Annotated in this window: 51 protein-coding genes and 5 pseudogenes (1 of these 56 cut by a window edge); 28 read left to right on the plus strand and 28 right to left on the minus strand. The window is 71.7% G+C overall.

Translation table 11 applies throughout. The features are described from left to right. Positions 1-838: 838 nt before the first annotated feature. A complete protein-coding gene (locus tag ACZ52J_RS34385; RefSeq protein ID WP_465624382.1) occupies positions 839-1,663 on the minus strand; it encodes an SDR family NAD(P)-dependent oxidoreductase in 825 nt (274 codons plus the stop codon). A gap of 168 nt (positions 1,664-1,831) precedes the next feature. Here ACZ52J_RS34385 and ACZ52J_RS34390 point away from each other — a divergent pair, with 168 nt between their 5' ends. Continuing rightward, the gene (locus tag ACZ52J_RS34390; protein WP_465624384.1) at positions 1,832-2,209 is read left to right on the plus strand and encodes a molybdopterin cofactor-binding domain-containing protein; all 378 of its coding nucleotides are present in this window, start codon (positions 1,832-1,834) and stop codon (positions 2,207-2,209) included. Positions 2,210-2,250: 41 nt separating this feature from the next. Here the strand turns inward: ACZ52J_RS34390 and ACZ52J_RS34395 are convergent, their stop codons facing one another. From ACZ52J_RS34395 to ACZ52J_RS34405, 3 genes are all read right to left on the minus strand, one after another. Next, positions 2,251-2,472 carry a hypothetical protein gene (locus tag ACZ52J_RS34395; protein ID WP_465624386.1) on the minus strand — a complete coding sequence of 74 codons (222 nt, stop codon included), beginning with the start codon at positions 2,470-2,472 and terminating at the stop codon, positions 2,251-2,253. Further along, positions 2,469-4,214, minus strand: a complete 1,746-nt coding sequence (locus ACZ52J_RS34400) for a DUF6895 family protein (protein ID WP_465624512.1) — start codon at positions 4,212-4,214, stop codon at positions 2,469-2,471. Before ACZ52J_RS34400 ends, ACZ52J_RS34395 begins: the two co-directional genes overlap by 4 nt. Positions 4,215-4,298: 84 nt before the next feature. Continuing rightward, positions 4,299-4,496 carry a hypothetical protein gene (locus ACZ52J_RS34405; protein ID WP_465624388.1) on the minus strand — a complete coding sequence of 66 codons (198 nt, stop codon included), beginning with the start codon at positions 4,494-4,496 and terminating at the stop codon, positions 4,299-4,301. A 345-nt stretch (positions 4,497-4,841) separates the two neighbouring features. On the opposite strand from ACZ52J_RS34405, the gene ACZ52J_RS34410 reads away from it, so the two are divergent. Both ACZ52J_RS34410 and ACZ52J_RS34415 read left to right on the plus strand, forming a co-directional pair. After that, on the plus strand, positions 4,842-5,726 hold the full coding sequence (locus tag ACZ52J_RS34410; protein ID WP_465624390.1) for an FG-GAP repeat domain-containing protein: 885 nt from the start codon (positions 4,842-4,844) through the stop codon (positions 5,724-5,726). Further along, positions 5,723-5,857, plus strand: a complete 135-nt coding sequence (locus ACZ52J_RS34415; RefSeq protein ID WP_465624392.1) for a hypothetical protein — start codon at positions 5,723-5,725, stop codon at positions 5,855-5,857. Before ACZ52J_RS34410 ends, ACZ52J_RS34415 begins: the two co-directional genes overlap by 4 nt. Before the next feature lie 359 nt (positions 5,858-6,216). Here the strand turns inward: ACZ52J_RS34415 and ACZ52J_RS34420 are convergent, their stop codons facing one another. Together ACZ52J_RS34420 and ACZ52J_RS34425 are read right to left on the minus strand one after the other, a co-directional pair. After that, a complete protein-coding gene (locus ACZ52J_RS34420) occupies positions 6,217-6,486 on the minus strand; it encodes an RICIN domain-containing protein (protein ID WP_465624394.1) in 270 nt (89 codons plus the stop codon). A gap of 170 nt (positions 6,487-6,656) precedes the next feature. Further along, a complete protein-coding gene (locus ACZ52J_RS34425) occupies positions 6,657-7,298 on the minus strand; it encodes a hypothetical protein (RefSeq protein ID WP_465624396.1) in 642 nt (213 codons plus the stop codon). Between ACZ52J_RS34425 and ACZ52J_RS34430 the strand changes: the two genes are divergently transcribed. After that, positions 7,285-7,647 (plus strand): CAP domain-containing protein, encoded by a 363-nt coding sequence (locus ACZ52J_RS34430; RefSeq protein WP_465624397.1) that lies wholly within the window; start codon positions 7,285-7,287, stop codon positions 7,645-7,647. The genes ACZ52J_RS34425 and ACZ52J_RS34430 overlap by 14 nt on opposite strands. Before the next feature lie 292 nt (positions 7,648-7,939). After that, positions 7,940-8,293, plus strand: coding sequence for a HEAT repeat domain-containing protein (locus tag ACZ52J_RS34435; RefSeq protein ID WP_465624399.1), 354 nt, complete (start codon positions 7,940-7,942; stop codon positions 8,291-8,293). Between the two features lie 18 nt (positions 8,294-8,311). Here ACZ52J_RS34435 and ACZ52J_RS34440 read toward each other — a convergent pair whose 3' ends face one another. Both ACZ52J_RS34440 and ACZ52J_RS34445 read right to left on the minus strand, forming a co-directional pair. Next, the gene (locus ACZ52J_RS34440) at positions 8,312-9,202 is read right to left on the minus strand and encodes an IS5 family transposase (protein ID WP_465624401.1); all 891 of its coding nucleotides are present in this window, start codon (positions 9,200-9,202) and stop codon (positions 8,312-8,314) included. A gap of 112 nt (positions 9,203-9,314) precedes the next feature. Continuing rightward, on the minus strand, positions 9,315-10,220 hold the full coding sequence (locus tag ACZ52J_RS34445; RefSeq protein ID WP_465624403.1) for an alpha/beta fold hydrolase: 906 nt from the start codon (positions 10,218-10,220) through the stop codon (positions 9,315-9,317). Between the two features lie 73 nt (positions 10,221-10,293). On the opposite strand from ACZ52J_RS34445, the gene ACZ52J_RS34450 reads away from it, so the two are divergent. The 3 genes and pseudogenes from ACZ52J_RS34450 (at position 10,294) to ACZ52J_RS34460 (ending at position 12,478) form a co-directional block, all read left to right on the plus strand. Continuing rightward, positions 10,294-10,899 carry a TetR/AcrR family transcriptional regulator gene (locus ACZ52J_RS34450; protein WP_465624405.1) on the plus strand — a complete coding sequence of 202 codons (606 nt, stop codon included), beginning with the start codon at positions 10,294-10,296 and terminating at the stop codon, positions 10,897-10,899. A 145-nt stretch (positions 10,900-11,044) separates the two neighbouring features. Further along, a pseudogene (locus ACZ52J_RS34455) lies at positions 11,045-11,200 on the plus strand (IS701 family transposase); the annotation flags it as partial. A gap of 117 nt (positions 11,201-11,317) precedes the next feature. Beyond that, a complete protein-coding gene (locus ACZ52J_RS34460) occupies positions 11,318-12,478 on the plus strand; it encodes an FHA domain-containing protein (RefSeq protein ID WP_465624407.1) in 1,161 nt (386 codons plus the stop codon). A gap of 13 nt (positions 12,479-12,491) precedes the next feature. Here the strand turns inward: ACZ52J_RS34460 and ACZ52J_RS34465 are convergent, their stop codons facing one another. From ACZ52J_RS34465 to ACZ52J_RS34475, 3 genes and pseudogenes are all read right to left on the minus strand, one after another. Then, entirely contained in the window at positions 12,492-14,744 is a 2,253-nt protein-coding gene (locus ACZ52J_RS34465; protein WP_465624409.1) for a protein kinase domain-containing protein, read from the minus strand. Positions 14,745-14,799: 55 nt separating this feature from the next. Further along, a complete protein-coding gene (locus ACZ52J_RS34470; protein WP_465624411.1) occupies positions 14,800-17,124 on the minus strand; it encodes a protein kinase domain-containing protein in 2,325 nt (774 codons plus the stop codon). Positions 17,125-17,395: 271 nt separating this feature from the next. Beyond that, positions 17,396-17,748, minus strand: a pseudogene (locus tag ACZ52J_RS34475) (hypothetical protein); the annotation flags it as partial. Positions 17,749-18,388: 640 nt separating this feature from the next. On the opposite strand from ACZ52J_RS34475, the gene ACZ52J_RS34480 reads away from it, so the two are divergent. Further along, positions 18,389-19,699, plus strand: a complete 1,311-nt coding sequence (locus tag ACZ52J_RS34480; protein WP_465624412.1) for a hypothetical protein — start codon at positions 18,389-18,391, stop codon at positions 19,697-19,699. Between the two features lie 83 nt (positions 19,700-19,782). On the opposite strand, the gene ACZ52J_RS34485 is transcribed toward ACZ52J_RS34480, so the two are convergent. Beyond that, a complete protein-coding gene (locus tag ACZ52J_RS34485; protein ID WP_465624414.1) occupies positions 19,783-20,322 on the minus strand; it encodes a hypothetical protein in 540 nt (179 codons plus the stop codon). 266 nt (positions 20,323-20,588) lie between these two features. On the opposite strand from ACZ52J_RS34485, the gene ACZ52J_RS34490 reads away from it, so the two are divergent. Continuing rightward, entirely contained in the window at positions 20,589-20,897 is a 309-nt protein-coding gene (locus tag ACZ52J_RS34490) for a transposase (RefSeq protein WP_465624415.1), read from the plus strand. 41 nt (positions 20,898-20,938) lie between these two features. Next, positions 20,939-21,370, plus strand: a complete 432-nt coding sequence (locus tag ACZ52J_RS34495) for a transposase (RefSeq protein ID WP_465624514.1) — start codon at positions 20,939-20,941, stop codon at positions 21,368-21,370. A gap of 62 nt (positions 21,371-21,432) precedes the next feature. Here the strand turns inward: ACZ52J_RS34495 and ACZ52J_RS34500 are convergent, their stop codons facing one another. The 3 genes and pseudogenes from ACZ52J_RS34500 to ACZ52J_RS34510 form a co-directional block, all read right to left on the minus strand. Next, a complete protein-coding gene (locus tag ACZ52J_RS34500; RefSeq protein WP_465624417.1) occupies positions 21,433-22,086 on the minus strand; it encodes a DEAD/DEAH box helicase family protein in 654 nt (217 codons plus the stop codon). A gap of 167 nt (positions 22,087-22,253) precedes the next feature. Then, positions 22,254-22,370: a hypothetical protein gene (locus tag ACZ52J_RS34505; protein ID WP_465624419.1), complete on the minus strand. Its 117-nt coding sequence runs from the start codon at positions 22,368-22,370 to the stop codon at positions 22,254-22,256. A 49-nt stretch (positions 22,371-22,419) separates the two neighbouring features. After that, positions 22,420-22,826 (minus strand): annotated as a pseudogene (locus tag ACZ52J_RS34510) (helix-turn-helix transcriptional regulator); the annotation flags it as partial. Between the two features lie 93 nt (positions 22,827-22,919). Here ACZ52J_RS34510 and ACZ52J_RS34515 point away from each other — a divergent pair. Further along, positions 22,920-23,315 carry a VOC family protein gene (locus tag ACZ52J_RS34515; protein WP_465624421.1) on the plus strand — a complete coding sequence of 132 codons (396 nt, stop codon included), beginning with the start codon at positions 22,920-22,922 and terminating at the stop codon, positions 23,313-23,315. 385 nt (positions 23,316-23,700) lie between these two features. Here the strand turns inward: ACZ52J_RS34515 and ACZ52J_RS34520 are convergent, their stop codons facing one another. Further along, positions 23,701-24,090, minus strand: coding sequence for an aggregation-promoting factor C-terminal-like domain-containing protein (locus ACZ52J_RS34520; protein ID WP_465624423.1), 390 nt, complete (start codon positions 24,088-24,090; stop codon positions 23,701-23,703). Between the two features lie 804 nt (positions 24,091-24,894). Here ACZ52J_RS34520 and ACZ52J_RS34525 point away from each other — a divergent pair. From ACZ52J_RS34525 to ACZ52J_RS34570, 10 genes are all read left to right on the plus strand, one after another. Next, on the plus strand, positions 24,895-25,419 hold the full coding sequence (locus ACZ52J_RS34525) for a hypothetical protein (RefSeq protein WP_465624424.1): 525 nt from the start codon (positions 24,895-24,897) through the stop codon (positions 25,417-25,419). 325 nt (positions 25,420-25,744) lie between these two features. After that, entirely contained in the window at positions 25,745-26,716 is a 972-nt protein-coding gene (locus tag ACZ52J_RS34530; RefSeq protein WP_465624426.1) for a phosphotransferase family protein, read from the plus strand. 137 nt (positions 26,717-26,853) lie between these two features. Beyond that, positions 26,854-27,450, plus strand: a complete 597-nt coding sequence (locus tag ACZ52J_RS34535; RefSeq protein WP_465624428.1) for a hypothetical protein — start codon at positions 26,854-26,856, stop codon at positions 27,448-27,450. An 863-nt stretch (positions 27,451-28,313) separates the two neighbouring features. Next, positions 28,314-29,780 carry an aminotransferase-like domain-containing protein gene (locus ACZ52J_RS34540; protein ID WP_465624430.1) on the plus strand — a complete coding sequence of 489 codons (1,467 nt, stop codon included), beginning with the start codon at positions 28,314-28,316 and terminating at the stop codon, positions 29,778-29,780. Continuing rightward, positions 29,777-30,898 (plus strand): 3,5-dihydroxyphenylacetyl-CoA synthase DpgA, encoded by a 1,122-nt coding sequence (gene dpgA, locus ACZ52J_RS34545; protein WP_465624432.1) that lies wholly within the window; start codon positions 29,777-29,779, stop codon positions 30,896-30,898. Before ACZ52J_RS34540 ends, dpgA begins: the two co-directional genes overlap by 4 nt. 21 nt (positions 30,899-30,919) lie before the next feature. After that, the gene (gene dpgB / locus ACZ52J_RS34550; RefSeq protein WP_465624434.1) at positions 30,920-31,603 is read left to right on the plus strand and encodes an enoyl-CoA-hydratase DpgB; all 684 of its coding nucleotides are present in this window, start codon (positions 30,920-30,922) and stop codon (positions 31,601-31,603) included. Beyond that, the gene (gene dpgC / locus ACZ52J_RS34555) at positions 31,600-32,901 is read left to right on the plus strand and encodes a (3,5-dihydroxyphenyl)acetyl-CoA 1,2-dioxygenase DpgC (RefSeq protein WP_465624436.1); all 1,302 of its coding nucleotides are present in this window, start codon (positions 31,600-31,602) and stop codon (positions 32,899-32,901) included. The genes dpgB and dpgC overlap by 4 nt, the downstream gene beginning before the upstream one ends. Positions 32,902-33,314: 413 nt before the next feature. After that, positions 33,315-33,542 (plus strand): MbtH family protein, encoded by a 228-nt coding sequence (locus ACZ52J_RS34560; RefSeq protein ID WP_360509477.1) that lies wholly within the window; start codon positions 33,315-33,317, stop codon positions 33,540-33,542. Beyond that, positions 33,539-35,569 (plus strand): ABC transporter ATP-binding protein, encoded by a 2,031-nt coding sequence (locus tag ACZ52J_RS34565; protein WP_465624438.1) that lies wholly within the window; start codon positions 33,539-33,541, stop codon positions 35,567-35,569. The genes ACZ52J_RS34560 and ACZ52J_RS34565 overlap by 4 nt, the downstream gene beginning before the upstream one ends. A gap of 335 nt (positions 35,570-35,904) precedes the next feature. Next, the gene (locus tag ACZ52J_RS34570) at positions 35,905-40,854 is read left to right on the plus strand and encodes an amino acid adenylation domain-containing protein (RefSeq protein WP_465624440.1); all 4,950 of its coding nucleotides are present in this window, start codon (positions 35,905-35,907) and stop codon (positions 40,852-40,854) included. Positions 40,855-40,967: 113 nt separating this feature from the next. On the opposite strand, the gene dpgD is transcribed toward ACZ52J_RS34570, so the two are convergent. Next, positions 40,968-41,789 (minus strand): enoyl-CoA-hydratase DpgD, encoded by an 822-nt coding sequence (gene dpgD, locus ACZ52J_RS34575; protein ID WP_465624442.1) that lies wholly within the window; start codon positions 41,787-41,789, stop codon positions 40,968-40,970. Between the two features lie 79 nt (positions 41,790-41,868). Here dpgD and ACZ52J_RS34580 point away from each other — a divergent pair, with 79 nt between their 5' ends. Further along, positions 41,869-42,192 carry a transposase gene (locus ACZ52J_RS34580; protein ID WP_465624444.1) on the plus strand — a complete coding sequence of 108 codons (324 nt, stop codon included), beginning with the start codon at positions 41,869-41,871 and terminating at the stop codon, positions 42,190-42,192. A gap of 221 nt (positions 42,193-42,413) precedes the next feature. On the opposite strand, the gene ACZ52J_RS34585 is transcribed toward ACZ52J_RS34580, so the two are convergent. Beyond that, positions 42,414-43,322, minus strand: coding sequence for a Vgb family protein (locus ACZ52J_RS34585; protein WP_465624446.1), 909 nt, complete (start codon positions 43,320-43,322; stop codon positions 42,414-42,416). A 721-nt stretch (positions 43,323-44,043) separates the two neighbouring features. Here ACZ52J_RS34585 and ACZ52J_RS34590 point away from each other — a divergent pair. After that, entirely contained in the window at positions 44,044-44,496 is a 453-nt protein-coding gene (locus tag ACZ52J_RS34590) for a hypothetical protein (protein WP_465624448.1), read from the plus strand. Here the strand turns inward: ACZ52J_RS34590 and ACZ52J_RS34595 are convergent. Further along, complete coding sequence (locus tag ACZ52J_RS34595; RefSeq protein WP_465624450.1) at positions 44,450-44,719, minus strand: hypothetical protein; 270 nt, start codon at positions 44,717-44,719, stop codon at positions 44,450-44,452. The genes ACZ52J_RS34590 and ACZ52J_RS34595 overlap by 47 nt on opposite strands. 355 nt (positions 44,720-45,074) lie before the next feature. Between ACZ52J_RS34595 and ACZ52J_RS34600 the strand changes: the two genes are divergently transcribed. From ACZ52J_RS34600 to ACZ52J_RS34610, 3 genes and pseudogenes are all read left to right on the plus strand, one after another. Further along, the gene (locus ACZ52J_RS34600) at positions 45,075-45,260 is read left to right on the plus strand and encodes a hypothetical protein (protein ID WP_465624452.1); all 186 of its coding nucleotides are present in this window, start codon (positions 45,075-45,077) and stop codon (positions 45,258-45,260) included. A 79-nt stretch (positions 45,261-45,339) separates the two neighbouring features. Continuing rightward, entirely contained in the window at positions 45,340-46,293 is a 954-nt protein-coding gene (locus ACZ52J_RS34605; protein WP_465624454.1) for an ATP-dependent DNA ligase, read from the plus strand. A gap of 105 nt (positions 46,294-46,398) precedes the next feature. Then, positions 46,399-46,788, plus strand: a pseudogene (locus ACZ52J_RS34610) (ATP-binding protein); the annotation flags it as partial. Between the two features lie 22 nt (positions 46,789-46,810). Here the strand turns inward: ACZ52J_RS34610 and ACZ52J_RS34615 are convergent. The 7 genes from ACZ52J_RS34615 to ACZ52J_RS34645 form a co-directional block, all read right to left on the minus strand. Next, positions 46,811-48,292, minus strand: a complete 1,482-nt coding sequence (locus ACZ52J_RS34615; protein WP_465624456.1) for a beta strand repeat-containing protein — start codon at positions 48,290-48,292, stop codon at positions 46,811-46,813. A 158-nt stretch (positions 48,293-48,450) separates the two neighbouring features. Further along, a complete protein-coding gene (locus ACZ52J_RS34620) occupies positions 48,451-49,254 on the minus strand; it encodes an IPT/TIG domain-containing protein (RefSeq protein ID WP_465624458.1) in 804 nt (267 codons plus the stop codon). Between the two features lie 132 nt (positions 49,255-49,386). Continuing rightward, positions 49,387-50,082, minus strand: a complete 696-nt coding sequence (locus ACZ52J_RS34625) for a hypothetical protein (protein ID WP_465624460.1) — start codon at positions 50,080-50,082, stop codon at positions 49,387-49,389. Positions 50,083-50,614: 532 nt separating this feature from the next. Continuing rightward, positions 50,615-51,298, minus strand: coding sequence for a hypothetical protein (locus ACZ52J_RS34630; protein WP_465624462.1), 684 nt, complete (start codon positions 51,296-51,298; stop codon positions 50,615-50,617). Continuing rightward, positions 51,267-51,947, minus strand: a complete 681-nt coding sequence (locus ACZ52J_RS34635) for a transposase (RefSeq protein WP_465624464.1) — start codon at positions 51,945-51,947, stop codon at positions 51,267-51,269. The genes ACZ52J_RS34630 and ACZ52J_RS34635 overlap by 32 nt, the downstream gene beginning before the upstream one ends. After that, positions 51,901-52,173, minus strand: a complete 273-nt coding sequence (locus tag ACZ52J_RS34640; protein WP_465624466.1) for a transposase — start codon at positions 52,171-52,173, stop codon at positions 51,901-51,903. Before ACZ52J_RS34640 ends, ACZ52J_RS34635 begins: the two co-directional genes overlap by 47 nt. Before the next feature lie 432 nt (positions 52,174-52,605). Continuing rightward, the gene (locus tag ACZ52J_RS34645) at positions 52,606-53,406 is read right to left on the minus strand and encodes a maleylpyruvate isomerase family mycothiol-dependent enzyme (protein ID WP_465624468.1); all 801 of its coding nucleotides are present in this window, start codon (positions 53,404-53,406) and stop codon (positions 52,606-52,608) included. 408 nt (positions 53,407-53,814) lie between these two features. Here ACZ52J_RS34645 and ACZ52J_RS34650 point away from each other — a divergent pair. Continuing rightward, a pseudogene (locus tag ACZ52J_RS34650) lies at positions 53,815-53,922 on the plus strand (IS5 family transposase); the annotation flags it as partial. Between the two features lie 895 nt (positions 53,923-54,817). Here the strand turns inward: ACZ52J_RS34650 and ACZ52J_RS34655 are convergent. Continuing rightward, positions 54,818-55,945, minus strand: coding sequence for an FAD-dependent oxidoreductase (locus ACZ52J_RS34655; protein ID WP_465624470.1), 1,128 nt, complete (start codon positions 55,943-55,945; stop codon positions 54,818-54,820). A gap of 97 nt (positions 55,946-56,042) precedes the next feature. Beyond that, positions 56,043-56,173: the 3' portion of a transposase gene (locus tag ACZ52J_RS34660; protein ID WP_465624472.1), read on the minus strand. It continues 160 nt past the right edge of the window; the window shows 131 of its 291 coding nt (coding positions 161-291); its start codon lies beyond the right edge, outside the window — the gene reads right to left on this strand; the stop codon is at positions 56,043-56,045.

Genomic DNA, 56,173 nt, shown 5'->3' on the forward strand with positions numbered 1-56,173 from the left:
AGCACGTCCTACTTTCAGTAGGAAGAGTCCGTGCGACCCGGGCCTGGCGCTCCACCGTCGGGCGGGGTCCGGCACCTACATAGGTGCCGGACCCCGCCCGCGTTTACCGGCCGTTCGCGGATCAGGTCCGCGACGGCTGTCGGACGGATACCGACGATGCGGCGGGCATAGCTGCGCGGAGTGCCAGACCTTGACGGGCTCTTGTGAGCGAAGTGTCCCGCAGCGTCCCTCGCCCGGTGGCCGGGTTCCCGATCCCTACGCGTCGGACGGCCTCGATCTCCTGGGCGAACCGCTGCCGGAATCGCGCGTCCTCCGCGAGTTCCGGCCGGACCACCTTCACCGCGATGGTCAACCCGCCGGCGACCTGCCGAGGAACACCCTCCCCATCCCGCCGCCGCCCAGGCACGCCAGCAGGGGGTGCGGCCCGACCGCGCACGGATCGGCGACGGACAGCGGTTTCATCGACGGTCCCATCGGCAGGGTGCAGGTCACTGCCGGAAGTGACGTGATCCCACTAACTCACGTTCCGGGAAAGCGATCTGACGGGGAGAAGCGATCGACGACTGTGGGGCGCGCACGCGAACCCGTCCCGCCCGGAAGGGCAGGGCCGGACGGGAGCTCGCCGTCAGTTCCTGGAGGTTGACGACGTAGTGCCCCGGGGCCGCGTCCGGGGCCCGGTATCGGCTCCTGCTGTAGCCGCTCGTCTCGTACCCGCGATCAGGAGTCGACCCACCTCGCCGAGCAGGGGCTGACGCAGCCCGAGGACCGTCCACGACCACCTCTCCGATACCCTCGCCGAATTCCGGGCCACCAGCCGCGCCGAAGGCTGGGCCAGGGGTCAGCCGTCGGACTCACGCGGGTCGATGCGGTAGGCGAAGGGCAGGGTGCCCGGGTCCAGGGCGGTGGCGCCGCCGTCGACGGTGAGGGTCGCGCCGTTGACGAAGGAGGCGGCCGGGGACAGCAGCCAGGCGATGGCCTCGGCGACCTCGCGCGGGTCGGCTGGACGACCCGCCGGGAGCAGCCGGGTGGCTTCGGTGTAGGCCGCGCCCTCGCCGGCGTCGCCGTCGCCCAGCCGCGCCTCCTCGGCGAAGCGGGCCATCCGGCGGTCGGCCATCTCGGTGCGCACCCAGCTGGGGCACACCGTGTTGGCGCGCAGCCCGCTCGCGCCGTAGTCGACGGCCAGTGAGCTGCACAGCTGCAGCAGAGCCGCCTTGGAGGCGGCGTAGGCGGCGTTGCGCGTGCCGTTGCGCAGCGCCGAGACGGAGGCTACGGCGACGACGGCTCCGCGGGCCTTCAGCAGGTGCGGCAGGGCCGCGCGCATCGTCAGGAACGGGCCGGTGAGGTTGGTGCGCAGCACCAGGTCCCAGTCCTCGTCGGAGGTATCGCCGACGCCGCCGCCGCGGCCGACGCCCGCGTTGACCACCAGTCCGTCGAGGCGCCCGTAGGTGGCGACGGTGCTCTCCACGAGGTCGCGCACGGCGGCGGGGTCCGTCGTGTCGGCCGGGTGGGCCAGTGCGCCGGTCTGCCGGGCGACGCGTTCCAGCGGCTCGCTTCGCCGCCCGGAGACGACGACTTCGTGGCCGCCCTCCCGCAACAGCCTCGCGGTGGCCGCGCCGATTCCCGTGCCACCCCCGGTCACGATCACAACTCGCTGCTCCGTCACGGGCCTTCCCCTCCGATCGGCCACCAACCACCCCTGCTGTCCTAGCTGTATCACGAATCGACAATCGGCCGAGTGGTAGGGCGCGGAACAGGCCCCGACGCCGCCGAGGCCTGTCACCAGCACGCGGGCTGCCGGAGGGGCGTCGTCGACTACGACGTCATGCCGGCCGTGTTCGACCCCGAGGAGGCGATGGCCGAGGGGGTGCCGCAGCTGCACGGCACGGACGACCCCTTCGTCCGGGATCCGGTCCACATCCTGCTGGAGATCCATTCGCACATCGGTGACGTCGATGCCGGATTCGCCGACGCCGACGTGATCCACGAGGGCACGTACTCCTCCCCGCGCGTGCAGCACGCGCACCTGGAGACCCACGGCTCGATCGCCTGGATGGAGGACGGTCGCCTGAACGTGCGTACCAGTTCGCAGTCGCCTCCTCAGCAGCATCAAGTAGGTCACCCGCGACGGCGATTCCGGCAACACAACCTTCTGAACGGCCAACTCGGGCGCTCGACCGGGCACATGCGAATGCATTGCTCTCCCGCATGAGCCGGCCATCCCGGTCCCTGCTGTCGGCTGATCGGGGAGGTCTACTGGCAGCCGAGATCGGAGCCCGCGCCGCTGCCCAGGACCGACTGGAGGATCGCGTGCATGCCGATCTCTCCGGCGAGGTCGTCGGCCGAAGCCGCTTCCTGGCCTCCCAGACCGCCGACCGCCTGGAGATCCGCCGTCCCACCGACTGGCAGTACGTCCAGCGGGCGGAGCGCAGCGGAACCGCACCGGGCGGGCGTGGCGAGCGGTGGGGTGCTCACTCGTCGTACAGGTTGTACAGGTATGAAAGGGCGACGACGCAACTCCGGGTCCAGATGCGTTGCGCCGTCGCCCGCTCCTGGTGGTCGTCGCGCGCGGGGTAGCCGAAGGCGCCGGTGGGGTGCTGCTGGCAGAGCAGGAAGTCGGTTCCGTCGCGGGTGATCCGGTGATCGGCCCAGCCGAGCACCCCCAGCCCTTGAAGGAGCGCGGCGACCTCCTCGAGTCGGTAACTCCGGCAGGCGGTCGGCAGCGCGGCCGCGAACCGCTCCGCGACGGAATGCCAGGCGGAGGCGTCGTCGCCGAGGCGAAGCGGTTGGCCGTCGGCATACTGCGCCAAGGCCACGGCAGTGACCGCGGGCGCATGGTCCTCGGCCAGCAGGCTCGCGGGGTCCGTGGAGGCGAGGAGGGAGTCCGCCTGCTGCGCGGTGAGTCGGCCCAGGTCCTGAAGTCGCCGGACTCCGCCGGCGGCGGTCGTGGGAACGGCGGTGAGTCCGGTGAGCGCTCCTGCCGTGTCCGTCAGGAACCGGTCGAGGGAGTCGCAGGCCAATTCGCAGGCCGACAGGCCTCGCGCGCACTCGGCAACCGCGTCGACGCCCTGCTTCCCCCAGGCCACCGGTTGGGCGAGGGCGCTTTCGGCACATTGCACGAGATGCGTGAGAGTCCGGGCGGCGAGTTGAGGCTCCCCCACCGAGCGTGCGGCTCGCGAGGCCGCGCCCGCTGCCGGAACTGCGTCGTCGAAGGGCAACTCGAGAGCGTCGTCGGTCAGCCAGGCGATGGCACGCCGGATCGCAGCTTCAAGTCGTCCCTTGCCGGCGGACCGGGGAGGTGGGGGGCTCGGCCGCCGGATCACGGCTGCGTCGCGGGCGAGGTGGCCGGCCAGCGCTGCGACGATCGTGGTGTGGTAGCCGGTGGCCCAGCCTCGGTATTCCGCATCGCCGTTCTCGAGTTCCGGCGGGAGGACGCCCTCCGGCCCGGCGACCCGCCCGCTGGGTTCCTGTACATCGGCGAGAAACGCCCATGTCCGTTCCGTCTCGGGTGAGTCCCGGATCCCCAGGCACAGCAGGCAGCAGAGCAATTCGGCGACGAGGTCGGCGTTCTCCCTCTGGCGGCACAGAAGGCTGAGCGCCTCCAGCAGTTCCACGGCCTGCGGCAGATCGAATCCGGTGGGCCACCGGGGGACACGCCGACCGAAATCGGTGGCGTAGAACACAGTATGCGTGATCGCGTAAATATCGCCATCGCTCAGCTTCAGCACGGACGGATTCGCGCAGAGCAGGGAGAAAGACAGTACAGCGTCGGCCACCGGCATTCCGTGATCGATTCCGGCCAACTCCAGCGTGTGCAGCAGATCGAGCTGCCGGAAGGGAACTCGCTCGAAACAGGCCGCATAGCGCCCGGAGACCGCTTGGCCGATGAGGCGCTCGAATTCGCTGTCGCGCTGCCCGCACAGCCGCTGTGATGCATACGTGCCCGCATACAAGAGCAGGGCCCGCTCGTCGCGTGCGACGAGCTCACGGTACGAGGCTCGAGCCGCCACCGCGGTGACCTGGTCGAACAGCATCTGGTAGTCGGCGTCGTCGAAGGATCCGGACTCCGCCCGGGCGCGCAGTCCGACCAGCAACGCGACCTCGACGAGCGCCTTGCGGACGAACAGTACGCGCCCCTCATCGGCGGCGTCAGGGTCGAAGCGGGTGCGGTGCGCGGCCAGCCAGGAGACCGCTCCGTGTTCCACCATGCGCCACATGTCAGCCACAGCCGCCCCCTGATGAGTCGATTTCACCTGGCCTTGCTTTTCGCCTGGCGCGCCCCGGTACGGAGCGGTCCGAATCTAGGCCTGCGCAGATTCCTCGGCCACGGACGGGACGACGAGCACGTACTTGTCCCAGGCCAGTACATAGCCGGAGATTTCTCCGAGCGCGGTGGTCGCACTGACCAGCTGCTCCAGAGTGGTGTCCATGTTTATCAGCCGGCTGCTCTGGAGGAACGTGAGAGCGGCCCGGGCGTCAACAGCGGGGCAGTTGGTCATGGCGAACCTCCAGTGAGGGCGTGACTCCACGGGCTTCTATCCCGCGAAATACTTATTCTCGATAGTGTCAATGGTTTGCGGGGATGTCATCAGCGAATGCGCGGATTCACCCGAACGGGCCATCATGCATACAATATTCCAATTATCCTCGCTGGGCGGATTCACGGAGACCGCGTGCACGAAGACCGCCGGGCCTTCTTCGCCCCAGCCTGCCGCCAACTCGCGAGCTGCCGCTCGGGTGAGATGACCACCACTTCGTAGACCAACCCGGTCCAGAGCGCCCGCAAGTTCGACTACATCTTCAGCAGCAGTGCCGACTTCACCACGGCGCAGGCGGACACCGGCATGGTGACGGACGGCGGCCAGGACGTCAGCTACCAGGACCACTTGATGTACCGCGCCACGCTGAAATGGAGCCCCGACAGCCAGGCCCCGCCGGCCCCGCAGGTCTTCGACAGCCCGGCCACCGTCGGCTCCGCCAACACCTGGGCCAACGCCGTCAGCCGCACGGCCGGCGACTTCACCGGCAGCGGCGGCGCGGACATGGTGCTGCGCTACGCCAACGGCACCGTCATGCGCTACGGGCGCAAGAGCGACGGCAGCGTCGACGCCGGGCAGCAGCTGGTCTCCGGGAGCAACGGCTGGTACGACGCCGCGAGGGTGACCGCCGGCTACTTCAACGGGGACGGCCTCGCCGACCTACTGCTACGCGGCGTGGACGGCTCGGTCACCGTTTATCAGGGCACGGGCGGCGGCGGCTTCGCGGCGGGTTCGCAGATCACCGACGGCCGCGCCTGGTCCCCCTACCTGCACCAGCCGACCTTCAGTTGGAAGGCCGTCGAGGACATCACGGCGGGCGACTTCACCAAAGACGGCCAGGCCGACGTCGTCCTGCACCGGATCAACCAGTACGACTCCAAGACACCCGGTGGCGGCCAAACCGAGCTCCTCGCCTCAACCGGCAACACCCCACAGCTGTTCGGCGCGCCCAGCGTGCTCAAGTGGGCCTCGCCCGGTCGGTGGACCAACAACGCCGACACCCTGGTCGCGGATGTCGACGAGGACGGGAAGGCCGATCTGATCACCCGTCAGGACTGCGGGGCGACCCTCTACGGCGCCGTCTACGGCCGAGCCAGGGGTGGAAGACGTTCTACCGCTGGGCGGACGGCAGCCTGCTGGTCGACGGGAACGGCACGGCGAATCTGGCGAGCCCCATCGCCGCCACCGTGAGCGCCCCCACGGTCCGCCTCACTCTGCGCGCCTCGGACGACCGGGGCCGGGTCGCGTCCTTCCAGTACACACTGGACGACGGCGCAGCGGTCACCCTGGACGCCTTCCACAACACGCCGGACATCCAGTGACCGGGCTGGTCGGCGGGACGGCGCACATCCTCTCGGTGACCGCCGCGGACCCGTCCGGCAACCGCTCGGCCGCGACCACGTACAGCTTCACGGTCGCCTGACCGGGTAACCGACCCCGAGCACGCCCCGGACCAGGCAACTGGCCCGGGGCGTGCTCGCGTGCGGAGCCGATCTCGTCACGACGGACATCCAAGCTTGACTCGGCGGGCGGGATCGGCCTGGTGACTCCCTGAGCGACGGAGGTCGAGTTCGCGCTTCCGGGCGTCTGCGAACTCCGTAGGGTGCCGGCGGTGCAAGCGCAGCACCGCTCGGACAGCCCGGGCGCTCGATCATGGCGCGCCGTCGTCCGGGAAGCGGTTTCAGAAGTTGATCCGGGGCTGGAGCCCGGTCCAGGCCTGGTTGGCGCCGCCGTGGCAGGTCCACTGGCGGACGGGTGCGCCGTCGTCGGTGCGCCAGTCGGCGACCTCCAGGCACTTGCCGGTCGCCTGGTTGCGCAGTTCGAAGGCGGAGGTGTAGCGGGGGATCTGCTCGGCGTGGGCGGTGCCCGGGGCGGCCACCGGAAGGGCGGTGGCGAGGGCGAGCAGGGCGGCGTGGGTGCGGTGTCTCCGGGTGGGGGCGGGACCGGTCACGGCTGTCCTCCTGAGGTGCGATGGGTGGGCGCCGGGCCGGGAAGGCGAGGAGCCGGTGCCCGGACTCCCCGGCGGCGTCGAGGAGTTGGACCGCCGCGTCCTCGAAAGAGTTGTGCGGAGCCCGAGGGAGCGGAAGGGAGAGCATCCGGGTGGCGAAGACCACGGTTTCCTCAATAGGTGTTATCTCCGCCGAGCCCGGCGGTCTCCTGTGATGTCGGCGCAAGAGGCGTCGGCTGGTCGGGGTGGCGCGCGTGGTGGTACGGCGCGTAGTCGCTCCAAGCGGCCAGGAGAACCCAAGGAGCCTGTTTCATGCAGTCTGTTCGTCCAAGGCAGATGATTACCGCAGTCCTGGCCGCCGGAGTCATAGGCGCCGCGCTGAGCGCGTGCGGTCCGCAGAACGGCGGATCCGTCACGGACACGGCAGGTGCCGCCCCGGCGAAGGCGGCGGCGGCCGTCTCCTCCCCGTCGGCGTCCGCTTCCGCGGCCAGCCGGGAAACAACGCCGCCGCCCGCCCCGCCCGCACCGACCACCCCGGTGGCCACCAAGGACCCTTCCAGCCCGGCCACGGCGAAGACCTCGACCCAACCGCCGGGCCAGAACGGGACCCAGGCTCCGACCCAGGCCCAGACCCGGACCTCGACCGGAGCACCGGCCAAGGCCCAGCCGAACACGGACAGCGCGGCGTCGGGCAGGACCCCGGCGAACCCCGGCCACACGACATCCGCCCCGGCCCCGGCCCCGGCGAACCCCGACACCACCGGGCCGGACCGGACTGCGGGCAGCGCCGAGGCGCTCTCGTTGAAGCTGATCAACGAGGAGCGTGCCCGCAACGGTGTCCCGGCCCTCGTCGTCAAGAACGACCTGACGGAGTTCGCCGCGAACTGGGCCCGCCACATGCGCGAGACCGGGTTCGCCCACTCGGAGAACGCCTCCGGTGCCGGACCCAGCCTCACCGGCAGCCGGACGCTGACCGGAGAGTGCATCGTGATGTGGAGCGACGCCTCGCTCACCGGGGAACAAGCCGCCGAGCAGTTCCAGAAGATGTGGACCGAGTCCCCGGGGCACCACGCCGCTCAGATCAACCCCCGCTACACGCAGATCGGCGTCGGCCTCTACCACGACTCCAGCGGTTGGTGGGGCGTGCACGAGTTCGCGGGCTGACACGAGAACCGGCCACACCGAGCGCGGTCCGCGCTCATTGATTGTGACCAGGCACAGTGTGTCTGAGCTGGGGTTATCGGTTAGGCCGTGTCTGACAAATGATCATATGGCTTGCTCGTGAGGCCACGTTGTCCGCTGTCTGAAGGCCCAGCGGGTCGCTCGCTGCGACCGGGCCAGCCGCTCCCCAGGTTTGGGGAGCGGGATTCTGTTCCTGGCAGGATGGCCGGATGGACGACGACACCGCCCCGCCCCGGGCCGACGAGCTAGCCTTCGTGCGGCCGGCCCGTCGGCGGTGAGCGAGGCGCTGAAGCGGCTCGCCGCAGCCGCCCGCCACGACACCGCGGAGTTCGAGCAGGCTCTGTTCGGCCTTGCGCTACTGTGCGCGGAGACACCGGTTGAGGCTCTGGAACTACTTGTCTCGGCTACAGCGGCACAGGATCCGATGTTCAGGCGCGCAGGGATCGAGGGCCTCGGCATCTTCGGCCCCGACGCCGTGGCACACGCGCCGATCATCGCCAGCGCCCTCTCCGACCCGGATCCCGAGGTGCGTGAGGCAGCGCAGGTTTCTCTCAAAGCCGTGCTCAGACGGAACGAGCCCGACGAGGAAATCCGCGCTGCCGTTCGCCGAGCGGCCGAACAACGGTAGCCGGGAGACGCCAGGTGATTACCCGACTGGTTCCCGGAGCCAGAGGATCAGCGAGGCCAGGACGACTCCGGCACGGTAGCGGTCGGCGAGTTTGTCGAAGCGGGTGGCGATCGCGCGGAACTGCTTGAGGCGGGCGAAGCATCGTTCGACCACGTTGCGTTCGCGGTAGATCTCCTTGTAGAAGGTAGGTGGTCGGCCACCGAGGGCTCCACGCCGCCGGCGGTGGGCCTCTTGGTCGCGGCGCTCGGGGATGGTGGCAGCGATACCCCGGCGTCGGAGCAGGTGGCGGATCGCCTTGCTGGAGTAGGCCTTGTCGCCCAGTACTCGGTCCGGTGTCGTGCGCGGACGGCCGGCGCCGGGGCGCGGGATCCGGATGGCGTCAAGGACCTGGCCGAACGCGGTGGCGTCGTTGGCGTTGCCCGGGGTGAGCACGATCGAGAGGGGCAGGCCGCGGCCGTCGACGGCCAGGTGGAGTTTGGTGGTCAGTCCGCCTCGGGACCGGCCTAGGGCCTGGCGGGTCTGTGAGCGGCCCGGATCTTCCAGTTTGTCCCCGTCTGCGGCCCCTTTTTTCGGGCGCCGGCCGCGTGCTGATGGGCCCGGTTGATCATGGAGTCGACGGCGGCAGTCCACTCGATCCGGCCCACCGCGTCGTCTCGGACCTGGACGTGTTCGAGGAGCCTTCGCCCAGGTCCCGTCCGATTCCCAGCGCGCGAACCGCTCGTAGACGGTCTGCCATGGCCCATAGCGTTCAGGGAGGTCCCGCCAGGGCGCCCCGGTTTGCAACCGCCACAGAACCCCGTTGACCACCTGCCGATGGTCACGCCACGGGCGGCCACGTCCGTCCACCTGCGGCAACAGGGGTTCTATGCGTCCCCACGCCGCGTCCGTCAACTCACCTCGACCTGCCACAAGATCAATTGTCAGACACGGCCTAGTACTCCAGTGTGGTTTTGCGATCTCGTGCCCGAAGCGGGTTGTGGCTGAGTGCGCTTACTGTCACCAGGGGAAGCGGCAGGTGGCGTTACTCGCTCCGGGTGGGCTCGGGCTGGAGTGCGGTGACGAACTGCAGGAGGCGTTCGTTGACCAGCTCGGGACGCTCCAGGTTGAGGCCGTGGCCGGCCCGCTGAACGATCTCGGCCTGAACATTCGGGATCAGCGCGGTGACCCGCTTCAGAACATGGTGCGGCCGGAGCAGGGCGCTTCGGCGTCCGAGCAGGACGAGGGCGGGCAGCTGGATCGAGCTCAGTTCCTCGTCGGTGAACGGTCGGGCCGCGGGACGGGTGTTCGGCTTATAGGTCCGCATGCCCAGCATCAGCGGAGCGATCATCTGGGGCGGTGAGCTGAGGGCGGGGTTGGCGAGCAGGCGCCCCAGGGCGGGTCGGAACGGGCGCGGGGCGAGCATTCCGAACAGCCCGCCGATCATGTGGGCGTAGAACCGCGCGGGGACCTTCTCGATCCCGCCCGGGTCCAGCGGGGCGATGGACGCGAGGCGCTCGGGTCCGTGAATGCCCTGGTTGAGGGCCAGCCATCCGCCGTAGGAGAGGCCGACCAGGTGGACGCGCTGCAGCCCGAGTCCGGCGAGGACCTCGCCGAGCCAGGCCGCGTTCTCCTCGGGGCCGCCCGCGACGGCGCGTTGCACGCTGCGGCCGGGATCGTCGAGGGTGTCGATCGCGTAGACCGGGTGGTTCTCGCCCAGGGCGGCGATCTGCGGGTACCAGTTGGAGGCGTGTCCGGCGTGGCCGTGCAGGAGCACGATCGGCTCGCCGGTCCGGGCCCCGTAGCGGTGGACGTGGACGGTGCCGTAGCCGGTTTCGACGTCCAGTTCTTCGCGCGGGCCCGGCCACAGCTCCATGGCACGGTCGTACGCCTCAAGGAACTTCCCGCGGGCTTCCTCGCTGACGAAACGTCCGACGCTCGTCCTGGTCATGGTCCCTCCCGACACGCGAAACAGCAGGACTTGATGGTATGTTTGTACCATAAAAACGTTCGGAGGGAACCCGATGCCGAAGCTGGTGGACCACGAGGAGCGACGGGCCCAGATCATCGACGCCCTGCTCCGCGCGGCGGCGGACACCGGGCTGCACGCCGTCACCATGCGGTCCGTCGCCATCGAGGCGGGCATCTCGGTGCGGCTCGTGCAGTACTACTTCGACACCAAGGAGCAGCTGCTGCTCGCCGCGATCAACCGCCTGACGGCGCGCATGGGCGAGCGGGTCCGCGACCGGGTGAGGACCGCCGGCTCCTCGCCGGCTCCGCGCGCCATCGTCGAAGCGGTCCTGCTCGAAGCCGTGCCCACCGACGAGGAGAGCCGGATCTTCCACCTCGTCCACACCGAGTACGCGGTGCTCTCCATCACCGATCCCGCCCTCGGCGGCCAGCCGTTCCTCGCGGCACCCAACGAGATGGAAGGGTTCCTGATCAGCCAGCTCGCAGCCGCCCAACAGGCCGGGGACGCCGATCCGCACCTGGACGCCCGTCAGGAGGCCGTCGTCCTCCTGTCCGTCTCTGCCGGCCTCGGCCTGAGCGTCCTGCTCGGCCAGCGCACGGCGGACGACGCGACTGCCGTTCTGCGCTACCACCTCGGTCGACTCTTTCCCGGTTCGTGAGCCTCCACAGGGCTGCGTCAGGCCGCCGACCGACCGCTGGTGCCATGCATGGCAATCACGGGTTGTGTGGACTCCTGAAGATCGCGCGATTGCCGCGGGTCATGGCATGGACGCCGGCCGCCGGCGGGCGATGTTCGACCAGACCATGGCCCGGATCGCGGGCCGGTTCAAGCGGGTGGAGCCGCGGGCCACCGCCCGTGCCTTTGTGCTCGCTCTGCTGTCGGGCGTCGAGCTGAAGAACTGCTGGCGTTTGGCAGAGCAGGCCGGTCATTCCCGCCCCGGGCCGATGCAGCGACTGCTTCTATCCCGGCCCCGACTTCCGCTCGGGCTCTGCGAAACGGGAGGACCGGCGGCTACCATCCCGGTCGAGGCGTGGAGTCCCACGCTGTCGGGGTGGGACGGGGAGTAGGGGGAAGGCGTGCGCAACGCGCCCGGTGTCGTCATCGATGTCTCCAATGTGTGCTGGTCCGGGAAACTCCCCCCGCTGGGACGCCAGCACCCCTTGCTCAAGCGGCTGTTCCTGGTCCGCGACGCCTGGCGGGAGCAGTTCGGTTCGAAGGCCCCGGTGGACCTCGTCGCGGACAACTCTCTGGTGCATTCGCTGCCGCCGGACGACGGCGCGCGGCTGCTCCGGCTGCGGCAGAACCCCCGGAGGGAGGGTTTCGCTGATGTCCGGTTCGTGTCCTACGCCGACCCGGTGTTCCTGCGGCTGGCGCGAGAGCGGGGCCGACACGTGATCAGCTCGGACCTCTTCACCGACCTGCGGCGCAGGGAGCCCTGGGTGGAGCAGCAGCCCGACCGCATCCTCGCCTGGACCACGGGAGCGGATCGGCGGGTGCGCCTGCACCGGAGCGGCATCGTGCCGGCGCCCGGGTACCGGGTGTCCCAGGCGATCGAGTTCAAGGATCTCAAGCACCTTCAGCGCCTTGATCCGGAGCACAGCGACCACAAGCGCGTCCTGCGGAGCCACTGGCGGTGCACGGCACTCGGTTGCGACACCGCGATGAGGTGGCCGGACGGGCTGCTGGGCTGGCCCTCCGTCAGCCGCACTACTGCCCGCGCCGTCTGCACGTGCGGCGCACTGCTGGAGGAGCTCGGGCCGCGCGGCACGACCCGGAGTTTCGTCGTCTCGGACGCGACGGCCCCGGACCTGCCGGGCGGGCTGTCGGCCGGCGAGTTCCTGCGCTTCCCGGTCAGCGTGGGCGACGCGGTGCAACTCGGGCGCGGCACGCTGCGCCACGGCATCAACCTGGGCGCGGAGGAGCTCGACCCGCCGCCCGGCGTCAAGCGGGTCAGCCGGGTCCATCTGCTCATCTCGATGGAGGAGAAGCCGGGCGGCGGCAACCCGCAGGCCTACGCGGTGGACCTCGGCTCGGGCAACGGCACGGTGGTGGTGCGCGGCTCCGGTCCGGCGCGTCGGATCGAGCCGGGCGAGCGGGTGGCGTTCGGCGAGGCCGACCGGCTGGTGCTCGGGGACACCGTGGCGCTGCGCATGTCCGGGAAGCGGTACTTCAACGCGGAGCAGGCCCTGCCGCCGGAACTCGGGGACGGCGGCGGCGGCCGGACCTCCTTGGGCTGAGACGGCCCGGGTCTCACTGCGGCGCGTAGCCGGACAGGACTGTCCCGTCGGCGAAGCCCGCGTACATCAGACCGTCGGACAGGATGGCGGAGGGCTGACCCGCCGAGACGCCCAGGTCGTTGCGACTACCGGGCCAGTCCGGGAACGAGACGGGCCTCGTTACCGCGTTCGCTCCCTGCGTCAGGTCGATGCTCCCGGGAGAGGCGACCGTCAGCTCGACGGCCTTGTCGCCCGCCAGCAGCAGTGCCGTCGTCTTGCTGGTCCGGTCCTCCGGGAGTTGGTGGCTCCAGAGCTTGCGGCCGGTGGCGAGGTCCACGGCCGAGTGGGCGCCGGGGGTCATCCCGTCGGCGACCAGCAGGCCCTTGGCGCCCAGCGCCAGGTGTGGGCCCGCGCCGGTCAGCAGGGTGCGGCCGCCGTCCAGGTGCTGGGCGTCGAATGCCGAGACCTTGCCCTCCCCGGTGTCGGCGCAGACCACCCACTGTCCGTACCCGTGGAGGACGGTACAGACGGCGGCGGTGGAGCCGGTGATGGTGCCGCCCGTGGTCTCCAGCATGACCAGGCGCTGGTCCGACATCGCGTACAGTCGTCCGTCGAGGGCGATCGGCAGGGTACCCGCGGAGTCGAGCGGTGTCGTCCACAGCTCCCGTCCGTCGTCGGTTGCGTTCGCCCGCAACTCGCTGTGGTCCGCCGCGCCGCTGCCGCCGACATGCGGGCTGGTCGGGTCGACGAGGTCGGTGACGAGGGTCTTGCCGACGAGCACCACACCGACGGCGGTCCGGCCGTCCCGGGCAGGCTTCTCCCAGCGGACGGTGTGGTCGCGCAGCCGGATCGCACGGGTGTAGCTGCCGTCGGTGGTGTAGGCGTTGCCGTCGGCCAGGACCGGGGCCCGGACGGTCGCATCGCCGAGCCGGCCCTTCAGCGGCACCTTGGGATCGAGGCTCCAGCGGGTCGTGCCGTTGTCGGCGTCGAGCGCGATCAGCCCGCCGTCGGAGCGCGAGCACACGTACAGGCCCTCGCCCAGGGCGCAGCCGGCGAGGCGGACGCCCAGCTCCTTGTGCCACGGTGCCCAACTCGTCCGGATCGAAGCGGTGTCGAGTGCCGCGCTGCCGAACTCGCCGCTGGCCCCGGCATCTCCGTCGGCCATGGCGGCGGGGAGTGCCTCGGGGCGCGGGGTCGGGCCTGAACTGGCTCCGGTGGGCGCGGGGTTGACGGACGGGGGCGCCCCGGTGTCGGAGGTGTCGGCCGGCCACCGGGGGACGAGAAGCACCCCGAGCACGCTCAGCACCACCCCCAGCACCGCCGCGCCCACCAGTGGGCCCCGGCGTCGGCGTGACGGTGCCCGCGGGGCGGCGGGTACGGGCGTCAGAGGCAGCGCCGCCAGGTGGGCGGCGTCCTGCTCGTAGCGCGCGCACAGCTCCGCGACCGCCGGGGGCCAGCCGCGCGCGGCCGGCTCCGCGCCGAGCAGCGCGGTCAGTTCGGCGAGGTCCGGGCGGTCCTGCGGACGCAGTCGCAGGCACTCGGCGAGGACGCCGCGCAGGCCGGCGGGCACCCGGGACAGGTCGGCCTCGGCCTGGCCGATCCGGTGCAGTACCGCGAGCGCCTGGCCGCCGTCGAAGGGGCCGCGCCCGCAGGAGGCGTATGCGAGCACCGCGGCGAGGCAGAAGACGTCCGAGGCGGGGCCGATCCGGGTCGCGCCGTCGAGGTGCTCGGGCGACATGTAGCCCGGGGTGCCGATCACCTTGCCCATCGAGGTCAGTACGGTGCCGTTCAGGCGCTTCGCGATGCCGAAGTCGATCAGCCGTGGGCCGGCGGAGGACAGCAGCACGTTGCCGGGCTTGATATCCCGGTGCAGCAGGCCTTGGGCGTGGACGGCGCCCAGTTCCCCGGCGAGGTCTGTACCGAGCGCGCGTACGGTCTGCTCGTCCAGCGGACCGGTCGCCTCCACCGCCTCGGCGAGCGTCGGGCCGGGGATGAACTCCGAGGCCAGCCAGCGTGGTTCGGCGCTCGGGTCGCAGCCGAGCAGGGTGCCGGGGAGGGCCGCGGAGACCGCGCGTGCGGAGTCGATCTCGCGACGGAACCGGGCTCGGAGTTCGTCGTCCGGTATCCGCTCCGGGTGCAGGGTCTTGACGGCGACCAGGCTGCCCGGGCCCGCCGCTTCGGGGCTGCGGGCGAGATAGACCTCGCCCATGCCGCCCGCGCCCAGCCGGGCGAGGGTCAGGTACGGTCCGATCAGGCGCCGGCTGTCCGGGGGCAGCGGCTGCAGCACGGCGAACTCCGTTCGTCGGGGCGGGTCATGACATCCCGGTGCGGCCTGGCCAGGGTCACTGTGGGGCCTCGACGGCGTGTACCGCGCCGTCTGCGCCGACGGCGATCAGGATCCCGTCCAGGGCGAGCACCCGGGGGTGTCCGTACTCGGCGAAGGAGGAGAGCGTCGCGTGCGGGCCGGGCGACCCGGCGGGCTTCGCCAGGTCGACCGTGGTGGGTGCCGGTGCCGCGCCGCCCTCCGGGTTCGCCGGGACGATCAGCAGCCGGGCATCGGTCATGGTGACGGCCTTCGTACCGAGCAGGATCGGCCGGGCAGCGGTCGGGTACACCGTGGAGTCTCCGCCGCGCGGCTTGTCGACGGCGAGGCGCCAGCGCTGGGCTCCGGTGGCGGCGTCGATGGCGGACATCGAGCCGTCCGACGCGTTCTGGGCGGTGATCACCGTGCCGTCGGTCGCGGTGATCACCGTCTTCTGGTCGTGGAGTCGCTGGTTGTCCCCGCTGATGTCCTTCGACCCGGCGAAGTCCCTGGCTCCGGCGGTCACCAGCCCGCCGTCGGCGGTCCGGCACAGCACGGTCGTGCCGGTCACGGCCAGTGGGCCGCAGGCGCCCGGCATTGTCGCGATCGGTGCGCCAGTATCCTCGTCGAAGGAGGCGAGCCCGTCGGAGGTGGCGGCGTAGACGGTGTGGCCGTCGCCCGCCACGGGGCCGTATCTGAGGTGGAGCTTGACGGTGGTCGGGCCGTTGCGGCCCAGCGGGCGGCTCCAGGTGGGCTGCCCGCCGTCGAAGGTCGAGGCGTCCAGGGTGAACTCGCAGCCGATCTCCTCGCCTCGGTGGCACAGCGACAGGAGGAGCCGGTCCCCGTCCGCGAGCGGCTCGGTGGCGAGACCTACGTCCTTGCCGAAGGGGGTGGTCGACAGGACGCGCCCGCCGGTGAGGTCCTGGACTCGCAGCGCACCGTCGGCGTCCCGGCTGGCGACGCGGTTGCCGTTGATCGCCGGGTCGTCGCCGTCGTCGGGGATGAGGCGCAGGCCGTTGTTGGTCGTCGGCTGGTCCGGTGCGCCGGGATCCTTCGGGAGGTCCACGCGCCAGCGCTCGTGGCCGGTGGCGGTGTCGAGGGCCTGGAGGCTGCCGTCCACCAGGCGGCATACCAGGGTGCCGGCACCGAGCGAGCAGCCGGTCGGCTGGTCGGTCAGGTAGGCGGCCCAGGGTTGGAATCCGCTCGGCGGCCGGGTCTGCGCCGTGGTGAAGACCGCGTTGTGGCCTGGCCCGCCCTGCTCGGTGACACCCGTGAGCGTCGCGGCAGCCGGGGGTGCCTTGGTGGCGGCCACCGACGGGGTGGGCTGCCCGTCGGCCGGTGACCCGCTGCCGACTCCGAAGTGCAGGACGGCTGCTGTCCCGGCCGCCGCCAGGACGAAGGCGCTCGCAGCGGCGATCACGAGGAGGCTGCGGCGCCTCGCCGGACGGCCGGCCCCGGTGGACGCCGCGGCATTCGTCGGGCGGGGCGGCGGCGCAAGGGCCGCGGCCTGCGCCGAGGCGCTGCTCTCCGCGATCATCCGGGTGATCTCCGCCGGCCAGCCCGTGGCCGGGTCGGGACACTGCAGCGCCTGCGCCAGCTCGGCCGGGGTGGGGCGGTCGGCCGGCTCCCGGAGCAGGCAGGCCGCCACGATCCCGCGCAACTCGACCGGTACGGCGCCCAGTTCGGTCTCGGCACGGGCCGTCCGGTGCAGCAGCACGGCGGGCTCGGCCTCCCCGAACGGGCCCCGCCCGGTGGCGGCGTACACCAGGACCGCACCCAACGAGAACACGTCCGAGGCCGATACGGCCTGCCCGGCGTCCAGGACCTGCTCGGGAGCCATGTACCCGAGCGAGCCCAGCATCGTCCCGCCGGACACGGCCGTCTCCTCATCGGCGGCGCGGGCGATGCCGAAGTCGATGAGCTTGGGGCCGGTGGCGGACAGCAGGACGTTGCCGGGCTTCAGATCGCGGTGCAACAGTCCCTTGCCGTGCACGTCGGACAGCGCCGCCGCCAGCCGGACCCCGATCCCCGCGACTACCGCGACGGGCAGCGGACCGCAACCGGCCACCGCCCGGTCGAGCGTCGGCCCGGCCACGAACTCGCTCGCCAGCCACGGCACTTCGGCATCGGCCGAGCCGCCGAGGAGCCGGGCCACCCAGGGGCTCTCGACCGTGCGCAGCGCCTCGATTTCGTGCCGGAAGCGGTTTCCCACGTCGGGGTTGTCCAGCAGCTCCGGGCGGATCGTCTTCACCGCGGCGAGCGTGCCGTCCTCAGCCCGTCCCAACAGCACCTGGCCCATGCCCCCGGCGCCCAGCCGTCCGACGATGCGGTAGGGCCCGATCCGATCTCCCTGCGCAGCCGCCACCCCGACCCCTCCGTGTCCCCCGACCCCGGCCGCCACGTCGGCGGGCAAGGCGATGATTCCACAGCGTGACGGAAACGCGTCAGGTTTCGCGGACACAGGCGTGGAGTCGACGCGGGCCTCAGCCCTGGCCGAGCCCCCCGGCCTCCTCTCCGTCCGCAAGGACGGCCGCGCGCTCGGCTGGATCGAGCACGGTGCCGGCCGCGTGGGGCCCGGCTGCCTGCGCCTCACTCCCAGCGGCAACCGATCTACGGGGCGGTGTGCCTGCGGCGGCGGTGCGGGCGGCGTGCTGCATCCCGGCCTCGGTCAGGTGCCGGCGGCCGCCGGCGAGATCCTGACGGATCTGCTGCTCCACCGCTGTGAACACCCGGTAGTAGCTGTCGTCGTACGCCTCGACCAGTTGATAGGTCCACATGCCCGGGATGACGTCCCGGCCGAGGATCTCTTGTTCGACCAGGTCAGCCTGTTCTCCGCGCCCGGCCCGGCACAGCATCCGCACCGCCTCGGCGAGCATCCGGTCGGCGCCGCCCGTCATGTGGTGCACCGTGTACAGGTGGCCGCGGGCCCGCTCGGTGTACTCCAGCGCCGTCATCAGCATCCCCAGCGCCTCGATGGTCGCGTCGCCACCCCGGGCGGCCGGCGGTGCGCCTCGTCCGGCTGAGTTTTTCGAGGTGATTGGGCTCCACGCTTCCGGTGGGTTCAGGTACCAGGAGTTTTTCGGCGAGTTCGGGCTCCACCCGTGTGATGGTCTGTGACATGCCGCTTTCGGCGTAATCGGCGGTTGTGGGCCGTCTGGCGGTCACGATGTGCTTGTTGATCACAGTCCTGGTAAGGGAGACCGCTGGTGCACAGGTCTCGTGAGGTGCTGTTCGGGAGGATCCGGTGGGCCGAGCGCGAGCAGGGGCTGTCGGGTCGGGGGCCGGCGGTTCGGTTCAAGGTGTCGCGGCGTACGGTGCGGCTGGCGTTTGAGTCTCCAGTGCCGCCGAAGCGGAAGGCGCCTCCTCCGCGGCCGAGTGTGCTGGAGCCGGTGAAGGTCTTCATCGACGCGATACTGCAAGACCTTCGGCGACGCCCGCGTCTGCGCGGCCATCGCCGACCGGATCACCTTCCGCTGAACCCTTATCCAAACCGGCACGGAGTCCTACCGCTGCCTGGCCATCCAGGAAACCCTTTCCCCGGCCCGAAAATGACGACTCCCCAGCCCCCTGGGCCGGTGGGCCTCAACCGCGGGCGTGGACGGTGCCGTCTGTCACGCGCGGTCTGTGCCATGGTCCTTGCCCTCGCGTCCGCGCTGGCCTGGGTCGTGACCGGTCCGTCCGATGCCGCCCGGGCCGCGACCGCGTGTGCGGCGAGTCTGTGCGTCCTCAACGCGAGTGCCGCAGACGCCCTGTACGTCCACCCCGGCAGCGTCCAGGTCACCGGCAGCATCCTGGTCAACTCGACGAACAGTCAGGCCGCGCTCGTCAGTGGCACCACCTCGGTCATCGCGAACGGGGGCACCATCGGCGGCCCGGCGGCCCCGGCCGGCTTCGCCACCGCGAGCGGCGGCTCGTACAGCCCGGCCCCGGTCAACCAGCCCGCCGGCACCGACCCCTACGCCGCCTTGGCCCAGTGCCCGGCCGCATCGGCCTGTCCTTCGACACCGACCCCGCCGTATCCCTCGGTCAACCACATCTCGGGGAACCAGACGATCAGCCCGGGCGTGTACACCAGCATCTCGTCCCTGTCCGGCACGCTCACCCTCAATCCCGGCACGTACGTCATCACCGGCACCAACGGCATGACGATTTCCGGCGGGAAGGTGAACGGCACGGGGGTGACGATCTACCTCGCCTGCCCCTCCTACCCGACCGCCTGCGCGGCGGGCACCAGCGGTGCGTCCTTCACCGACCAGAGCGGAGGCAAGACCACGCTCAGCGCACCGACCACGGGGGCCTTCACCGGTCTTTCGATCATCGCCGACCGCAACAACACCGCGGGGGTCACGGTTTCGGGAAACGGCACGTGGATCACCGCCGGCGGCGTGATCTATACGGCCGCGGGGAAGCTGACGGCCGCATCCGGAGGCAAGGCCAGCTTCACCCGCGCGGTCGTGGACAGCGTCGAGACCAGTGGCAGCAACAGCTCCCAGATCACCGTCATCCCGACCACGGGCACGTTGTCGATCAGCGTGCCGGCCACGGCGGGCCTGGGCAGCGCGGCGCCCGGTGGCACCATCAGCGGTGCCCTCGGCTCGGTGACCGTCTCGGACGGGCGGGGACTGGCCACCAGCACGTGGACGGCGACGGTGTCCGCCACGAACTTCACCACCGGCGGAGCCTCGTCCGCCGAGACGATCACCACCACGAACGTCTCGTACTGGTCCGGACCCGCGACGAACACGAACGGAACCGTGACGGCTACGCCGGGCCAGAGCGACGCCTCGGCAAAACAGTCGCTCAGCAGTTCGAGAACCGGCTTCACCACCACCGGCAACGGGAACAACTCCACGAGCTGGGCCCCCACGGTGGTGATCGCGGTCCCCGCCGCCGCGGCAGTCGGCACCTACACCGGCACCGTGACCCACTCCGTCGCCTGATGCCGCCATCCGCTGCCGGTGAACGCATTCGGGCCCGCCAGGTTCAGCGGACATCCGCGGTCGTGCGCCACAGGCCGGCTGGGCTACGCGACCGAATGAGTCACCGTCCCGGCGTAGGTGCCGTTCACCGCAGCGGCGGGGATCGCGACGACGAGCGTGGGGTTCCACGTCGCGGAGTTGTTGCCGGTACCCGCAGTGAGGCTGTAGGCGGTGCGGCTGACGTTGAGGCTCTGGGCCTGGGCCGACGTGGCCTGGCCGGGCGTGAAGACGCCCACGCCGGTGGTGGAGCTCGCGGTTCCCGACCAGTAGGAGACCGAGCTGGCCGGGACCGTCTCCGGAGCCGTGCCGCCGCCCGTCTTGAAACTGGTGGAGATCGCGGACGCGGTCCAGGCGGCCGTAAGCAGAGCTCGGGAGTCGGTGACCGTGACATTGCCCAGTTGTCCGCTGACGGAGTTTCCGGGCAGTCCGCTCCCCAGGCCCGCCGGGCCGGCGGGGACCGAGATCGCTAACGAACCACCCGAGACGGAGAACGTGATCGCCGTGTCTCCGGGCGCGGCACCGGCTACTCCGGCGTTGGCGACAACCATCGCGGCTGCGGCGGCTACGGAATATCGGATGCGCATGGGTTTCTCCTTTGTCGTCCAGGCCCGGAACGGCAACCGTCCGGGCGACGCGCACTGCGGCGAGTGGCCGAGCCGGCCATTGGTCCGGGCGTACTGAGCCCGCGTCAACGATCAGACTGAGTCCTCGTCGGCTCCTCCAGCGGGCTGGGCCCGAGACCGCGCGTCTTGTCAGGGAGGCAGCCCCGGGGCCCAAAGTCATAAGATAGTGATGGTGCGTGCAACGCCTCTCGGGACACTCCGCCCCGAGTCACCAGGTCACCCGATGAGTGGCTCCCGGTCTCACCGGAAGACCTGCGGACCCCGAGGCCCGCCACGTCCACAAGACCCGCACCCACCGCCAGGACGGCTACAAGGCCCACCTCGCCGTCGAGCCCGAGACCACGATCTACACCGACGTCGAGCTGACCCCCGGCAACGGGGGCGAGCACCACGAGGCCCAGGTCGCCCTCGACTTGCTCGCCGACGAGCCTGAACCCGGTGGACGCGTTCGGCGAGACCGCCTACTCCACGGGGCCGACCCGCAGGGCCCTGCGGGAAGCAGGGCACCGGCTGTTCCTCAAACCCCGCCCCACTGACGACCGCCGTCCCGGGCGGTTTCAGCCTCGACGACTTTGCCATCGACACCGCGGCCGCCACAGCGACCTGCCCCGCCGGTCACACCGTCGCCTTGTCCGCACCGTCCGGCCGACACATGCAGCGCAAGGCGGTCTTCACCGGCCATTGCACCGGATGCCCCCTACGCGAACGGTGCAGCCGGGCCAAGGCCGGCCGGATCGTCACCATCCGCCCCGACCACGACCTCATGTCCCAAGCCCGCCAGGCGGCGAGCACACCCGACTGGCAAGCTACCTACCGCCGCCGGCGCCCACCCGTGGAACGCGCCGTCGCCTGGCTCGTCGGCCACGGCAACCGGCGCCTGCGCTACCGGGGAACGATCAAGAACAACGCCTGGCTCCACGCCCGCGCCTCAGCCCTCAACCTCCGGACCCTGATCAACCTCGGACTCACCCACAACGGCACCACCTGGCAGGTCGGGGCTGCCGCCTGATGGCGGCAGCCCCGACCACAGCAAGATCTTCATCAGCCTTCTAGGTCTGTTGCGAAGGTGGATCAAGGTTTTCCTTCGGGAAATGCCCGGTCCGTCCAGCCTCGTGACAGCCCGAGAAGGCCTGACCGCAAGGCCTCGCGCTGGTTGGCAACCCAAAGCTCCACCTGGTCGGTGGAGTCCGCGACGGACCGGTCCGTGGTGACAATCAGATGGGTGGACCATCGTCGGTCACCGACGGTCCAGTCGGTCCAGCGGTTCCAGACCATCTCGGACCAGCTGCCGTCGGTGATGACATCCGGCCGGTGCCGGGGGTCCTGGGCGTGCTTGCGATGCCAGTCGGCCCAGCCGAAAAAGGCTTCGACGGCTGGCGTGTCCCACCGGCCCGGATCGCGTTCGGTGAGTCTGCGGCGCCGGATCCCGTCGGACACGTCGACCAGACATACCGCGATTCCCTCCAGCAGCGGTGCCGACGGAACGGCCAAAACCTCACCGAGCGGAGACTGGCCGGTCAGCAGCAAATCGAGTCCGTGCCGCTGGTAGTCCAGTGCACGGCACACCCACATCTCGGTCGTTCGGTTCCGCCAGATCCGGTCCGCGTCGTCCGGAACACCGAGTTCGTCGAAGTCGTGCACGACGATCCCGCCGATCCGTTCACCGATGGCATGGGCGATGGTGGTCTTCCCCGAGCAACTGGAACCCGTCAGTTTGAGCAGCACCCGGCCAGAGTGGCAGGTCACCGGTGGACATTCCATGTGTTTCCCGGCTCCGCACCGTCCTGCTCGCAGCCATTCGTTGGTGACCACGACCAGGACCGTCGCCTCGCAGCGCACGGCGAGCTGCGGTGAGCACGCCTGTGCCATCTCATGACATCGGGTCCTCGCGGTCAGGCTCGGCGGGCGTAGGACGTCAGGCGATCGGCGAGCGCGATGACGAGGTCGCGCAGCTCAGCGGGGCGCTCGATGACGAACGGCCGGTCGAGTGAGGCGAGTACCGGGGGCAACCGGTCGAGCCGCTCCGCCCGCAGCTCGACGCGCAGCCAGCGCTCAGTCGCCGGGCTGATCGGTGAAGGCGAGAGCTTCCAGGAGTGTGTCGAGCCGGCGGGCGATGTGCTTGGGCAGCACTCGCCGGATCTTCGCCGATGCCGTCTCGTTTGCCGTGTGCTCCGTCGTCGTCAACCCTGCTCGGCGGCCGACGACCAGGCCGAGCAGCACGGCCAGTGCCTCGTCGTCGCTGAGCAGGAGCGGAGGCAAGCGGTACCCGGGGGCGAGCCGGTAGCCGCCGTAGCGGCCGCGCGCACCGATTCCACGGGCACGTCGAGGTCGATCAGCTGGTCCACATACCGGCGCACGGTGCGCCCTTCGACGCCGAGCCGGTCGGCGAGTTCGGCCACTGTCCGGGTGCCGCCCGACTGCAGCAGCTCCAGGAGTGTCAGTACGCGGCCGGTGGGGCCAGGCATGTTCGCAGCCTAACGCGAATACAGGACCGATTCTGTCCACTATTTCTCCTAGCCTGCGGCGTGCACGCTTTCAGCACAGCCAAGGAGATTCCCATGGACTTCGTCTCGATCCGCATCATCACCGGCGACGTGGCGCGCCTCGTCGAGTTCTACGAGCGAGCCACAGGGGCACGGGCGACGTGGGCCACCGAGGACTTCGCCGAACTCAGGACCGCGGGCGCCACCCTCGCGATCGCCGGGACCCGCACCGTCCCGCTGTTCGCCCCGGGCTCTGCCCACCCGGCGGACAACCACAGCGTGATCACCGAGTTCCTCGTCGACGACGTGGACCGCGTTCACCAGAACCTGACCGACTTCGTCACCGACTTCGTCAACGGGCCCACCACGATGCCCTGGGGCAACCGGTCACTGCTGTTCCGCGACCCCGACGGCAACCTCGTCAACCTCTTCACCCCCGTCACCCCCGTCACCCCGGCGGCCATCGAGTAGTTCGCAGTACGGGGTGCCCGGTCTGCCGGTGGTGGCAGTCGGCGTCGTGCCGGTGTCGTTCCGGGGCCTCGGGCTCCGGTCCGGCGGAGCATCTGGACCACTGCCGCGTTGCCGGCGGTGCTCTGCGGCGCAGGGAGGCCCGGGGGCGGCGCCGGGCTCGCGGCCTGGGGTCGGCGGGCCGGTGCCTTGCCTTTCCGTGCCTCGGCAGACCGGGCCCGTTCTTCGGCGTGCATGGGACCGCTCCCTCGGCGAGCGGGCGATTCCCCTCTGGATGCCTGAGGCGGGGGCGGTCGGACCACGTGCACGAGGTACACGAGGGCAGAGCAGCGGCAACGTGCGTGGGCTGTATGGGTGGGTGGGGCGGCGGATCGGCGGGTGGGGCCGGTCAGTAGTTGTGGTGGATCTGCCAGTAGGCCCAGGCCTGGTTCGGGCTGCCGTAGCGGCTGTTCATGTAGTCGTAGGCCCACTTGATCTGGGTGGCCGCGTTGGTCTTCCAGTCGGCGCCGGCGGAGGCCATCTTGTTGCCCGGCAGTGCCTGGGCCAGGCCGTAGGCGCCCGAGGAGGGGTTGGTCGCGGTGACGTTCCAGCCGCTCTCGTGGGAGATGATCTGGTCGAAGGAGGCGAGCTGGTCGGCGGGGACGATGCTCGCGGCCAGCGACTGCGGGGTGGTGGCCGAGGCGGCGGTGGGGACGATGGCGGCGCCGATCGCGGCGATGCCGACGGCGGTGGTGAGCAGGGCGGCGGACTTGCGCATGCGGGTGGAGATCACGGGCATGTGGGGGTTCGACCTCAATCGTGGGGGTGCCTGGCCCCGCGGCTCGGCGGGCCCAGCAGGGCCGGCGGGCGGGAGTCGGCACCGGGGCGGTCACGAGTGGTGACCGCCGAACGGGAGCTGCGGCAGCGGATGGAACCACCGTCGCAGCCGGCGACTGAGCCATTGTTAGCGGGGGTGGCGGCCGGTTCCAAGGGGTGCCCGCTACGACGCGGCGTCGTAGCCGAGCCGGGCGAGCGTGCCCGTCGGACGCGGGCCGGTACCCGTCGACCGGGTGGTCAAACCTGACCAGATCTGGACTTTTGTGGCGATTTGTACCGGTTTGAGCTGCGGAAACAACGGAGGCCCGGCCGCACGCGCGGGAGCACGGCAGCGGCGGCGGTCGGCCGGGCCGGCGCCGGGGGCGGGGCCGGGGAACGTCCTACTAGGAAGGGTAGGAGGTGCGCGGGGCGCGTGAGAACCGTCACGGGCCACCCCGGTCCGGCACCCGCCTCAAGGGGATCCAGATCACATCGCGGGTGACTGTCGGCAACCACCTGGTGGCGCCGACGCGCGTTCGACTCGAGCCCCGATTCCTGCCAGACCTGGACGCCCATGGCCCGGGCGTGCCGTTTCCCGAGCTGCCGGAGGCGGGCGGCCGGGCGCGTACTGCGGGCCTGGGCAGGTGCCAGGTCGGCTTGGAGCGAGGCCCGACCCACCGGCGATCCCGCGCCACGGCCCTCGAGCCGCGTGGGTAGGACCGGTCCATCTCGGTGACGGCCCAGTATCGATGTGGCGTGCCGTTCCTGTGCGTGGCAGCATGCGGCCATGTCGACGAGCGAACCCCCCGAGACCGTGGCCGAGGCAGTGCGGGAACTGCGGGAGATCGCCCACTCTTGGGTCGACGGCCGGCATGGCGACCCGGAGCTCCTGGTCGAAGCCGCACTGCGTGCCCTGAGCGCAGGCGTCTACACACCGTCGCTGCTGCACCTCGCCGCGTTGAGCCGCCTCGAGCACGAGCAGGCCTCGGAGCTGTTCGGCCAGGTGATGGAGGAGCTCGGATTCGGCTTCCACCCGCCCGAAGGCTACTGGGAGAGCCGCCTGGCGCTCGCCCGCTGGTGGGCCACCGAGATCGTCGGCGGGTGGCTCGACCCCTTCGAGGGCACCTCGCTCATCCTCTACGAGGTCGCGGAGGCCTACGGGCGGTGCGAGGAGTTGGCTCCCGTCATCGACGCGGCGACCGGGCACTGGGAGCGCGGCGGGCAGCAGCGGTCCCCGCACGAGATCACCGCAGACCTGACACGGGTCGCCCAGGAACTCGTGGCCCGCATCCCGCCGCCCGTCCGCCCCTGACAGCACGCGTCACCGACGCCCGCACCCGCGGCGAGGCCTGCGGCCCGCCCAACCCCCTCCTCGCCCCGGGGCCGGCGACGAGCAGACCGCGACGCAGCTGGCGGCCTGCGCCCGAGTGTGGGAACGGGCGGCGAGGGAGCAATGGTCAAGACCTGTGGACGAGATGACGCGCGGAGCAGGCTGCGGTGATGGTTCTTTGAAGTTCCCCACCCCCGGGCTATGGGTGCGGACAGACCTGCGCGCCCAACTTTCCCTCCACCGCGCTGACTTGCGGACAGCCCGTAAGGGGTCGCGGGTGCCGTCGTCCGGATGATGAGGTGGCACGGTGACCCATCATGATGAGGCGGCGACTGTCCGACCGTTGACACTGGCCTGGGTGGGTCGGCACCTGGAGGCCGGCGAGCGGATCGTCGGAGTCGAGGCGCTGCACGGCGGCGCCACCGCTGACATGCGGAGGCTGACCATCGGCACGCGGGCCGGAGGCACCCGGCACCTGGTGCTGCGCTCCTTTGTCGACCCGACCCGGCAGGGGCCGGCCGAGGACCTCCTGCACAGGGAGGCCCACGCCCTGACCACGTTCACCGGAACCGGCGTGCGGGCTCCCGGACTCGTTGCCGTCGATCCGACCGCCGCGTACTGCGAGTACCCCTCGCTCCTCATGACCCACCTGCCGGGCCGGACGGTCCTCGACGACGAGGGGCTGGAGGCGCGCCTGCCCCTGCTGGCCCGTCAACTCGTGGCGGTCCACGCGGTGCGGCCGCCCGTCCGGCCCTGGGAGTACGTGGCGCTGACGACCGCCGACACTGTCGTGACCCCCGAGGGCGCCGACGTCGCGGTCTGGGCCGCCGCGATCGACGTGATCCGCAGGCCCGCGCCGCGCTACGAAGGGCGGTTCCTGCACCGGGACTTCCAGCCCGGCAACGTGCTGTTCGACCTGTCGCCCGAGGACCCGGCCGGTGCCGCCGGTGCCCGGATCACCGGCGTCGTCGACTGGGCGGCGGCCTCCTGGGGCCCGGCGGACCTCGACGTGGCGCACTGCTCCACCAATCTCGCGCTGCTGCACGGGCCGGCGTGGGGCTTGCGCTTCACCGAGGCGTATCAGGAGGCCGGCGGGATGCTGGCCACGGCCGCGGACGAGCGGCTGTACTGGCAGGTGCGGGAACCATTGGCGTTCTCGGAGGAAGTGCAGTGGGTGGCGCAGCCGTGGCGGGAGACAGGACGGACCGAGCTGACGACACGAACTGTGGAGGAGCGGCTGGATGCCTATGTCACCTCCCTGATGGACGCGCTGGGCTGAGCCAAGGCGGTCCGGGGCCCGGCCCCGACCTCATCGTTTACCGGTCAACCAAGTGGGGAGTCGAGCAAACCCTGGGGAGTTTCGGTCGGGCATCCCCATCAGCGGTGCCCAGCCGGGTCGGTCCTATGCTGACGGTCGTGCAGGTACTGGGTGTGAGCAGTGAGGACGAGATGGTCGCCTGCTTCTTGAACGGCGAGCTGGCCAGCGGCAGGTTCGGCCGGAACCTCCGGTCTCATCTGGCGGCAGCCGGGCAGGCCGAGCAGTTGCTGACGCATCCGGACCTGTCCGACGCTGGAGCGAACTTCGCACGTCGCGCTCTGCTCGCCGCGACGCGCGGGTACGGCGAGAACCGTGACCTGTTCGAGAACTTCCCCGTTCACGTCACGTGGACCAGGGCACTCCTGTCCGCCGACGAGGCGGCCGGCGTGCGCTACCTCGACTATTCCTACTGGGTCGAACTGTCGGGTGGCAGCCGCCGGCCGGCCGACGCGGCCGCACGCGTCAAGGCAGGTCTACGGGCGTTCGACGTGCCCAACGAACCGTTCGTCGATGCGGCCCACGCGTTCATCAGAGGCGAGCGATTTCCTCCGCTCATCCTCGTCGGAGAGCGGCAGGACAACCTGGTCTGCCTTGAGGGCCACCTGCGTCTGACCGCCTACGCCCTCGTCGGCTTCCCGACCGGTATCGAGTGCCTGATCGGCACCGCGCCGGCCATGGGACGCTGGGCGCGGTAGTCCAGTCGCACCAAGCTCTCGCCGCCCCAAATCAGCCTGGCTGAGGACAGGTCAGCTCAGCCATGGGTCGGCTGGTGGCTCCTTCAGCCGATCAAGCTGCCTGCTCCTCGCGTTCGACGAGGACACCGTTCTCGAAGCGTGCGCCGGCGCGAACCAGCGGCACCAGATGGGCACCGGCGATCGCACGCCACACGACCAGATCGACTCCCGGCCCTGGTCGGCGATGACGATCCGACAGGTGGCGAACCGGACCCGGAAGGCTCGCCGGTTGAGGCCCGCGAAATCGGCGCCCACAGCGCCATGTCCGGATCACCTCCGGGCTCCAGTCCCTCATCCGCCGGGCGTCCGCGACGGCCGCGTCAACCATGCACCCGCCCAAGGGGTTTGCCGGCCGGCGGTCACGCGCCGGTCCCGGGTTGCGATCGGCTCTTCGGCGTCCGCGTCCGTGGACCCGTGGGCCGCGAACCAATAAGCGCCGGACGAAGACCCGACGCGTCGATCATGCACCACGCCACCGGCCCCGGGGCCCTGGCGGCAGCAGGCTGTAGCGGCCCGGAAACCCTCAGCGCTTGACAGGCTCTTGCCCGGGGGCGCGTACTGGAACGAGGACAAACAGCAGACAGGGCCCTGTGCTCCAGGTATCCGTTCGATATCCGTGGCCGGCGCGAAGTGGCGGCAGGGCGTGCTCGGATGCCCGACATCCTCGCGTCGCCTCGCCCGGTCCTTCGACGGCCGTTTTCTCGCGCGTGGGCACCACGCCCCGCATCGCCGGGCGGTTGGTGCACTCACGGTGACGCTGCCGGGGACCGGGGCCCGCGGCCGGGCCCGAGGGGCCGTCATGAAGCCGAAGTCGAAACCGGCCGATGGCCGACCGCAGCAGGAGGACGATACCGGCGAACCGCCGGTGGACACGCATCGCTTCCTGTGACGGTCACGTCGGGCGACTGCGGCTCGTCCACGGAAAGGCGGGCATCATGGTGCTCGATTCGACAACGCTGCACTCGAGCATCGAGGATCCGGTTCTCGACCGGATGAACTTCCTGAACGAGATCACGTTCAGCTACCCGGACGCGGTGTCCTTCGCACCGGGGCGTCCTTATGACGGCTTCTTCGAGGTCGAGGAGGTCCATGCGCACCTGCGCCGGTACGCGAAGTACCTGGAGAGCCGGGGCGCGGAGCTGGCGGAAGTGCGCAGCGGCTTCTACCAGTACGGGCCGGCCGCGGGGCAGATCCGGGAGCTGATTGCGTACTCGTTGCGGCAGGACGAAGGGCTCGAGGTCGCGCCCGAGTCGATCGTGGTGACCGTCGGTGCGCAGGAAGCGATGTTCCTGGCGCTGCGGACACTGTTCGCGACGCCCGAGGACGTGCTGCTGCTCGTGACTCCCTGCTATGTCGGCATCATCGGGGCCGCGCGGCTGCTGGACATCCCGGTGGTCGCGGTGCCCGAGCGCGACGGGCGGCTGGTGGTGGCGGACCTCGACGGGGCCGTACGTGCGCAGCGCGCGGCGGGCCGCCGGCCGCGGGCGGTCTACGTGGTGCCGGACCACGCCAATCCCACCGGGTCCACGCTGGACCTGCCGACGCGCACCGCACTGCTCGAACTCGCCGGGCGCCACGGGCTGCTCGTCCTGGAGGACAGTCCCTACCGGTTGAGCGGCCCCGGGCCGCGCCACCCCATGCTCAAGGCGCTCGACGGGTCGAGGAGCGTCATCCAGCTCGGCACCTATTCCAAGACGCTGTTCCCCGGTGCCAGGGTCGGCTACGTCGTGGCCGACCAGGAGGTGCGTGACGGCTGCGGGCGAGTCCGGCTGCTCGCGGACGACCTGGCGAAGGTGAAGAGCATGGTCACGGTCAACACCTCCTCGCTCAGCCAGGCGGCCGTGGCGGGTGCGCTGCTGAGCGCGGACGGCCGGCTCTCCGTCCTGAACGCGAAGGCTGCCGAGCACTACCGCCGCAGCATGGCCGAGACGCTCGCGCAGTTGGAGCGGTGGCTGCCCGAGGGGCGTCGCCGGGAGCTGGGGGTGGACTGGAACAGTCCCGACGGCGGCTTCTTCCTCACTCTGCGCACCGGTTTCCGTACCGGCACCGCGGCTCTGGAGCGCTCGGCCCGCGACTTCGGCGTGATCTGGACGCCCATGGAGTTCTTCCATCCGCACGGCGGGGGCGAGCAGGACATCCGGCTCTCCATCAGCTGTCTGACGCCCGGGCAGGTGGCCGAGGGGGTCGAGCGGCTCGCGCGGTTCGTGGAGGCGCTCAGCAGCGAGACGCACGGCGACGGAGCGCACGGCAAGGACGTGCCCGGCACCGGAACGGAGAGTGACGCACCATGACCACGGCCCTGGACCGAGCACTGATCGCCACGGCCCCGCGCATCCTGAGCGTGGGCACCGCCGTGCCCCCCGAACACTATTCCCAGGAGGAACTGCTCGACCTGTTCGGGATCACCGACCGGAAGGTGCGGTCCGTCTTCCTGCTGGGCTCCATCCGGCAGCGCTCGCTGGTGCTGCCCCCGGCAGCGCCGGACGGCACCAGGCTCCGGGAGTCCCAGGGCGACCTCCTGGACAAGCACAAGGCCTGGGCCGTGAACATGGGAGCGGACGCGCTGGCCCTGTGCCTCAAGCGGCTCGGGGCCGACCTGTCCGAGGTGGCGTACCTGTGCTGCGTGACCTCGACCGGCTTCCTCACCCCGGGCCTGAGCGCGCTGCTGATCCGCGAGCTCGGCATGGACTGGCACACCGCGCGGGCCGACATCGTCGGCATGGGCTGCAACGCCGGGCTCAACGCGCTCGCCGTGGTCGGCAACTGGGCCGCGGCGAATCCGGGCCGGCTGGCCGTAATGGTCTGCTCGGAGGCCTGCTCGGCCGCCTACACGATGGACTCCACCATGCGTACGGCCGTGGTCAACAGCCTCTTCGGCGACGGCGCCGCGGCGGTGGCGGTCATGGCCGACCCGGACGGTGGCGAAGGGCCCGAGGAAGAGGAGGAAGGGCCCGGCCGCCACCTCGACGGCCCCCGGATCCTGAAGGCCGCGGGCGTCACCATCGTCGACGCCATGGATGCGATGCGCTACGACTGGGACCGCGACCAGGACCGTTTCAGTTTCTTCCTGGACCCGCAGATCCCCTACCTGGTCGGCGCGCACGTGGAGGGCGTCGTCGACCGGCTGCTCGCCGGCACGTCGCTGCACCGCGACGACGTCACGCACTGGCTGGTGCACTCCGGCGGCAAGAAGGTCATCGACGCGGTGGCCGTCAACCTGGGGCTGACCCGCCACGACCTGCGGCACACCATCACCGTGCTGCGCGACTTCGGCAACGTCTCCAGCGGCTCGTTCCTCTTCTCCTACGACCGGCTCCTGCAGGAAGGCGTGGTCCGCCCCGGCGACTACGGCGTGCTCATGACCATGGGCCCGGGTTCAACGATCGAATCCGCACTCATCCAGTGGTGACCCAACGCAAGGAAGACCGCCATGCCCGTCAACGCACTCCCCGAAAGCCCCGCGCTGCATGTGGACGGCAGCCGGGAGATCTCGGCCGAACTGGCCCACGCCGTCTCCGCCCTGTGCGACGAGGCGGAGTCCACCGGGGCCGATTTCGCGACCCTGTACGTCTCCGGCGCCCCGACGGGCGAGGCGGTGGCGAAGGTGTCCGACGTGGCCGCCGTCACGAAGTGGGAGCGGGCCGTTCGGCGCTTCGAGCGGCTGCGACTGCCCACGCTGGCGGCGGCGAGCGGGGAGTGCGGCGGTGCCGCGCTGGACCTGCTGCTGGCGGCTGACGTCCGGGTGGCGGCGCCGGACCTGCGGCTGCTGCTGTCCTTCCACGACCAGGGGACCTGGCCGGGCATGGCCGGCTTCCGACTGGTCCAGCAGCTCGGGCTGGCCTCGGCGCGCCGCACGGTGCTCTTCGGGGTGCCGATCACCGCTCGTGAGGCGCTGGAGCGGTGCCTGGTGGACCAGGTGAGCAAGGACCCCGGGCGCACCCTGGCGGCCGCCGCCCGGATGCTGCGCCGCCTGTCCGGCCCCGAACTCGCGATCCGCCGCCAACTGGCCTTCGACGCCCAGTGGATGAGCTTCGAGGACGCGCTGGGCCCGCACCTGGCCGCCTGCGACCGCTCGCTGCGGCGCACCCAGGCGGCGAACGAGGTGACGGCGTGAGCACGTCGAACGCGCAGGCGCCGGCCGCCGTGCGGGGACGCGCCGCGGACGGGTTCGAGCGGGCGGCCCGGCTGCTGCCGCCGTTTCCGGAGCCCGGGCCGCGCACCGGCGAGCCGCGCGCCCGTACCGAGCAGGCGCTGGAGGCCGCCCGCGCGCAGCGCACCGCCTTCCTGGACTGCCACGCCGAGCCGCTGTACGACCGGCTCACCGGGGACCGTACCCGCCGGCTCCGGCTCGACGGCCTGGTGGAGGGCGCAGCGTTCGTGGTGCCCGGTCTGGTGCCCACGCCCGCGCAGCTGCGGGCGGAGCGTGCCACGCCGGTGCGGGAGCGCCTGGGCTACGAGATCGACCTGGGCGTCTTCCTGCGCGGCCTGCTGCGCTGCCCGGCCGCCGGCGACCACCTGATGGACTCCATGCTCCGGCCCACCGAGCGCGCGCTGGGCCTGCTCGGGGAGTTCGAGGCCACCGGGGTGGTCCGGCTGGAGAGCACGAGGCTGGAGCGGCGCGAGGGGGTGGCCCGGATCACCATGTGCGCCGGAGACCGGCTCAACGCCGAGGACGAGCAGCAGGTCGACGACATGGAGACCGCGGTCGACCTCGCGCTGCTGGACCGGCGCTGCGAGATCGGGCTCGTCCGGGGCGGCGAGATGACGCACCCGCGCTACGCGGGCCGCCGGGTGTTCAGCGCCGGGATCAACCTCAAGCACCTGCACGCGGGCGAGATCACGCTCGTCGGCTTCCTGCTGCGCCGTGAGCTCGGCTATCTCCGGAAGCTGCTGCTCGGGCTGCGCACGGACGGGGCGTCGTGGCGCTACCCGCTCACCGACATGCCGTGGGTGGCCGCGGTGGACGGCTTCGCGATCGGCGGCGGCATGCAGCTGCTGCTCGCGGTGGACCACGTGCTCGCGGCCTCCGACGCCTACCTGAGCCTGCCGGCCGCGCAGGAGGGGATCGTCCCGGGCGCGGCGGACTTCCGGCTCCCCGCGGTGACCGGCCCCCGGCTGGCCCGGCAGATCATCCTCGGCGGCCGGCGGGTGCGTGCGACCGACCCCGAGGCCCGCACGCTCGTCGACCAGGTCGTCGACCCGGCGGACCTCGACCGGGCCGTCGAGCGCGCCCTGGAGCTGCTGCGCGACCCGGCCGTCACCGCCAACCGCCGCATGGTGAACCTTGCCCTGGAGCCGGCGGACGGCTTCCGCGCATACATGGCGGAGTTCGCGGTCCAGCAGGCGCTGCGCGTCCACGCGGCGGACGTGCTCGGCAAGGCGGGCCGTTTCACGGCGCGCCCGCCCGGTTGACGCCGTGCCAGGGCCGCCTTCCCCTCCCCCGCCGCCGCCCGGCGGCCGGTACCCGAACGACAAGGAGACCGAGTTGACATCCTCCACCGGCTGAAACCGGAGGATTCCAACCCTCACGGGTCGGGCTTCCTGCTTCACAGCCGGTTGCCGACCTGGGGCTACCAGCGAAGGGACGGTGTACCGCCCATCGGTCTTACATCAGCTCCCCAGACCTGACTTCCCGCCAGCCCGGCGGGAGGCCGGCCCTGAACTCGGTTGTCACCCCGAATTGGCGCGATCAACTATCACGCACAGTGACCCGAGGAGCGGGGACAGCGGTCCGCCTTGACGGCGAAACGCTGACTCCTACCCCGCTACGCGGGAAGTCCGTTTCCTCCCCCGGCCAAAGCCGGGGGCATCCACGGAGGTATCAGATGACCAGCCCCTTCGACGACCCGGACGCCTCCTACCTCGTGCTGATCAATCCGCGGGGCCAGTACTCGCTGTGGCCCGCGTTCGCGCAGGTGCCGACCGGGTGGCGGATCGCCTACGGCCGGAGCGCCCGCGACGAGTGCCTGGCGTACATCGACCGCGCTTGGACCGACCAGCGACCGCCGGGCCCGGTCACGGTGCCGGGCGGCGCCCAGGTGGCCGCAACATGATGGCCGGCCCGGGCCCGCTGATCACGGTACGGGCCACCGGCGGCGACGGCGCGGAGCCGACCCGGGGGCACGTCAGGCCCGGCACCTCGCGGCGGATCCGGCCCTACCTGCTGCCCTACCGTCGGCAGATCGCCGCGCTGCTGAGCCTGACCGTGCTCGACGCCGTCATCACCGTCTCCACGCCGCTGCTGTTCAAGGTGCTCATCGACCACGGCATCATGCCCCGCGACCGGGGCGTCGTGGCGGGCGCCGCCGCCGCGGTGGCGGGCCTGGCACTGCTGCAGGCGCTGGTGGGCTTCCTGGTGAGCCGCAGTTCGGCGCGCATCGGCGAAGGGCTCATCTACGACCTGCGCACCGAGGTCTTCGAGCACGTGCAGAGGCAGCCGCTGGCGTTCTTCACCCGGACGCAGACCGGTTCGCTGGTGAGCCGGCTCAACACCGACGTGATGGAGGCCCAGCAGGCGGTGACCGTGCTGCTGTCCAACGTGCTCTCAAGTCTGGTGGTACTGGGCCTGGTGATCGCCACGATCTTCTACTTGTCCTGGGTCGTCGGCCTGGTCGTGCTCGTCACGGTGCCCCTCTTCGTGCTGCCGGGCCGCGTCGTCGGGCGCCGGCTGCAGCGCAACCTGCGCACGTCGATGCAACTGGACGCCGAACTCGGCTCGCTCATGCAGGAGCGCTTCAACGTGGCCGGTGCGCTGCTGGTCAAGCTCTACGGCCGGCCGCAGAGCGAGGCCCGGCGGTTCGCCGACAGCGCGGCGCGGGTCAGGGACGTCGGCGTGGTCACCTCCGTCTACTCGCGCATGCTGCTGGTGACGGTGACGCTGCTGGCGTCGCTCGCCACGGCGGCGGTCTACGGCGTCGGCGGCGAGCTGGTGGTCGACGGGGCCATGCAGATCGGCTCGCTGGTGGCCCTGGCCACCCTCCTGGCACGGCTCTTCGGCCCGATCAACCAGCTCTCCAACCTGCAGTCGAACTACCTGACCGCGCTCGTCTCCTTCGACCGGCTGTTCGAGGTGCTGGACCTCAAACCGCTGATCGTGGAACGGCCCGACCCGGTCACACTGCCCGCCGCGGCCCGGTCCCGGGCCCCGGAGGTCGAGTTCGAGGACGTCTCCTTCCGCTATCCCGCGGCGGGAGAGATCTCCCTCGCCTCGCTCGAAACGCTGTCGCTGCCCGCGCCGGAACGCTCCGGCGACACCCACGCGCTGCGCGGGGTGAGCTTCCGCGCCCCGGCGGGCCGGCTGACCGCGCTCGTCGGGCCCTCCGGCGCGGGCAAGACCACGGTCAGCCAGCTGGTGGCGCGGCTCTACGAGCCCACCGGGGGCACCGTGCGGATCGGCGGCCACGACGTGCGCGACCTGTCCCTGGCCTCGCTGCACGACACCGTCGGCATGGTGACGCAGGAGGCGCACATGTTCCACGACACCATCCGCGCCAACCTGCTCTACGCCAAACCGGGCGCCACCGAGGCGGAGCTCGTCGAGGTCTGCGAGGCCGCGCAGATCTGGGACATGGTCTCCGCGCTCCCCAACGGCCTGGACACCGTCGTGGGCGACCGCGGCTACCGCTTCTCCGGCGGCGAGAAGCAGCGCCTGTCGATCGCGCGGCTGCTGCTCAAGAAGCCGTCCGTGGTCGTGCTCGACGAGGCCACGGCACACCTGGACTCGGAGTCCGAGGCGGCACTGCAGAAGGCGCTGTGGACCGCCCTGGCCGGCCGCACCGCACTGGTGATCGCCCACCGTCTGTCCACGATCCGCGAAGCCGACCAGATCCTCGTGCTCAAGGGTGGGCGCGTGGTCGAACGCGGCCGGCACACCGAACTCGTCGACGGCGGCGGCCAGTACGCGGAGCTCTACCGTACCCAGTTCGCCAAGCCGCCCGCGCCGCGCCCGGAAACCGAGCAGCACTCGGCGAACGGCTACGGCGACCTTCGCCCGCTGCCGCCCGGCGGAGGGCCCCTGCGCCGGCTGCCGCCGCCCGAGACCGCACCGGACCCCGACCGACCCGAAGGGAGAGCACATTGACATCCCCCTCCGACTGAAGCCGGAGGATCCAACCCTCACGGGTCGGGTTTTCTGCTTCACAGCCGGTTGCCGACCTGGGGTTACCAGCGAAGGGGCGGTGTACCGCCCGTCGGTCCTACATCAGCTCCACAGACCTGACTTCCCGCCAGCCCGGCGGTAGGCCGATCCGGGACTCGGCTCCCACCCGAATTGGCGTGATCAACCCATCACGCACGGCAACCACGGCAGTGGGGGCAGCGGTCCGCCTTGACGGCGAAACGCCGCCTCTTGCCCCGCCACGCGGGAAGTCCGTTTCCTTCCCCGGCCGAGGCCGGGGGTATCCACGGAGGTGCCAGATGACCCAGTTGACGGTCGAGGACGTGTGGCCGCTGTCCCCACTGCAGGAGGGGCTGCTGTTCCACGCCTCGTACGACCAGGACGCGCCCCGGGACGTGTACGTGGGACAGCGGATCCTCAACCTCGACGGCGATCTGCGGCCCGAGGCGCTCAAGGCGTCCTGGCAGGCGATGCTGGAGCGGCACGCGAGCCTGCGGGCCGGCTTCCGCTCCCGTTCGGCCGGCGACACCGTCCAGGTGATCGCCAAGGGCGTGCGGATCCCGTGGACGTACGCCGACCTCGGCGCACTGGGCGACGAGCAGGCCGAGCAGGAGGCCGGACGCCTGGCCGCGGTCGACGCGCGGCGCTTCGACCTCGGCATGCCGCCGCTGCTGCGGGTACTGCTGTTGCGCGTGGGCCCCGGCCGGCACCGGATGGTGGTGACGATGCACCACATCCTGATGGACGGCTGGTCGCTGCCGGTCCTGTTCCACGAGCTGTGGGCGGTCTACGGCAACGGCGGCGACCCCTCGGTGCTCCCGAAGGTGCCGCAGTACCGCGACTACCTCGCCTGGCTGGTGCGCCGGGACACCGACGCCGCGCGCGAGGCGTGGCGCGCGATGCTGGCCGGCGCCGAGGAGCCCACCCTGGTGGGCCCCGACGACCGCGGCGGCCCGCCGGTGGTGCTCCGGCACGTGGTCGACCGGCTCGGCGACGACCTCGCCGACCGGCTGCGGGAGACGGCACGCGCCGCCGAGGTCACCCTCAATCGGGTCTTCCAGGTCGCCTGGGCGCTGCTGGTGGGCAAGCTGTCCGGCCGGCTGGACCCGGTCTTCGGCGCGACCGTCTCCGGCCGCCCCGCCGAGGTGCCGCACGCGGACCGGATGGTCGGGCTGTTCATCAACACCGTGCCGGTGCGCGTGCCGCTGGACGCGGCCGTGCCCTTCCGCGAGGCCATGGCGGCGCTGCAGGACCAGCAGGCCGCCCTGCTCGACCACCAGCAGCTGAGCCTGCCCGAGATCCAGCGCGCCTGCGGCCCCGGCGCGGTCTTCGACACCCTGCTGGTCTTCCAGAACTACCCGCGCGGCCCGATGGTGGCCCCGGCGCCGCCGCCCGGCGGACAGGACCGGGCGCCGCGGCCCGACGGTCCCCCGCCCTGCGGCGAGGGGCTGGGCGGCACGGCGCTGAGCAGCGGGGAGCAGGGCGGCGGCCCGCTGCCCCCGGGGCCGCCGCCCGCCGACGGGCAGGACGGTCCGCCGGGTCTGCGGCCCGGGGACGATCGGCCGGGCCCCGCCGCCATCCGGGTCTCGGCCGGCGGCGGCGAGGAGGCCGCCCACTACCCGTTGACCATCGTGATCACGCCGACCGACGACATCGAGGTCCGACTGGACTACCGGCCCGACCTGTTCGACGAGCGCACCGCCCGCGGCCTGGTCGACCGGATGCTCCTGGTGCTGCGCCAGGTCGCGGACGACCCGGACGTGCCCCTGGGCCGGCTCGACGTGCTGACCGGCGAGGAGCGGCAGGAACTGAACGGATCCCGGAACCGGACCCGCCGCGAACTGCCCGGTGCGACGCTCGCCGAGCTCTTCGAGCAGCAGGCGCGCCGCACCCCCGGGGCCGTGGCCGTGGTGGCCGGGGACGCCGAGCTGACCTACGCCGAACTGGACCGGCGGGCGAACCGGCTGGCGCGCCGGCTGGCCGGGCTCGGCGTGGGCCCGGAGACACTGGTGGGCGTGGTGGCCGAGCGCTCACCCGAGCTGATCACCGCGCTGCTGGCGGTGGTGAAAGCCGGTGCGGCGTACCTGCCGATGGACGGCAGGCACCCGGCCACCCGGCTCGGCGCGGTGGCGGCGGAGGCGGGTGCGGCCGTCGTGCTGGTCGACACGCCGAACGCCGAGCGGGGCCTGGCCGACGCCGCGCTGTTCGCGCCCGCCGAGGTGCTCCGCCTGGAGCCGGCCCGCACGGGTACGCACTCCCCCGCCTCGAACGGTGACGACGCGGCCCTGCCCCCGGTGCGGGTGCGGCCGGAGAACCTCATGTACGTCATCTACACCTCGGGTTCCACCGGCCTGCCGAAGGGCGTCGCGGTGACCTACGGCAGCGTCCTCGCGTTCTGCCTCGACGAGTGCTGGTCGAGCGAGACCCTCCAGCGGGTGCTGGTGCAGGCCAACCACGCCTTCGACGCCTCCACGTACGAGATCTGGACGACGCTGCTGCACGGCGGCCGGCTGGTGCTCGTGCCCCCCGGGGACATCGACACGGTCGAGCGCGGCCGGCTGATCGCGGCCCAGAAGGTGACCAGCCTGCACGCCACGGCCGGGCACTTCCGGGTGCTCGCGGAGCAGGCCCCGCACATCTTCGACGGCGTGCGCGAGGTCTCCACCGGCGGCGACATCGTCTCCGCGCACGCCGTCCGGACGCTGCTACGCTCCCACCCCGGCCTGGTCGTACGCACCACCTACGGCCCGACCGAGTCCACCGCCTTCGCCACCCAACTGCCCTTCACCGACGCAGAATCCGTGCCCGACGTGGTGCCGCTGGGCCGGCCGATGGACAACACCAGGGCGTTCGTCCTCGACGCGTTCCTCAAGCCCGTACCCGTCGGCATGACGGGCGAGCTCTATCTCGCCGGGGCCGGGCTGGCCCGCGGCTACCTCGGCCGCGCCGCGCTCACCGCGGAACGCTTCGTCGCCTGCCCCTTCCCCGCCGACGGCGAGCCCGAGGGCGCGCGGATGTACCGCACCGGCGACCTGGCGCAGTGGACCCGTGAGGGGCAGCTGCTCTTCCTCGGCCGCGCCGACAAACAGCTCAAGATCCGCGGGTTCCGCATCGAGCCGGCCGAGATCGAGGCCGTGCTCGCCGCGCACCCGGACGTCGCCCAGGCGCTCGTGGTCGCGTTCGAGGACGCGAGCGGCCACAAGCGGCTGGCCGGGTACGTCGTGCCGGCCGACGGCGATCAGGCCTCGCCCGACCCGCGGGCGCTGGAGGAGTACCTCGCCGGGAAGCTGCCCGACTACATGGTCCCGGCCTCGGTGACCGTGCTCGTCGCACTGCCGGTGACGGCCAACGGCAAGGTCGACCGGGCCGCCCTGCCGCTGCCCGTCTTCTCCGCCAGCGCGGCGGGGCGAGCCGCCGCCACCGACACGGAGGAACTGCTGTGCCGGCTCTTCGCCGAGGTGCTGAACCTTGAACGGGTGGGAGCCGAGGACTCCTTCTTCGCCCTCGGCGGCGACTCGATCACCTCCATGCTGCTGGCGGGGCGGGCCCGCAAGGCCGGCCTGGCGGTCACCCCGCGCCAGATCTTCGAGCTGCGCACACCCGCGGAACTCGCACGGGTGGCCGAGTCGATCGACGACACGGAGGCGGTGCACGCCGAGGAGGTCCCCTGCGGCCCGGTCCCGCTGACCCCGGTGATGCACGAGATCGCAGCACGCACGGGCTCGGCGGCGCGCGCGGGCAGCCAGTCGATGGTGCTGACCGCCCCGCCCGGTCTGACGCCCGACCGGCTGGCCGCCGTGCTCCAGGCCGTCGTCGACCGGCACGACGTGCTGCGGGCGCGGCTGGAGGAAGCGGACGGGCGGCTGGTGATCCCCGAGCCGCACGCGCCCGCGGCGGTGCCCGCGGCGGACCTGGTGACCCGGGTGGAGGCGGTGGGCCTCGACGGGACGCGGCTGGACGCGCTGCTCGACGAACAGGCCGCGGCCGCCGAGGCCGCGCTGGCGCCGCAGGACGGCGTGATGCTGCGGGCCGTACTCATCGACCGCGGCGCCGCGCAGAGCACCCTGGTGCTGCTGACGGCCCATCACCTGGTGATCGACGGCGTCTCCTGGCGGATCCTGATGCCCGACCTGGCCCTCGCCCACGCGGCCCTGGCCGCGGGGGGCGCGGACGCGGCGAGGGCGGCAGTCGCCCCCGAGCTCACCTCGTTCCGCCGCTGGGCGAGCGCCCTGGCGGAGCGGGCCAGGGCGCAGCAGACGGTGGACGAACTGCCTGCCTGGAGGCGGGTGCTCGACCGGGTCGAGCCGCCGATCGCCGGCCGGCCGCTCGACCCGCGGACCGACACCGTGGGAGGCGGGCTGTCCCGCGCCGAGCTGACCGTTCCGGCGCGGACGGCGGGATCGCTGCTGGCGGCGCTGCCCGCCGCCTACCACGCGGGAATCGACGACGTGCTGCTGTCCGGGCTCACCGCGGCGCTGGACGAGTGGCTGCGCGCACGCGGCGGGCGGGCCCCGGAGGGCTTCCTGATCGACCGGGAGGCGCACGGCCGGGTGCCGTTGTCCGAGGACATGGACCTGACGCGGACCCTCGGCTGGTTCACCGCCGTCCACCCGGTGTGGCTGGAGCCCGGTCCGATCGACACGGCCGAGGTCCGGGCGGGCGGCGCGGACGCCGCGCGGCTGATCAAGCGGGTCAAGGAGCAGCTGCGGCAGGGGCCGGGCGACGGTCTCGGCTACGGCCTGCTCAGGTACGTGAACCCGGCCACCCGTTCGGTGCTCGAGCCCCTCGCGGCACCGCAGATCGGGTTCAACTACCTGGGCCGGTTCGGCGGCCCGCGCGGGGAGCCGGGCTCCCCGGGCGCCGACGGGGCGCCGTCCGGGGTGGACGGTTCCCCGCAGGCCGGCTGCGGCGGCCCGCGCCCATGGACGCCGGCGGACGAGCACCCGGCACCCGACGGCGGCGTCGACCCGTCGATGCCCCTGCGGCACGTGCTGGAGATCAACGGCTCGGCGCGGGACCTGCCCGAGGGACCGGAGCTGTGCTTCGTCCTCGAGTCACCCCGCGGGCTGCTCACCGGGGCTGAGCTGGGCGATCTCGCCGAGCGCTGGCGGGCGGTGCTCGAGGGCCTGGTCCGGCACGCCTCCGAGGGCCCCGGGGGTCACACCCCGTCGGACTTCTCGCTGATCTCGCTGGGTCAGGAGGACATCGACGAGTTCGAGTCCGCCTTCGGCGGGGCGGGCGGCGGCTGACCCGGGCCCGGTGGCGCTGCGGTGCGGCGAAGCGGCGTGGGGTCTCCCGGCCCGCCGACGGGCCGGGAGAGCCTTGGCGCAGCGCGGTGGCGCGCCGGCGACCGGGGGCCGTCTCAGCGCCCGCGCCAGACCGGTTCGCGTTTCTGCGCGAAGGCGCGCGGCCCCTCCTTGGCGTCCTCGCTGGCCCGGCGGGCCTGCTCCCACCGGTAGCGGGTGGTGAACGCCTGCTCCAGCGGCAGGTCCACCGAGCGCATCACGGCCTCCTTCAGGGCGCGCTGCGACAGCGGCGCGCAGCGCAGCAGGTCGGCCGTCCACCGCTCGACGCACTCGTCCAGCCGTTCGTCCGGCACGACCTCGTTGACCAGCCCGAAGGCCAGCGCCTCGCCCGCCGACATCCGGCGCCCGGTGAGCAGGTACCCCATCGCGGCCTTGAGCGGGATCTGCCGGGCCAGCCGGAAGGCCCCGCCCGCGCCCGGGACCAGCCCGAGGGTGGCTTCGGGCAGGGCGAAGACGGCGCTCTGCGCGGCGATCACCAGGTCGCAGGCGAGGACCAGTTCGAAGCCGCCGCCGACGGCGTAGCCGCGGACCCGGGCCAGGACCGGTTTGGACAGGGAGAAACGGTCGGTCAGGCGCGGCCACCCTGGCAGGTCCTTCGAGCCGAAGGTCGTCGGCGGGGCCCCGTCGCGGTCGAGCCGCGCCCGCTCCTTGAGGTCCTGTCCGACCGAGAAGGCGCGTTCGCCCGCGCCGGTCAGCACGACCAGCCGCACCTCGTCGTCGCGCTCGACCTCGTCCCAGACCTCGCCGAGTTCCGTGTGCATCCGCAGGTCCATCGCGTTGAGCACCTGGGGCCGGTTCAACGTCACGCGCGCGACGTGCCCGGCCCGCTCGTAGAGCACGGGCCGGTTCGCCGCAGATGCCTCCTGCACGGGGTCCACGCGGACAGGCTATCGGGGGAGGCGGGCCGTGACATTCCCCTCGTAGCGCGAGTTGTGACCAGAGGGGAAGTTGCGGGCCATGGCGGGGAAGAGGCGCTCGTACGACGCGCAGTTCCGCGCGGGTGCGGTGCGGAACGTGACGGAGACCGGGAAGTCGGCCGCGGATGTCGCGCGGGATCTGGGCGTGCAGCCGAGCACGCTGCGGAACTGGCCCCCCGGCGGGCCCGGGCGAACGCGGAGGCGGCGGGAAGCCTGGGCGAGTCCGAACGGGGCCGGAAACGCAGGCGGTGGGCGTCCTGGGGTGGGGAAGAGCGCAGGGGAGGGTCGGGCCTGGCTGGTAGATCGCTGGCCCGACGGCCAGGCTCCGGGTGTCCTGCATTGCCTTCACGTACATGTGACGTGATCCCAGGATCACGTCACATGTACGCCTGCTCGCTTACGGCCGGCCTGGGACTATTGGGCCGGCCCCGCGGGGTCGAGGTCGAGGGGGAACGGGTTGGCGAGCACGGTGGTCTCGCCGGCCTGGACAAGCCGATCGAGGTAGATGCCGCGCTCGAGGTGCCCGAGGTAGAGATGTGGGGCGGGGCCGAGTTCGAGGCGCCATCGTTCACACCGTCGGTCTCGTCAGGGGGTTACCGTTGCGATCTGGCTCGGGGTGTTCTCGGTGATCCAGAGGTTGCCGTCGGAGCCGGTGGCGATCTCCAGCGGGCTCGCGTCCGAGGTCGGGACCGACAGTTCGGTGATCGTTCCCGAGGTCGTGATCTGGCCGATGTCGTTGCCGGTGTTCTCGGTGAACCACAGGTTGCCGTCCGGTCCGGTGGTGATGCCCCACGGGAACGGGAAGAAGGCGGTATCCGTCAGGTCGTAGCCGGTGAACACGCCCGCCGTGGTGACCTGTCCGATCTGTGTTGCTCCGGCGTCCGTGAACCAGAGGTTGCCGTCCGGCCCCGCGGTGATGCCGATGGGCAGTGAGGCCAGTGAGGGGACCGCGTACTCGGTAATCGTGCCGCCGGTGGTGATCTGGCCGATGCTTCCGGACAGCACTTCGGTGAACCACAGGGCGCCGTCCGACCCGGCCGTGATGCTCAGCGGGAAGACGCCGGAGGTGGGGAGCGCGTATTCGGTGACCGTGCCCCCGGTGGTGATCCGGCCGATGTTGTCGGCACCGGGCTCCGCGAACCACAGGGCGCCGTCCGAGCCGACGGTGATGCCCCACGGGTAGGCGCCGGAGGTCGGGACCGCGTACTCGGTGAAGGTGCCCCCGGTGGTGATCCGGCCGATCTTGTCGACGTTCGACTCGGTGAACCACAGAGCGCCGTCCGGCCCGGTGACGATCCCGGCCGGGCCCGCGTCGGTGGTGGGCACCGAATACTCGGTGAACGTGCCGCCCGTGGTGACGCGCCCGATCGCGTCGGCGGAGTTCTCGGTGAACCACAGGGCGCTGTCCGGCCCTGCGGTGATGCCGACCGGGGCCGAATTGGCGGTGGGTGTCGCCAGTTCGCTGATGGTGGAGGTCAGGCGGGTCTGTGACATCCTCGGTTGGGGGTGCCTCCCCCGGAGGCAGCCGATGAGCCCCGCCGGCCCCCGGTACCGGACGCAGGACTTCACCCACGGGCGCAGGGACCCGGGACGCGGGCGCGAGGAGTCACCGAAGGCGACAGTGCCGGGCGCTGCGACAGCGGCCGTCAGGGCCAGGACGACGAGCGCACGATAAAGCCGCCTGAGACGGCTTGGACGGTCGGACATGAGACCCCTTTCCGAAGGACACAGCGGGAGCCGGAGCGCCGAACCCGTGGCACCGGCCTTCTCCCCGCCCCGGACCGTGATCGACAAGCACAGCGTGACGGCCGAACGGCCAGGTCGACGGGAGGCGCCCGACCTCAGGATGCAAGATCGTTCCTGCACGCACGAGAGCGTGGAACGCGGCTCGCGAAGCGCACCAGGTTGCGACGCGCCAGCTCACGCCGTGTACCCACGCGGCCCGCGCAAAGACAGGGACATAGGCCGGTGGCATGCTTCCGTACGCCCCACCCGGCCTCGCTGTCACCGGTCACTCCCCGGTGCAGGTCACAGCGACCGGGCCGGGCGCAGTAGCGCGGCGTTGGCCGCGCGGGCTGCCTCCAGCTGGGCCTGGGCCTTGGCCTCTCGCTCCTCGTCGTACCGCTGCTGGTGCAGCAGCAGCAGAAGGAGGAGCGCGGCGGGACGGCGGCTGCGGCACCGACGAGCAGGACGTCGACCAGGCGCATCACCACCGATGCGTAAGACCCTGGCCGCGGGCCTCCTGACCGTCGCGAGCGCCGCCGCGATGACCGTCGCGCCCGCGGCGCACGCCGGATACCCGTTCCCGTACCAGTGCCAGTACACCAACTCCAACGACGACTGGACCTTCAACGGGGGCTTCGGGACCGCCCCCGGCGAGACCATCTGCGTCAACAACTACGAGCTCGCCATGCAGAACGACGGCAACCTCGTCATCTACAACAACACCGCCACCCCGATCTGGTCCTCGGGCACCTGGAACCACTCCGGCGCGACCGCCAAGTTCCAGCCCGACGGCAACCTCGTCGTCTACGCGTACGGTGGCAGCCCGGCGCTGTGGGCCTCGGGCACCTATGGCAACTCGGGCGCGACCCTCGTATTCCAACAGGACGGCAACCTCGTCATCTACGGCCCCAGCCACCAGCCGCTGTGGGCCACCGGCACCTGAGACGGCCTCGGGACTCCGCGCCGACATTCAGCGTCGGCGCGGAGCGCTGAACTCGCCATTGCGGACGGTCCTCCTCCAGGCACTTGAGCGCGGCGGCGGACTCCTCCTCCTGCTGCTCCTGGTGCTTCTCGTGGCAGGGGTAGCAGCGGCCGCCGGGGCGGCGGGTCCACTGTCCGTGGATCCCGTACTCGTGGGTGCTCTCCTCCTTCGGGAGGGTCTGCATCAGCTCGCGGCTCCTGGTGGAGTCGATCCGGTGTCCGGCGGTCGCGCGGGCGGAGGCGGTGCACCTGCTCTGGCACCGGCGCCTGGGGGTCGACCTGGCCGCGCCGCTGGGCGACGCGTATCGGGCGTTCGAGGTCGGTGGGCTCGTCGGCTGCCGCCGGGCCCGGGCGGCGAGCGGGCTCGCGTCTGCCTTCAGAACTGGGGCAGCGGCTGCGGCTCGCTAATTGGCACGTCCGGCGGCCTGCCGGACGCTCCTTTAGCAATGGCTGGTCAAGTCCGCGTTCGCGATCGCTGCAGCCCCCGCGGGCGTGACTCCAGAGTGTGATCATAGGGGAATTCTTGAGAGCCGCCAGCAGGTGAGACTGCGGCACCTCACCGTCCTCACCCTCGACCTGCCCACCGTGCAGACCGGGGCCATCACCCTCTTCCTCGGCCAGGACCGCGACCTCGTTTTCCAGAACGCCTTCGAGCAGATCACCACCGCCTGGCACAACGCCGACCCCACCCACAGGCTCCCGCGCAGCGGCCGTCGTCCGCACTGACGGATGGGCATGACTGGTATCGGCTGGCCGGGCGTATCCGGTTCCGCTCCGGGTGGTGTCCGGCGGCACCATGGTGGGTGTGAGTGCCCGAGGGTCCGCGCGGGTGCGGCTGCCCCACATCGAGCCGATGCTGGCGACGGCCGGCCCGCTGCCGTCCGGTTCCGGGTGGGTCGGGGAGCTGAAGTGGGACGGGGCGCGGGCCGTCGCGTACGTGCCCGAGGCGGCGCCGGTGCGGCTGCTGGGCCGCTCCGGGGCGGACTTCACCGGACGGTTCCCCGAGGTCGCCGACGCGCTGACGGAGGTCCGGGGCCCCTTGGTCCTGGACGGCGAGCTGGTCGTGATGCGCACCGGCGTCCCGTCGTTCGCCGCGCTGCAGGGCCGAATCCACCACACCCGCCCGGCCGCGGTGCAAGCCGGCGCGGCAGCCGCGCCCGCCCTGTACGTCGCGTTCGACTTGCTGCACACCGGCGAGCGGTCGCTGCTCGGCGAGCCGTACGCGCGCCGGCGCGAGCTGCTGGAGAGCCTGGAGCTGGAGCGGCCGCACCTGCGGGTGCCACCGGTCTGGAACTCGGTCGCCGAAGCCTACGGGTGGACCCGCGAACACCGCCTGGAGGGCGTCGTCGCCAAGCGGCTCGACTCCCTCTACCGACCCGGCACCCGCTCCCGGGACTGGACCAAGATCAAGCACCTGCGCACCGCCGACGTCGTGATCGGCGGCTGGCTACCCGGCGGGCCGACCGGGGACTCGGTGCGCGCCGTCCTGGTCGGCGTCCCCACCACACCCCACGACCGCCTGCTGTTCGTCGGCTCGGTCAGCAGCGGCATGGTCGGCCCCGAGAGACGCGCGCTGGCGGCCGCGCTGCGCCGCCTCGCCGTCCCGGTGTCGCCTTTCACTGCCGGCGGCGGTTTGGGGCTGGCGCGCGGCACCGAGGTCCGGTTCGTCCGGCCCGAGCTCCACGCCGAGGTCGAGTTCCTGGAGCTGACCGACAGCGGCCGGCTCCGGCAACCGGTGTGGCGCGGGCTCCGCGACTGAACTACGGCAGCCGGCCTGGCCCGTTCGGCGGGTCGAAGGTGATGCGATCGGGCCGGCGAGGCCGCCGAGCGCACCCAGCGGGGTCACTGTGCACTACCCGGCTGCGCGGGTACCGCCGCACCGGCCGCCTGCCGAGTCCTGCGGCTCCCGGCCGTGCTCGCGCACTACCAGGAGATCATCCGACGAGCTGAACGCGATCAGCTCACCTACCGCGGCATGCTGGCCGAGCTGCTGATGACCGAGTGCGATAAGCGGGACCGCCGCCGATCCGAGAGGCGCCTGCAGATGGCCGGCTTCCCCCAGCCGAAGTGGTTGTCCGACTTTGACTACTCTGCCAACCCGAACATCAACCAGGCACAGATCGACAACCTCGCCAGCTGCGAATGGATCCGCAAAGGCGAGCCTCTCTGCCTGATCGGGGACTCCGGGGCCGGAAAGTCGCACCTGCTGATCGCCCTTGGCTCCGCCGCCGCCATGGCCGGCTTCCGAGTCAAGTGACGCTGGTGTTCGGAGTGGGCTACGGCTGGTATTGGAAGGTGGCGCCGTTGCTGGTGCCGCCCGGGGAGTGGACGGTGACGGTGGCCAGGCCGGCGGCATGGGCCGGTGAGGTGGCCACGACCATGGTGTCGGAGACGGCGGCGAAGGACGCCGGGGCGGTGCCGAAGAGCGCGGCGTCGGTGTAGGTGAGGTTGCTTCCCCTGATCAGGACGTCGTCCCCGCCGGATACCGAACCCTGGGCGGGGCTGAGGGAGGTGATGACCGGTGGTGCGACGTAGATGTAGTAGGCGTTGCCCAGCCCGATGGTGCTGGTGCCGCCTGGTGTGGTGGCCGTGACCAGGACGGTCCCCGTGCCGGCGGGCGCGGTGACCGTGATCTGACTGTCGGAGACCACGTTGGTGTTGGTGGCCGCGGCGGAGCCGAAGTGCACGGCGCTGGTGAGAGCCAGGCCGGAGCCGAAGAGGGTGACGGTGTTCCCGCCACCACTCGGACCCATGGTCGGAATCAGGCCGGTGACGTCCGGGGACGCGACGTAGAAGTAGGGCAGAAGGTTGCTGGTGCCCGCCGAGGTGGTGACCGTGACGTTGACCGACTGCGCGGCTCCCGCGGGTGCCGTGACCGTGATCTGGATGCCGGTGTTGGCGGTGATCGTGGCGGCGTGGGTGCCGAACAGCACCGAGGTCGCGCCCGACAGGTTGGTGCCGGAGATGGTGACGGTGTTCCCGCCGCTGGTCGGTCCCTGGTTCGGGGTCAGGCCGGTGATCACGGGTGCGTTGACGTAGGTGTACGCCACGCTGTTGCTGGTGCCCGCCGAGGTGGTGACGGTGACCGGGACGGAACCGGTGCCCGCGGGAGCCGTCGCCGTGATCTGGGCATCGTTGACCACCGTGAACAGTGCCGAGGCGCTGCCGAAGTGCACCGACGTCGCGCCGGTGAACCCGGCGCCGTTGATCGTCACCGTGTTGCCGGCGCCCGTTGGCCCGGAGGCCGGGCTCACCGCGGTGATCGCGGGTGTGGCGGTGTAGGTGAAGGCCGCACTGTTGCTGGTGCCCGCCGGTGTGGTGACCGTGACCTGGAGGGTGCCGGAACCCGCGGGAACCGTGGCCTGGATCTGCGCATCGCTCAGCACCGCGAACGTCGCCGAGGCGGTTCCGAAGTGCACGGACGACGCACCGGTGAACCCCGAGCCGCTGATGATCACCGAGGTGCCGGCCGCACCCGAGGCCGGGCTCAGACCGGTGATCACCGGCCCGGCACCGTAGGTGTAGGTGACGCCGTTGCTCGTGCCGAGCGGCATGGTGACGGTGACCGCGGCCGAACCGGTGCCCGCAGGAGCGGTGGTGATGATCTGGCTGTCGCTGACCAGTGTGAAGGATGGCACCGGCGCGGTTCCGAACTTCACCGAGGTCGCGCCGGTGAAGCCGCTGCCGCTGATCGTGACGGCCGTACCCCCTGCGGCTGGCCCGTGGTTGGGGTTGATACCGCTGATGACCGGAGCCATCGGGTGCTCCTTTGCATCGCTGATGAGGGTGCCCTGGCCGCCGTAGGCGGGCCAGGGCACAGTGGGTCCGCGGTCGCGGCCCGTCGGATCCGCGCCGATGGAGGCGGTGACGGGAGGGCCGCGCGCCCGCTCCGGTGTCCAGGCTCGGGGCTCGGGGCTCAGACGGTGACGGCGAACTGGTCAGCGGCGACGGCCGGGCTGGTGCCTCCGGGCGTGGTGACCTGAATGTCGTAGGTGGTACCCACCGCCAGGCTGGCGGGGACGTCGAGGGTGAGCGTGCCCACAGCGGAGACGCTGACGTTGTCGGCCGGCACGGCCGCGCCACCGCCGACCGGGGTGAACGTCACGGAGCTGACGTCGACGAAGCAGGTGCCGGCGACGATGACCCCGGCGGTGCCCGCCGGCCCCGTGCCGGGCGTCACGCCGGTGACCGCCGGCAGCTTGTAGTAGGTGAACTGACCGGCCGCCCCGATCGGGGAGCTGGTGCCGCCGGTGGCGGTGACGGTCGCATCCGCCGAGTCGGTGCAGTCGGTGAAGGCGCCGTGACCCGGAGGGGTGACGGTCAGGTGGCTGTCCGACAGAACGGTGGGGACAGCGGTGCCGACCGTGCCGAAGGCCACCAAGGTCGCGGTCGCGAAACCGGTGCCGAAGACGTCGATGGCGCCGGGTACGGCAGGGCCGATGCTGGGGGTCAGCGACGTGACCGTCGGGGCGGCGACGTAGAAGAAGGCGCTGCTGTTGCTGTTGACCCCGGAGACGGTCGCGATGACGTTGGCCTGACCGGAGCACCCCGACGGGATGATGAGGGTGACGGAGGTGCTGCTGGCGGCGGTGGGCGTGACCGTCCTGGTGCCGAAGTTCACCTTGGTGGTGCTCAAGCTCCCCAGACCGGTGCCGGTGATGGTCATCGTCTGACCCGAGTGGCCCGAGGTGGGCGAGATGGAGCTGATGGAGGGTGCCATGGCGGATCTCCTTCGCTGATGCTGATCGGTTGGGTGCCACAGCGCCTGGGGCGTGAGCACGGCGATGTGGCGCTTTCGCCGTCAACCTGCGGCTCTGTGGTCGAGTTGGGCGCCGTGGGCCGCCCGCCGGCCTCAGCAGGGCGCGGTCAGGGGCGGGGTGGCGGCGCAGTTGTCCGGGGTGTTGCCGGAGACGTTGGTGACGAGCAGCGTGGCGGAGCCGGCGTTCTTGTAGATACCGCCGCCGTCGACCGTGGCGGTGTTGCCGGTGACGCTGCTGGCAGTCATCGTCAGCGCGGTGTCGGTGTAGATGCCGCCGCCGAACGAGGCGCGGCTGTTGCTGACACCTCCGCCGGTCACGGCGACCGACCCGCCGAGGTTGGCGATGCCGCCGCCCACCCCGAAACCGGCGTCACCGTTATTGATGGCGACCGCGGTCAAGCTGAGCTGACCGTTGTCGGCGGGCAGATGCGAGGGCCCGTCCACCTCGATGATGCGAAACGCGGGCGCTCCCGACGCACGGGAGATCTCGGTGGCCAGCCCGGTCATGGTGATCGGCGTGGTGATGTTCGGCAGCCCCGCCGGTCCACCGGCGCCCCCCGAACTGTGGGCGCTGGTAAGGGTGTAGGTGCAAAACGGTGCCAGGCTCAGGTCCCCGCCTCCGGCGGCGTTGGCCGCATTGAGGGCGCTCACCAACGCGGCTTCGCTGCACGGCACGATCACCGCCAGCGCCGGACGCGCGGTCTGCGCGTGTGCCGCCGGGGCGGTGAACACGAGCGCACCGACAGCGCCGGTCCCGAACAGCGCTCGAAGCATGGTGATGGCTCGCAAGAACGCCTCCTCGGACGTATGAGCCACCCTCGTCAGCCAGTGCACCGAACGAGCACCCCGGCCAACAGCCTCCTCCGATGGGCGCCCTCGCGGACGTGCGGCAGGCACCCACACCACCAACCTGCATGGGCGGCCTTCCCCAACGGAGGGATGGGCGGCCCACCTGATCGGACGCTACGAGTAAGTCATCTGAGCTTCCGTGCAGACAAGAGGGTTGACCGGTAGTTCACCCATTCAGCGGAGCACATCGCGTGTGTCGTTACGGGCGGTGCGGAGAAGGGATGAGCTAACCGCTGCGTCAGAACATGATGTGGCTGCCGTGGCGCGGGGACCGACTCCGCCGAAGCGGTCGCGGCATCGCAGGGCATCGGGGCACTCGGCCGCCTCCAGCGGCATGGCCGCAGGAGCGTGGAGCGGCTTACCGGGACCGCGAAGGTCTCGGCCAGGTGTGACCCGGGCCGCCCCGCCAGGGCCAGGGCGAGCTCCTGCAGTGCGCTCTGCAGGCCCTGGCTCCGCCGACCGTGACGGAGGGTCAGCCCCGCTGCCGGCTCGACAAAGGTCGATCGCGGGCACATCCGTTCACGGCACCGGAACCGTCGGACCCGTACCTGCGACGGCTGGACGACAGTGCGGCGTGTGGGCGTCGGGCCCCGGTGCCGGCGGTGTGGTCGCGCACGCGCTGCCATTCGGCCAGGGCGGCGGCCGCGGTGGCGGCGCTGGATTCGTGGCCGACGTCAGCATGCCGGTCGGCGCACCGCTCCCCGAACCGGGCCTGGTGCAGGGCCTGCTCGCTGGTGTCCAGGGTCTTCCCGGCCGCCCGGCGGCGAACCCGGATGCGGACGTCGCCGAGCAGCGGGTGCTCCTGGGCATCGGGCTCGATGTCGTCGGCCTGGTCGTCGTCGGCGGGGTGCTGGGCCAGGGCGGCGTGCAGCGTCGACCCGGCCTCGGCGTGCACGACGGGTTGGCCGTCGGGGCCGGCCTCGATCACGATCCGGCCCTCCACCAGGGCCACCCAGCCGTCCAGGGCGTCAACGTCCCTCTCCGTCCAGCCGCGGGCCAGACCGGCGCCCTGGTGCGGGGTGCGGATGCCGTCGTCACCGGTCCAGCGCAGCCACATCGAGCCGCGCGCCAGCGGCGAGTCCAGGACCGGGCGGCCCAGACCCCGGCCAGCGGGGGCGGGCCGGCTACGGAGGCGGCCCGCCCCAGCCGCGCGCACGTCGGCGGGGTCGGGGGGTGGTGTCGGTCATCGCGCGGTGCCTCCGGGAGTCGGGAACGGGGTGGGCCGTCCCGGGCGGGGTGGGCCGGGACGGCGAGGCGTACGGGCGGGTCAGCCGGCGACGGTCTCGGCGTGCCGGTGGAGCGCGTCCAGGAGCGCGGTCTGCTGCTCGGTCAGCTTCCCGCCCGTACGGGCCTCTCATGTGGTGTGGGGGGACGAGTTCTGGGCCGAGCTGTCCGGTGAGGACCGGGTCATCGCCCGCAGCCGGCTGAGGAAGCGGCGGCGTAGCGGGCGGGGTCATCGAACGTGATGGCGTCGGCCGCCTGGTGGTGGTCGATGCGTCGCTGCGTTTGACGATGGCGAGGCCCAGGGCGAGGGCCGCGAGGCAGTACTCGACGAGGCTGCCGGTGTATCCGCCGTCGGCCCGGACCAGGGCCAGCAGGTTGTGCGCGGCAATGACCTGGGTGAGCAGGACCTGGGCCGCGGCGCGGTCGCCCACATCCGCTGCGGTGACCATCACCGCGAGCAGCAGGCCAAGGGTGTCGACCACGACGTGCCGCTTGCGCCCGTTGATCAGCTTGCCACCGTCGAAGCCGCGGCTGTCAGAGCCGACGACCGCGTCCGCTCTGACCGACTGCGAGTCGATCACGCCCGCGCCCGGCTCCGAGTCCCGCCCGGCCCGCTCGCGGACCAGGCGGGTCCCACGGTGGGAAGTCGGCAGGTATGGCCCGCCACTTCGTGCCGTTGTCGACCAGGTAGCGGATCGCGTCCAGCATCGCGCGGTGGCAATAAGCCTCCGGTTGCCCGCCCCGGCCCCGCAGCCAGCCCGGCACCGGCAGCAGTGGCCGGACCACCGCCCACTCGGCGTCCGACATGTCGGTGGGATACCGACGCTCGCGCGCCCCGTGGTCTCTGGCGTTCCCGAACCTGTGAGCCAGACAGTCACACGCGCGAGTGGCCGAAGTGGACCCCACTCCCGCGTTGCCGTAGAAATGCGACAACAGGGCCTCCTGGACCGCACGTTGGCTTCGACGCCCTTCGAGCTACCAAGAGGCCCTGTTCTCATGCACGGCAGCCGCCGCAGTCACCCGATCGACTGACTTCTCGACGAGATCGGGACGACGGCAGTCGCGTCGCTTCTCGTGATCGCTGGGACGGACGAATTCGCACTGCCATCCAGGTAGACGGTCGGCTTGGTGACGCCCCGAGGCCGCCTCGCGGGTTTGAGCCCGGGGCCGCGACTGACGAACCTGGCGAAGAGTCGTGTCTTACCGGCTCGAGGCGCGGCCAACCGCCCCCGCTGTGTCCTACTTCTCCTCCGGCTCCCAGGCGCGGAGCAGGTCGAGCAGCCCTGCGTCTCCGTCAACGTGCAACGAGTCGGCCTGGATCCGGTCGTACAGGTAGAGGACCAACTCACTGGCCGTGCCGTGGACGGAGGCGCCGGCTGCGTCCGTGTCCTCGCCGGTCGCGGCGGTGGGCGCGGGGATGCGGGTGACGCGTGCGCCGTCGCCGTCGACGGTGAGGCGCCAGGAGCGGCCCTCGGCGGCGTGGAAGTCGAAGGCCGTGGGCTTGTGCGGCCAGGCACTCGGCGTTGCGCAGACGGTGAACAGGAACTCCTCCACACCGTCGAGTGCCAGCTCGACCGGCAGCGGCTGCGGGGCGCCCCCGGCGAGCTGGGCGTCGTAGGTGTGCACCGCAGTCTCCTGGACCCGGTGCCGGGCGGTGCCGCCGGAGGTTTGCGGTGACTGGGACGCGGGCCACCACGTCCAGCAACCGCTCTCCGGTCCTGCCTCGCGCAGGGCGCCCAGCAGAAGCTGCGTCGACGCGTCCAGCCAGGCCAGCAGGGCCTCACGCTCCTGCGGCACTTCCAGCGCGGCGCGCGCGGCGACGGCCTCGGCCGGGGGCGCGTCGGCGGGCCCCGCGCCGACGATGGCGGCCCAGAAGCGGTCTCCCCCGCCCAGGTGCTTCACCAGATCGAACAGCGTCCACCCAGGGCAGGTCGGCACCTGTGCGTCGAGACCGGGCGCGGCGGCGACCACGGCACGGAAGGCGGTCGACCGTTCATCGATCAGTCGCAACAGGTCGGGGAACTCAAGATTCTTTTCCACGCCGGATGTCTATCACCATGCTCCGGTGATCGGACAGCGATTTTCACAGTCGCCGCCGGTTGGCCATTGCGGACGTCCTCGCCTCCCACCGCTCGGGTGACAAGCTGCGCACTGCTGCGAGGACGCTGGTGGTGGCAGTACGCCAGGCGTCGCGCCTGTGGGTGCTCTGGCCTCGCCGTGCGGCCGGGTGCCTCGGCGACGTGACGTCCACCCGGTGCGTGCGGTCATGCTGCCGCTCGATGTGATGGACGCGGAGGTCACGACGGCGGAGGAGGACCGGTCGGGTCGGGAGTTCAGGTGACTCCCGTTCGACCAGCACTCCTCAAGTAAAATGTCTCGTATGCCACACAGCTGATTCACTCCTGTGAGTGATGGGATGATTCAACTCCCAGGCGTACCAGTTGAGTTATGACGAGCAAGCCGCAGCGCAGAGCCTATCCAAGTGACCTGTCCGACGCCCGCTGGGCCCTGGTGGAGCCGATCCTGACCGCTTGGCGTGTCGAGCGGCAGAAGACCTCACTGGGACTCGCCGGCAGGGCCGCCCACGACGAACTCCTCCCTTCCCGCCGCCGAACCGCACGGACCACGGCACGCGAGACACCGCCCGACCCGGCGGACCAGACCCCGGCCGTCGGCACACCGACACCGCACGCCCGCACGGAGGAGACGTTCACCGCCGCCCAGGCCGAACTCCTCGCCGCCGTGCGCGCTCTCGTCACGCGCGGCACGGCCGGCTTCTCCCCCGCCGCCGACCACGTCCTCCAGCGCCTGATCACCGCCATCGACCACCGCAACACCGTGGTACTCCCCCATGCCCGCCGGGACACCGCCCACCTCACCCACCGCCGCATCCGCCTCCCCCACACCCCCGCCGACCCAGCGCCTACGCGAAGCCCTCACGGCTTACCACGCCGCCTGGAACACCACCAGCGACAACGGCGGGTCCGTCTGAACCTCCATCACAACCAACACTGGGAGCGCCCCTCCCACCACGGATCGTCCGAGGCGGAGACCAGGGCGGCCACCTGCTCGCGCTTGGTCGGGGCAGGCAACACCAACCGGCGCGGCAGCGGCAGGCTGGCAGACCACGGCCGGGGGCGGGGACGGGGACGGCGCCAGGCAGCAGGGGGCGGCCGGCTGGCCGGCAGCCGGGCCGGCAGGAGCAGCAGGGCACTTGGCGGGCCGGCGGCGCAGCAGGACCGGCGAGCACCACAGGGAGCACCACCGGGAGCACCGGTACCAGCAGCCGGCCGGAACCAGAACCCGGCCGGGACGGCGGGACCGCGGGACGGAGCCACCACCACCGGCCGACGGCGCCGTTCAGCGGCACAGGGTTCGCAGGGCGGCGGCGGCGACGCCCCGGCCGGCGCGCTGGACCAGGCACCGGCCGTACTGCCCTCGGACACCCGCCCTAGGCGGTCTGCGGGGTGTAGGTGAAGAAGTCGATGACGTCCTGGAGCGCGGGGTTGTCGGTGGTCTCACCCTCGGTGGTGGGGCCGTGGGTGGCCGAGCGGAGGAACATGGCGCGTTCGTGGGCGGCGATCGCCGCGTCCGGGTCGTCGGGGTGCGCGGCGAGGGCTTCGGCGAGTTCGGCCCCGTCGAGCATGGCGAGGTTGGCGCCCTCGCCGTCGGGCGGGGAGAGGTGGGCGGCGTCGCCGACCAGGGTGGCGCCGGACACGGGCTCCCAGCGGTGGGGGATCGGCAGGGTGTAGAGGGGGCGGAAGAGCGGCGGAGTGTCACTCGCGGTGATCAGCGCGGTGAGGTCCGGGGCCCAGCCGTCGAACTCGCGCAGGATGCCGGCAGTGGCCGTGGCGGGGTCGGCGAAGTCGATGGCGTCGAACCATTCGCGCGGCTTGCGCAGCGCGACGTAGGTGTGCAGGGTGGAGCCCTTCTCGCGGTGCGCACCGAGCTGCCTCTCGCCGGGGTCGATGGCGAACATCCCTCCGCCGCCGACCAGTTCGGCGGCCGCGGGGTGGCGGCTGTCCGCGTCGTACAGGTAGGTCTCGACGAAGGACATGCCGCTGTACCGGGGCACGGCGGAGGAGAGCAGCGGCCGGACCCGGGACCAGGCGCCGTCCGCGCCGACGAGCACCGCGGCGGTGACGGGCGGGTGGTCGGTGAAGCTCACCTCGTGGCGGCCCGCGCCCAGGGGGCGGACGCCGCTGACCTTGTGACCCCAGCGGACGGTGCCCTGCGGCAGCGAGTCGAGGAGCATCCGGCGCAGGTCGCCGCGCTGGACCTCGGGGCGTCCGCCGGTGCCGTCGTCGTCCTGTTCGTAGCGCACGTTCGCGTTCCGGTCCAGGATGCGCATGGCCTGGCGGCCGTGGAGGACGAGGGTGCGGAACTCGTCGTCGAGGCCGGCGGCGCGCAGGGCGATCCGGCCGTTGTAGTCGTGGATGTCGAGGAGGCCGCCCTGCGGGCGCGCGGTCGGCGAGGCGTCGGCCTCGTAGACGGTGGAGGTGATGCCGTGGACGTGCAGGACCCGGGCGAGGGTGAGGCCGCCGAGTCCGGCGCCGATGATCGTGACGTCAGTGGTCATGATGGCTCCTTGGCTGGTCGCGGCCTGCCGGGAGGATGCCCGGCAGGCTCTGCGACCAAGGTTCCGGGGCCGTGCTGACACCTCACCGGCAGCGTGCTCACAGCCCCGGCAACCGGCTGACACCCTGCCGCCACCCCGCTGACACCCCCTGACAGCGCCCGGGTGGCCCGTCGATCGCCCAGTTCCGCAACCGGGTGTAGACGCCCTTCCACGAGCCGTACTCGGCAG

This window comes from Kitasatospora sp. NPDC034035 (genome assembly GCF_055575755.1).

What these genes read in the sequence shown, in the direction of transcription:
- ACZ52J_RS34590 (WP_465624448.1), top strand. Translation starts at nt 44,044, where the DNA reads ATGCGTAAGACCCTGGCCGCGGGCCTCCTGACCGTCGCGAGCGCCGCC.
- ACZ52J_RS34410 (WP_465624390.1), top strand. Translation starts at nt 4,842, where the DNA reads ATGGTGACGGACGGCGGCCAGGACGTCAGCTACCAGGACCACTTGATG.
- ACZ52J_RS34405 (WP_465624388.1), bottom strand. Translation starts at nt 4,496, where the DNA reads ATGACCAACTGCCCCGCTGTTGACGCCCGGGCCGCTCTCACGTTCCTC.
- ACZ52J_RS34485 (WP_465624414.1), bottom strand. Translation starts at nt 20,322, where the DNA reads ATGCGCATCCGATATTCCGTAGCCGCCGCAGCCGCGATGGTTGTCGCC.
- ACZ52J_RS34445 (WP_465624403.1), bottom strand. Translation starts at nt 10,220, where the DNA reads ATGACCAGGACGAGCGTCGGACGTTTCGTCAGCGAGGAAGCCCGCGGG.
- ACZ52J_RS34570 (WP_465624440.1), top strand. Translation starts at nt 35,905, where the DNA reads ATGACCCAGTTGACGGTCGAGGACGTGTGGCCGCTGTCCCCACTGCAG.
- ACZ52J_RS34565 (WP_465624438.1), top strand. Translation starts at nt 33,539, where the DNA reads ATGATGGCCGGCCCGGGCCCGCTGATCACGGTACGGGCCACCGGCGGC.
- ACZ52J_RS34560 (WP_360509477.1), top strand. Translation starts at nt 33,315, where the DNA reads ATGACCAGCCCCTTCGACGACCCGGACGCCTCCTACCTCGTGCTGATC.
- ACZ52J_RS34450 (WP_465624405.1), top strand. Translation starts at nt 10,294, where the DNA reads ATGCCGAAGCTGGTGGACCACGAGGAGCGACGGGCCCAGATCATCGAC.
- ACZ52J_RS34655 (WP_465624470.1), bottom strand. Translation starts at nt 55,945, where the DNA reads ATGACCACTGACGTCACGATCATCGGCGCCGGACTCGGCGGCCTCACC.
- dpgA (WP_465624432.1), top strand. Translation starts at nt 29,777, where the DNA reads ATGACCACGGCCCTGGACCGAGCACTGATCGCCACGGCCCCGCGCATC.
- ACZ52J_RS34480 (WP_465624412.1), top strand. Translation starts at nt 18,389, where the DNA reads ATGGTCCTTGCCCTCGCGTCCGCGCTGGCCTGGGTCGTGACCGGTCCG.
- ACZ52J_RS34580 (WP_465624444.1), top strand. Translation starts at nt 41,869, where the DNA reads ATGGCGGGGAAGAGGCGCTCGTACGACGCGCAGTTCCGCGCGGGTGCG.
- ACZ52J_RS34595 (WP_465624450.1), bottom strand. Translation starts at nt 44,719, where the DNA reads ATGCAGACCCTCCCGAAGGAGGAGAGCACCCACGAGTACGGGATCCAC.
- ACZ52J_RS34520 (WP_465624423.1), bottom strand. Translation starts at nt 24,090, where the DNA reads ATGCCCGTGATCTCCACCCGCATGCGCAAGTCCGCCGCCCTGCTCACC.
- ACZ52J_RS34540 (WP_465624430.1), top strand. Translation starts at nt 28,314, where the DNA reads ATGGCCGACCGCAGCAGGAGGACGATACCGGCGAACCGCCGGTGGACA.
- dpgB (WP_465624434.1), top strand. Translation starts at nt 30,920, where the DNA reads ATGCCCGTCAACGCACTCCCCGAAAGCCCCGCGCTGCATGTGGACGGC.
- ACZ52J_RS34400 (WP_465624512.1), bottom strand. Translation starts at nt 4,214, where the DNA reads ATGTGGCGCATGGTGGAACACGGAGCGGTCTCCTGGCTGGCCGCGCAC.
- ACZ52J_RS34585 (WP_465624446.1), bottom strand. Translation starts at nt 43,322, where the DNA reads ATGTCACAGACCCGCCTGACCTCCACCATCAGCGAACTGGCGACACCC.
- ACZ52J_RS34525 (WP_465624424.1), top strand. Translation starts at nt 24,895, where the DNA reads ATGTCGACGAGCGAACCCCCCGAGACCGTGGCCGAGGCAGTGCGGGAA.
- ACZ52J_RS34640 (WP_465624466.1), bottom strand. Translation starts at nt 52,173, where the DNA reads ATGTCGGACGCCGAGTGGGCGGTGGTCCGGCCACTGCTGCCGGTGCCG.
- ACZ52J_RS34620 (WP_465624458.1), bottom strand. Translation starts at nt 49,254, where the DNA reads ATGGCACCCTCCATCAGCTCCATCTCGCCCACCTCGGGCCACTCGGGT.
- ACZ52J_RS34515 (WP_465624421.1), top strand. Translation starts at nt 22,920, where the DNA reads ATGGACTTCGTCTCGATCCGCATCATCACCGGCGACGTGGCGCGCCTC.
- ACZ52J_RS34615 (WP_465624456.1), bottom strand. Translation starts at nt 48,292, where the DNA reads ATGGCTCCGGTCATCAGCGGTATCAACCCCAACCACGGGCCAGCCGCA.